Below are 57,671 nucleotides of genomic sequence, written 5' to 3'. Positions count from 1 at the left end.
TCGGGGTGAGCTTGTTGCCGTTCGCGTCCGTCGGGACATAGGCGGAGCCGTTGACCTTGATGCCGATGCCGCTGTTCAGGAAGGCCGTGATTTTCTGCATATTCGTGCCTGCGTAGACGCCTGCCGCGCCCGTGATCGTCATGCCGAGCACCATGGCGCCGAGTACCGATTTTTTCATCATATTGTTGTTTTTCATGAGTTCCATCTCCTTAAGGGGTTTGTTGGTTTTTAAAATCGATGATCTCCGTGACGGGCAGGTCGCCCTTGCCTGAGGCCGTGACGCCTAATCTCGTGCCGGAGGGATTCCAGCTGAGCGGATATTGGGGAAAAGCGTTCGGGACGACGGGAACGACCGTGCCCGAAGCCGCGTCGAACAGGTAGACGCCGTTCATGCCGCTGCGGTCTTCCGCGTATACGGCGAAGGCGAGCTTCACGGCATCGGCGGACCAACTCATGTAAGGGATCAGATCTCCATTGCCGATCGCCGAGCCTTGCTGGCGTCCGTCGGCGCCGTAGAGGAGCAGACGCGCCGCCGTTCCGTCTTGGCCCGGGCCCGTCGATACGGCGATTCTGGCGCCGTCCGGCGCGACCTCGAAGCCGGATACGCCGGTGACGAGCACGGTTGGCTTCGACGCGGTCCCGTAGGCCAGCGTATTCAGGTTCTGCGCCTGATCCGTGTAGTAGACCCGGCCGTGCGACGCCGTGAAGGTCGTGAACAGCTCGGTCTCCGGATCCTCCAGCTTCACCTTGGATACGGAGCCGTCCGTCTTGACGGCCAGGATGTCGCCGCGTCCGTCCATGGAGCCGGCCGCGAGAAGATAAGTGCCTTCGTCGACCCAGCCGCCCGACTCGAGATAGTTGGCGCCCGGGATCTCGGTCATGCCGCCGGTGGCGACGTTTTTGACGAAGTTGCGGGCCGTATATTTATCCTTCCACTGCTGCACGAAGGCGAATTTGCCGTCGGGAGACGGGGTTTCCTTTACAAGCGCGGGCGTGTCGCCTTCCGTCTCGGGCAGCTTCGCGGGCTTGCGGGCGTCGTTCGTCAGATCGACGGTCTCGGCAGCGTAGCTGAATTTCGCCTCTTCCGTATCGGTGCCCGGCTTTTCGAGCTTTGTCGTCGTGACCCTCAGCGCGTCGTCCGAGAGCCAAGCGTCGATCGCCGCGCCCTCGAAGCGGTGGATGCGTTCGATCGCGACGTCGCTGCGCTTCGGTGCGTCCGTCTCCTTGACGACGGTCAGCTTGCGGCTGCCGCCGCCGGCTCCCTGCGCGGCGGACGCATCGTCCGTTGGCCCGGCGCTCGCGCCGGAGGCGACGGGGATCGGCTCGCCGTTTTTGGCGCTGCAGGCTGTCAGTTCGAGTGCGAGCATGAGCAATACCGTGAGCTTAACGGCGATCTCTCCTTTTTTGTTCGGCATGGACAGGTCCTCCTGACTGATGTGGATCTCGCCAGGGAGCAGCTGCGGCGAGGCGCCTATACCGCGCTGCCCTGCGTCCGTCGTCCCTGTCTTGAGATCAGTATAGAATCGCGATATATCGAAGCCATATCCGGCATGTATCGAAGTTGTAAACAATTCGGAGCGCCGTTTACGACTCGCGCTTCGGCTCCCTTACCGGCAGCTCGAGCACGAATCTGGAGCCGTCCGGGCCCGATTCGGCGAGCCGAACGGCGCCGCCCTGCTTCTCCGCGAGGCTGCGGACGAGCGACAGCCCGAGACCGGTGCCTCCGGTGGCGCGCGAGCGGTCGCCGCTGACCGTATAGAACGGATCGAAGATGCGCGACTGCGCGTCTTCCGGAATGCCGCGTCCGGTATCGGCGACCTCGACGACCATTCGGGTCTCGCCCGTCTCGCCCGACGTCTGCCGGTTGCTCAGCGCGACAGAGCCGCCCGGCACGTTGTACTTGACCGCATTGTCGAGCAGGTTCAGCACGATATGCGTCAGATTGTCGGGGTCCGCCCAGACGCTGCCTTCCTGGAGATTCAGCGTCATGCGAATGCCCGCGGCGTCGGCTTTGACCCGGATGCGCTCGGCGGCTTCCTTTAATAAAGGCGCGAGCGCGACCTGCTCCGCCTTCGTCTCGAAGTCGTACACGTCCATCGCGGACAACTGAAGCGCCTTTTCGACCAATTCGTACAGCCGCGCGGCCTCCATGCCGATGCGCTCCCTCGCCCTGCCGAGCAGCGCCGGGTCGTCCGCGTACATCTCCAGCAGATCCGCGTAGGCGCGGATCGAAGTCAGCGGCGTCTTCAGCTCGTGGCTGATGTTGCCGATGAACTGCTTCTGCTGGCGCTCGAGCTCCGTCAGCCGCGCGATCGCTTCCATGAGCTTGCGTTTCTCCTCGTGGAGCTGCGTTACCGACGACGAGATGCTGCCGCTCATGTCGAAGATGCCTTCGGCCAGCTCGCCGAGCTCGTCCCGGCGTCTCACTGGGGCGGCGGACAAGTACTCGCCGCGTCCGATCTGCTGGGTCGCCCGGTTCAGCCGGCGGATGACGCTCACCTGTCGGCGGACGAAGAGGTAGCCGAGGAGGAAGCCGCCCGCGAGCACCGCGAGTCCCGCATACAGGAACAGATCGCGGATGCGCTCGTAAAACGCGTTCTGGTCGGCTAGCGACGCGTGAAATTGGACCGTGCCGAGCAACTGGTCGGCATTGTAGAGCGGAGCGAGGTATAAGAGCGCGTCGCCTTCCGTAATATAAGCGGACATGCCCTGGGCGGTGTAGGCCAACGCGTCGGACGCGTCCGTCCGGGGCTGGATCGGCAGCGACGTGCCGGCCAAGACGCCGTCCGTATCGTAGAGCGTGACCGGCATGCCGCTTAATTCCCCCAGGTCGACGGCCAGCCGCTGTGCGTTTTTCTCCATGAAGGGCTTCGCCTCGACGCGTTCGCCGGTCAGGAAGGCGTCGCGCACGCGCAGATTCGCGGCCTCCGCCTGGCGGGCGAAGGTCTGCTCTAGCCGCTCCTTCTGGTCTTCCCGAATGCCCGACAGCACCTGCATGCTCAGCGCGGCGACGACGGCGGCCAGCAGCAGCGCGAGCAGCAGCGACTGCTTGCCCTGCAGGCCGATGCGCACGCCGCGGCTCATTCGGACGGCCTGGCGCTCTTGTAGCCGACGCCGAACACCGTCTGGATGAGGCTCTGCGCCTCGCCGAGCTTGCGCCGCAGCCGCTGGACGTGAATGTCCACCGTCCGCGTCCCTCCCGCGAAGTCCATGTCCCACACCAGCTCAAGCAGGGCCTCCCGGGTGTACACGCGCTCCGGGTTGGCCGCCAGCAGCTTCAATAGATCGAACTCCTTGGGCGTCAGGTCGAGCGCATGCCCGGCCACGCGGGCCGTCCGCGAGAGCGAGTCGATCGCGAGCGTGCCGAGGCGCACCGTCTCCGTATCGGCGGCCGGCGCCGCAGGCTGCGCGTGATCCTGCATCCGGCGAGCGAGCGCCTTCACGCGGGCGAGCAGCTCGCGGATGTCGAACGGCTTGGTCATGTAGTCGTCCGCCCCGAGCTCGAGCCCCAGCACCTTATCCACGATATCGTTTTTAACGGTGAGCAGCAGAATCGCGGGACGATCCCTGCCCGCCAGCTTGCGGCATACGTCATATCCGCCCATGCGCGGCATCATCACGTCCAGCACCATCACGTCCGGCCGCCACGCTTCAACCTTTTCCAGCGCTTCGACGCCGTCCCCCGCCGTCTCCACCTCGTATCCCTCGCGCCCAAGCGCATAGGCGACCGCTTCCGAGATGCTCGCCTCGTCGTCTACTACCAATACACGCACCATGCCGGTCCGCCCGCCCTTCCCCGTTCGAGTTTCTCTAATAAACATTCATACCCCTAAACGCGCGGAACATGCAGAAGGGTGCAGAAGCGATAGGGACAACCTGAGCGGGCAAGAAGCAGCGGCGGACCCGGGAGCCTTTATTTTGGGGAAAAGGGTTGCGAATCGAGGTGGAGCGGACCGGGGAGACGTTATATGTAACTGTAGAGGTTGAACGGGGCCTCTGCGAAGAAAATAGCGGACTTGGTGTCCTTGAAGTCGTCGTTTCCGTCTATTCCGGGAGGAATAGCGGATATCCGGTCCGTTTCCCATAGCGCCCGCTTGCTCGTCCGCCCGCTTCGCCGCTTGATCCGCCCCCTAGAACATGCTAGGCTCATAAGCAACATAGAGAGAAGAGACGAAGTGGAGGAACATGCGATGACGGACACTTTTGCAAGGACGGACGCCGAGCGGGAGCGCCTTGCGCTGATCGGGGGAATGGCGGATTCGTTCAAGCCGCTGGCCCAGGCCGTCGACCAGGAGGGCGGCTTCGCGTTCGAATCGGCGGAGCGGCTGCGCGCGTCGGGCTATACGACCTGGGCGGTCCCGCGCGAGTACGGCGGCGAAGGCATGACGGTCTACGAGATGGTCCTCTATCAGGAACGGATCGCCACGGGCGACCCGGCGCTGGCGCTGGCGATCGGCTGGCATGTGAGCACGGTGGCCGAACTGGCGGCGAAGAAGTCGTGGGACGAGGACAAGCTGGCGCCGTTCCTGCGGGCGGTCGCCGAAGGCAAGCTTATGAACCGGGCGGCGACAGAAAAAGGGACGGGCAGTCCGTCCCGCGGCGGCAAAATGCAGACGACGGCCGAGCGGAGAGGCGAAGGGTACGTGGTACGGGGGCGCAAAACGTTCACGTCGCTTGCGCCGGTGCTGGACCTCGTCGTCGTCAACACGACCCTGATCGAAGGGGATACGGAGGAAGCGGCCGATTTCCTGATTCCGATGGACACGCCCGGCGTCTCCGTAGACCCGGTCTGGAACATGATGGGCATGCGCGGCACGGGCAGCCACGATCTCGTGCTGGACGACGTCGTGCTTCCCGCCGAAGCGCTCGTCTACCGTGCATCGGCAGGCAAGCGCGGCGGCCAGGCCAATCCGCATCTGCTGCACGTGCCGGCCTGCTACCTCGGGGCGGCGCTCGCAGCCCGTGAAGAGGCGCTTGCATTCGCGGCCTCCTATCAGCCCAATTCGCTCGACCGGCCGATCCTGCATCTGCCGCATATCGGCACGCTGATCGGCGAGATCGATCTGGAGCTGGCGGCGGCCCGTCATTTTATGTACAGCGTCGCCGCGCGGTGGGAGCACCCCGTGGCCGACGAGGCCGGCGGCATCGCCGAGCTCGGCGCGGTCAAGGTGTTCGCGGTCCGCACGGCGCTCTCCGTCGCCGACAAGGCGCTTCGCATCGCCGGCGCGCACGGGCTGGCCCAGTCCCACCCGCTGCAGCGGCTTTTTCGCGACATCCGGTTCGGACTATCCAATCCGCCCATGGAGGATGCGGTGCTGCGGTTGTACCACCAGCGCGCGATTCAGGAGACGGCGCTTCCTTAACGACAGGGTCCGCCTTAATCCGAGAAAGCGATCGCGTTGAAGCTTTCCATGCCGATTCGCGTCGCTTCGGACGTGCAGAATAAAAATAAAGTATAAACGAGTTCGTTGGACGATGGATTAGGCACATTGTAGTCGGATGCGATAATCGTGACGACTTGTATCGGCGATACGGTGTTGCCGGTTCCGTAGAGCGCGTAGGCGACCGGCGTGCCCGTCAAGTCCGTCCCGCGTACGATGGCGATCGTAATGACCGTATCGGACGTTAGCGGTTCGGGCAGGCGAAGCTCGGCGATTGCCGAGAACTGTACCGTGACGTTGCCGCTCGCTCCGGCGGTATTCAGGCCGACGACCCCGATCGGTGTCGGCGTGTTCGCCGGCAGTATCGTCGTTGACTCGAGGTCGGCATAGCTTTTATTTTGCGAGGTTCTGGCATCCAACAGACGCGTCATGAAGTCACTCCTCCTTTGCTGAGTTGCACGATATGGTATGTGCGACCGCAAGGGACGGCTTGTGTAGATTATACGAACGGCCGAAAAATAGACTGACGGACGAAGCGGAGACGAGCGGAACGCGCGAATGAACAAGCCGCAGTAGGAGAAAGGCCAGCACTGGCTTAAGCCAGCTTGCCGGCTTTGACATACCAGGCCGCACTGAGGAGGACGACGCCGGTCAGGATAAAGATGAAGGGAATGCCGGTCCAGCCGCCGAGCAAGCCGCCGAGCAGCGGTCCCGCGACGATGCCGAACTGGCTGGCCGACTGGCTCAGACTGACCGCCCGCCCGCGGAATTCTTTGTCGGCGTAGTGGACGACGAGCGCGTTCATGGCGGGATAGACGGCCGCGAAGAAGAGCCCGTAGCCGAAGCGCAGCAGCGCGAAGCCGGCGATGTTCTGCACGAAGGCCTGCAGCAAGCTGCCGATGCCGCCGCCCAGCAGTCCGATGAACAGCGTTTTGCCGTACCCGATCCGCCCGCCTACTTTTCCCCAATAAGGCCCCATGATCACCGTCGCCACGCCGACGGCGGAGAAGACGATGCCCGAGCTAAGCGCGGCGTCCTTGGCGGCGGCGCCGATCCGCACGACGTATATCGTCAGCAGCGGCTCCAATATGAGCACCGACGTCGATACCGTCAGGATCAATGCATAGACAGCCGGCAGACCGGGCGTGGCGGCGGCGCGGCGGATGTCCTGCAGGACGCTCTGGCGGACGGGCGCGCGGCGCTCGCGGACTTCCTTGACCGCCAGCACGATGGCCGCGGCGATTAGCGTGATGACGCCGGACGCGATAAAGCAACCCCGCAGGCCGACCCAATGGGCAAGAGCGCCTCCCGCCAAGGGACCGAGAATGCCGCCGGCGGCCGTCGACGTCGAGATGACGCCGAGGGCGTAGCCGACGTGCTTTTCGGGCGTGCGGGAACCGACCAGCGTCAAGGCGGCGGGGCTGAAGCCGGCCATCAATCCCTGGAAGATCCGGACGAGGATGAACGAGAACGGGTCGTATACGAAGTAGTTGGCGAGATGCGCGAGTCCGAGGCCTACGCCGGAGCGCACGAGCATCGGCTTGCTGCCGAACCGGTCGGCGAGAGAGCCCCAGAAGGGCGCGCAGAGCCCGCTGATCAGGAAGCTGATCGAGATGGAGATGCCGGACCAGGCCTCGAGTCCGCGGCCGATGCCAAGATCATGTTCGAGGAACAGCGGGAAAAAGGGGACCGATAGCGTATAGGCGAGATGGTTCAGAAACAGGCCAATCCATAAGATGTACAAGTTGCGTTTCCAATCGGGCACCGGGCCGCCTCCTGTTCGTATGCGTCCCCGGCGCCTTTTTGCGCCGTCAGTCCGTCGGACGCTCGGCCAGCGTCAGCGCCAGGAACAATTTGCCGGCATGCAGCAGCGCGCGCTCGTCAATGTCGAAACGCGGATGGTGATGCGGAAATTGGGTTCGTGCTTCCGCGTTGCGCGCGCCGACATGGATGAACGCGCCCGGACGCCGCTCTAGGTAATAGGCGAAGTCCTCCGCGCCCATCACCGGCTCGAGCGCGATGAACGCCTCTTCGCCGAGCGCTTCCGCGATGGCCCGGCGTGCGGTCTCGGTTTTATTCGGATCGTTGACGAGCGGCGGATAGCCGTTCGCGTATTCAATCTCGGAGCTCGCTCCGCCGGCCGTGCTGATGCCGCCAGCGATCGCGCGCACGTCCGCTTCGATCTTCGCGCGCAGCGCAGGATCGAAGGTGCGGACGGTGCCTTCGATCTCCGCGGCCCCCGCGATGACGTTAAAGGCGGTCCCGGCACGGAATACGCCGACAGACACGACGGCGGACGCCAGCGGATTCACTCTGCGGCTGACGATCTGCTGCAGGCCGCCCACGATCTGGCTGCCGATGACGAGGGCGTCGACCGTTTCGTGGGGGCGCGCGCCGTGCCCGCCTTTGCCGACGACCTTGATCTGGAAGGCGTCGACGGCGGCCATCGCCGGACCGGCGCGAAGACCTGCGCGGCCGAGCGGGATCTCCGAAGAAAGGTGGATGCCGTAAACTTCGTCGACGCCGTCCAGGCAGCCGTCCTCGATCATGAACCGGGCGCCGCCCGGCGGCTTCTCCTCCGCGTGCTGGAACAGGAGCACGACGTTGCCCGCCAGTTCGTGGCTGTGCGCCTGCAGCACGCGGGCGACGCCGAGCAGCACGGCCGTGTGGCCGTCGTGGCCGCAGGCGTGCATCGCCCCGTCCGCCGTGGAGCGATAAGGCGCGTCCTTCTCGTCCTGAATCGACAGCGCGTCGAAGTCGGCGCGCAGCGCCAGCGTCGGACCGGGACGTCCGCCGCGGATATAGCCCAGCACGCCGCCGCCGGGCAAGCCGTCGGCTCCGTCTTTAGCGAGATCAAGCTCCCGCCGCCAGCCTACGCCCGTCCGCGTCTCGATCCCGAATTCCCGCAGCTTGTCAGCTACGAACGCGGGCGTGCGGCGCTCGGTGAACGAGACTTCGGGATGCCGGTGCAGATGCCGCCGCCAGCCGACGATCTCCCCCTCGGCGCTCGCCAGTTCCTCGTACAGCCGATCCAGCAGACTCATGTGCAGATCCTCCTCCAAAATGACAGACCGTTTCCTCTACATCCGCACGGCAACCCGCGCTCTCCGCAACAGTACCTTTCTCGCTTACAACACACCCGTCGTCGCTCGCGCCGCTCCAACGGTGCTTTTCTCGCTTACCGTAACTCGCTTTTCCCGCAACAGTGAATTTCTCGGTTAAAGCACGCTCAACCGTCGTTCGCGCCGCTCCAACGGCGTTTATCTTCCTTGCAGTAACCTGCTTTTTCTGTAGCGGTACTTTTTTCGCTTACAGCGCTCAATGTTGTCGAACGCACGGCTCCAACGGTACTTTTCTCGGTTACAGCGCCCAGCCCCTTACTGCAGCGGATAATGGCAAGCGACCGAACGATCGCCGTCCAGCGGCAGCAGGTCCGGCGATACGGACCGGCATCGGTCCGTCGCCAGCGGGCAGCGGGTGTGGAATCTGCAGCCAGCCGGCGGACGCGCCGGGGACGGAATCTCGCCTCGGATGGCGGCTGGCTCGGTCCGAAGCCGCGGATCCGGGTGCGGGATCGAGTCGATAAGGGCCCGCGTGTACGGATGGGCCGGACGCCGGAACAACTCGCGGCTCGGCGCGATCTCCACGATCCTGCCCAGGTACATGACGGCGATCCGATCCGAGATATGACGGACGACGTGCAGGCCGTGGGCGATGAACAGGTAAGTTAACCCCAGCTTCTGCTGCAGGTCCTGCATCAGGTTGACGACCTGCGCCTGCACCGATACGTCCAGCGCGGACACGGCCTCGTCGGCAAGCACGAACTTCGGATGGAGCGCGATGGCCCGCGCGATGCCGATCCGCTGCCGCTGGCCGCCCGAGAATTCGTGCGGGTGCCGCGATAAGATCCCGTGGTCGAGTCCGACGGCGGCGAGCAGCTCCTCGACGCGCTGCTTTTTCTCTTTGCCCGCCAGGCCGTGATGGACGGCGAGCGGCTCGCCGACGAGATCGCCCACGTTCCAGCGAGGATCGAGGGAGCCGTACGGATCCTGGAAGATCATCTGCATATGCCTGCGCGTCTGCCGAAGCCGCGAGGCGCCGAGACGGGTCAAATCTTCGCCCTCGAACAGCACGCGCCCCGACGTGACGGGCTCCAGCTGCAGCAGCAGCCGGCCTAGCGTCGACTTGCCGCTACCCGATTCGCCTACGAGCCCGAGCGTCTCGCCTTCCCGGATGGAAAAGGAGACGCCGTCCACCGCGCGTACGAACGTCCGGGAGCGTCCGGGGAATCCTCGCTTGATCGGATAATACTTGCACACGTCCTCCACCTTAAACAGCTCGACGCTCCCAGTCTTCGCCTGCTCCGCCTGCGTCGTCCCGTTCTCTTTGCCTTCTTCAAGCAAGACGCGCACCGTTTCCGGCGCCGGCGGCTCGTGCGCGGTCAAGCCGCGATTCGGCACCACCACCGCGGACTCGCCGTGTTCTGGCGCAACGACCGAGGACACGCCGCGATCCGGCCATAATGCCGCGCCCGCGGATTCGCCGCGATCCGTCGCCTCTCCCTGCGCCTCCCGGGCGCTAAGCGCGCCGTCCTGCAGCAGCGCGTCCGCGTGCCAGCAGGCGGCTTCGCGGCCGCCCCGCTTGACGAGCGGCGGCGCCGACGCTCGGCACCGGTCGGTCGCGTGCGGGCAGCGGGGATGGAACACGCAGCCCTCCGGAAGCTTGCTCAGGCTCGGAATGCTGCCCGCGATAGCGTAAAGCCGATCGCCCTTCTCCGTATCGAGCGTGGCGACCGAGCGCAGCAAGCCGCTCGTGTACGGATGATGCGGCTGCGCGAACAGCTCGGCGACCGTCGCCTGCTCGACGATGCGGCCGGCGTACATGACGACGATCCGGTCGGCGATCTGCGCGGCGATGCCCAGGTCGTGCGTGATCAGCAGGATCGACATGCCGAACTCCGCCTTCAATTCCTGCAGCAGGTGGAGGATCTGCGCTTGAATCGTCACGTCGAGCGCCGTCGTCGGCTCGTCCGCGATGAGCAGCTCCGGCCCGCAGGACAGCGCGAGCGCGATCATCGCGCGCTGGAGCATGCCGCCCGATAGCTCGCCGGGGTACTGCTTCATGCGCAGCTCCGGCTCCGGGATGCCGACCCGCGCGAGCAAGCTCGCGGCATGCGCCTTGGCCTCGGCCTTCGTCTTGCGCTCGTGCCGCAGGATCGTCTCGACGATCTGGTAGCCGATCGTGTAGACGGGGTCGAACGCGGCCATCGGCTCCTGGAAGATCATCGCGATCCGCTTGCCCCGCAGGCTGCGCAGCTCGCCTTGGGTGAGCGCCGTCAGATCGACGCCGTTCAGCGCGATCCGGCCGCCTTCGATTTGCCCGTTCTCGTAGTCGACGAGCCGCATGACCGCCTTGGAGGCGACGGTCTTGCCGCTGCCCGACTCGCCGACGAGACAGACGGTCTCTCCCGGGGCGATCGTCAGGGACACGTCGTGCAGGGCTTGCAGGAATCCGCGCTTCGTACGGAAGCCGACGGACAGTTGTTCGATCTCTAGCAGGCTTTGCATGACAGACTCCTTTCTGTTAAGGGACCGGACGGTCTTGGCGGCTAGACCCGACGCGTCGGTAGGGTCGCTCAGCCTTCCTTGCGCTTGGGGTCGAGCCGGTCGCGCAGCCAGTCCCCGACGATGTTGACGGCCAGCACGAGCAGCGTAATCGCGAGGCCGGGATACGTGCAGATCCACCAGGCGACCGTCAGGTAGCCGCGTCCTTGCGACAGCAGCGCGCCCCAGTCGGGAATTTCTTTTAACACGCCGAGTCCCAGGAAGCTGAGGCCGGAGCCCGTCAGGATCGCGGTGCCGATGCCGAGCGTCGCCATGACGAGCAGGGGGGAGAGCGAGTTGGGCAGCACATGCTTCCAGAAAATCGAGAAGGGCGTCGCGCCGATGGCGCGGGAAGCCGTCACGAACGGCCGGCTCTTGATGCTGATCGTCTGCCCGCGCATGACGCGCGCATAGCCGGGCACGGATGCCGCCGCCACGGCCAGCACGATATTGCCGAGGCCGGGCCCCATCGCGGCGGCGATCGCCAGCGCCAGCAGGATGCCGGGAATCGTCATCAGCACGTCCACGATCCGCATCAGGACGGCATCTACCGCGCCGCCGATATAGCCGGAGATCGTGCCGATCGCGCCGCCCGCGAGCCCGCCGACCAGCACCGACATGAAGCCGATGTACAGCGAATCGCGGGCGCCGTATACGACGAGGCTCAGAATGTCGCGGCCATAATAGTCGGTGCCGAAAGGATGGGCGGCGCTCGGCCCCTGCATGATCGCGTCCAGCATCATGTCCGTCGGTGAATAAGGGGCGATCCACTGCGGAAAAGCGGCGCAGATCGCGATGATCAAGATAAGCGCTCCCGCGGCGTAGACGAACAGATCCGCCGGTTTGAGGCGCGTTGCGCGTCCGCGGTAGGCCGGCAGCTCCCACTTCCGGCGCTGCAGCACCGCCTCGGCGGCCGTAGATTGTCTCATTAGGTTCACGTCCTTTCTTGGCCGGGCAGAGATAAGGGTCAAAAGGCAGCTAATTCAGCGGCTGGCCGCTAAGTAAAGAAATTAACGTCCAAAAGGCATCTAATTTTCCGTATTTCGCAGCAAGGGGGGCAAACCGAGCCAAATAACTGCCTTTTGACAACTATTCATTCAAAAGTGACGGAGCGCGCCGAAATAACTGCCTTTTAGCAACTATCGCAACCTCCGCCACGCCATCCAGTTATTTCGCCATCCAGCCATCCAACCATTGTGCGTTCACGTCATTCGCCATCCAGCCATCCAGCCATTTTGCCGTCACGTCATTCGCCATCCAGCCAACGCGCCATCACACCATTACCATCACGCCGAACGCCGCACCCGCGGGTCGATGACCGCATACGACAAGTCGACGAGCAGATTCACGACGACGTACACGAGCGAGGAGAACAGGATGACGCCCTGCACGACCGGCAGGTCCTTCGCCATGATGGCGTCCGCGATGATCCGGCCGATGCCCTGCCTGGAGAATACCGTCTCGATGACGACGGTGCCCGCCAGCATCTCGCCGGCCAGCACGCCGATCATCGTGACGGCGGGGATGAGCGCGTTGCGCAGCGCATGCCGGTACATGACGGCCCGCTCGGACAAGCCCTTGGCGCGCAGCGTGACGACGAAGGCGTCGCCGATGACCTCGAGCATGCTGTTGCGCACCATGCGGACGATGAAGCCGGCGCCGATCAGGCCGAGCGTAAGCGCGGGCAGCACGAGCGTCCGCCAGCCGTGCGAGCCCATCGCCGGGAACCATCCGAGCCGGATGGAGAAGATGAGCAGCAGCAGGATGCCGGTCCAGAAGGCGGGCATCGAGATGCCGAGCAGGCCGACGATCCGGGCGATGAGGTCGATCGGCTTGTTGCGGTGGATTGCCGACAGCACGCCGAGGAGCACGCCGACGACGACCGACACGGCGGCGCTGGCCGCCGCGAGCGCGAGCGTCGCAGGAAAGTGCTTAGCGATCTTGGGCAGCACGGGCTCCGAATTCAGCACGGATTGGCCGAAATCGCCGCGAAGCAGCTTGCCGAAGTAGTCGGCAAGCTGCAGCAGGAAGGGGCGGTCGATTCCGAGCTGGTGACGGAGGTTCGCGATCGTTTCGGGCGAGGCGTTGGAGACGTCGATCATGCTGGCCACCGGATCGCCCGGCAGCAGATACATGATGACGAACACGAGCGCCGACGATCCGACGATGACGAGGAGAGAAGAGAGGATGCGCCCGGTCACGGCTTTGAGCATCGTTCGTTACCCCTTCCTCTCCGTTACTTGGCCAGGCTCACGTCGTTGAACAGCGGGTAGCCCAGCAGATCGAACTTCAGGCCCTGAACGGACTTGGATGCGGCTACCGTGTACGGGAACACGTAGATCGGGATGATGACAGCCTCGTCCTTGATGCGCTGCTGTACCTTTTTGTACAGCTCGGCGCGCTTCGCGTCGTCCTTCTCCAGCGCGCCCTGCTCCAGCCACTCGTCGAGCTCCGGGTCGGACACGTGGGCGATATTGCCGAGCACGCCCTTGGGCGCCGTGTGATAGAAGGCCGACAGCGCGTTCGGATCTCCGTTCACCTGGCTGTTGCCGTAAATGTCGAAGTTGGCGTTGGTGAATACCTCGGTCAGGATGTCCTTGGTGATGACGACCTCCGTGTCGATCCCGATTTTCTTCAACTGCTGCTGGATGATGGCGGCGATATCGTTGCGCTTCTCGCGGTTCGGCGTGCCATCGACGTAGCGCAGCGTGAGCTTCTTGCCGTCCTTCTCGCGGATGCCGTCGGCGCCTTTTTTCCAGCCGATCTCGTCAAGCAGCGCGTTTGCCTTGTCTATGTCGGGCTTAATGGCGTTTTCCAGCGATGCGTCGTATCCGAGGACGCCGGGCGACAGCGCGGACCAGGCCTGATCGTAAGTGCCGAGATACAGCGTCTTGACGATGGCGCCGACGTCGATGCCGTACTGCAGCGCCTGACGAGCCTTCGTCTCGCCCCACGGCGCGCGGTCCTGATTGATGAAGAGTGTATAAGGAAGCCCGATCGTGTTCGCCTGAAGCACCTGGAAGTCGGGATTACTCTTGAGCGAAACGATGTTCTGCGGTGGGACGGTCTCGGCTGCCAGCACCTGCCCGCTCTGGACGCTGCCGATCCGGGTCGCTTCCTCCGGCGCGATCTTAAAGGTGAGGCGATCGAGGTAAGGCGCGCCTTTGTTGTCGACGATCTCCGGTCCCCAGTTGTAGTCGGGGTTGCGCTCGACCGTGATCTCGGCGTTTTCCTCCCACTTGACGAATTTGAACGGCCCGGTGCCTACCGGGTTTTTGCCGAATTGATCGCCGTACTTCTTCGCGGCCGTCGGGGATACGATGCCGAGGAGGGCTTGGCTCAGGTTGCCGAGGAACGCGCGCGACGGCGTCTCCAGGTTCAGTTTGACCGTGTATTCGTCGATAACCTCGGCCGACTTGTAAGGCTTCAGGAGCGCGCTCGCGTTGGCGGCCTTCGTGTTCGGGTCGAGAATGCGGTCGTAGTTGTACTTCACGGCCTCCGCGTTGAACGGCGTGCCGTCCTGGAACTTGACGTCCTGGCGCAGCTTGAACGTATAGCTCAGGCCGTCCTCAGACTCGGTCCACTCGGTGGCGAGCCACGGCTTGATTGTGTTGTCCGGCAGCTTCACGACGAGGTTGTCGTAAATCGTGCGGATGACGCGGACGGCGACCGCGAGGCCGCTTCGCTGCGGGTCGAGCGTGTCGGGCGAGGTGGCGAGCGCGTAGGTCAGCTCGCCGCCTTGCGCGGCGGCGGAAGGCGAGCCGTCCGCCTGCGAGGCCGAAGGAGAGGCGGCGCTCGGGCTCGCATCTCCGGCAGCGGCCTGGCCGCCGCCGTTGTTATTGTTGTTGCCGCACGCGGCAAGCGCCAACGTCAGGGCGAGCGAGACCGCAAGCAGTGCAGAAGTCCATTTGAAAGAGCGTTGCGTGCTGTACATCGAGGGATCCTCCCGTATGATCAAAGTGAATTAAGAACGGACCGCGACCGGCGCGGCATAGCGGTTGACCGGAAACGGCAGGCCCAGGTTGCCCCGGAGCGTGTCGTGCTCGTATTCCGAGCGGTAGAGTCCGCGCGCCTGAAGCAGCGGCACGACATACTTGACGAAGTCCGCGAACCCGCCCGGTACGGCCTCGCCGACGATGAAGCCGTCCGAGGCGTTTCCTTCGAACCACTGCGCGAGACGATCCGCGACTTTCTCCGGCGTGCCGACGAACGGCCCCTTGGGCGTCATCGTGCGGAGCGCGACTTGGCGGAGCGTCCAGCCGTTTTCCTTAGCCTTCTGCTTGATCCGGTCCGTCGTGCTGCGGAAGCTGTTGGTCCCGAGATCGCCGATGTCGGGGAACGGCTCGTCAAGCGGGTACGCGGAGAAGTCGTGATGGTCGAAAAAGCGGCCGAGATACAGTAGCGCGTCCTCAATCGAAGCGAGCGAGGCGATCTCCTCGTAGCGGCGCTCCGCCTCTTCGTCCGTGGCGCCGACGATCGGCCCGATGCCCGGGAAGATCAGAATCTCGTCCGGCGAACGTCCGTACTCGGCGGCTCTGCGTTTCACGTCGGCATAGAACGCCTGCGCTTCCTCGATCGTCTCGTGTCCGGTGAAGACGGCGTCCGCCGTCCTCGCGGCCAGGTCGCGTCCTGCATCCGACGAGCCGGCCTGGAACACGATCGGTCGGCCCTGCTTGGAGCGCGCGATGTTCAGCGGACCTTCGACGGAGAAGAACTCGCCCTTGTGATTCAGGCGGTGCAGCTTGTCGGGATCGAAGAAGACGCCGCTCTCCTTGTCGCGAACGAAGGCGTCGTCCTCCCACGAATCCCACAGCCCTTTGGCGACCTCGAGATACTCGGCGGCGAGCCGGTAGCGTTTCGAATGATCGGGATGTTCGCCTTTGTTGAAGTTAGCCGCGGTCGCTTCGCCCGGCGAGGTGACGACGTTCCAGCCTGCGCGTCCGCCCGAGATATGGTCCAGCGAAGCGAACTGGCGGGCGACGGTGAAGGGCTCGCTGTACGAGGTCGACAGCGTGCCGACGAGCCCGATCCGGGAGGTCACGGCGCCCAGCGAGGACAGCAGCGTCAGCGGCTCGAAGCGGTTCAGGAAGTGCGGGATCGACTTTTCGCTGATGGTGAGGCCGTCGGCGATGAAGATAAAGTCGAATTTGCCTTGCTCGGCCAACTGCGCCTGCTCCAGATAACGAGGCCAGTTGATGCTCGCGTCCGAAGGAATGTCGGGATGCCTCCATGCCGACATGCTCGATCCTACGCCGTGCAGCACGGCGCCCAGCTTCAGTTGTCTGTTCTTTCCCATGTTCGAATCCCCCTCGAGTTTAAAATTGATAATTCCAGTCTGTGAAGTCGGATTAATAGTTAATATAAGGGTAGATCGCGATTTTGCGTAATAGAAAAATCAAATCGGCGCATTCAATAAATCGATTCGAGGCGCCGCGCGAGGATACGAAGACAAAGAAGCCGCCCCGCAAATCCGTATGGATTGCGTGACGGCTTCTTCATTATGCGTGCGGTGCGTGAGGAGCGCCCAAACGTTCCTGAGTAAGAACGCTTGCGGTCCACTTTGGGCCAAATGCGCCCAATTGTTCCTGAGTAGGAACAATTACGATCTGCGGTTACTCCAGCACGATCAACTGTTCCTGAGCAGGAATGTTTGTGCTCCGCGGTGACTCAAGTGCGCCTAAGTGTTCCTGAACAGCAACACTTGCGATCCGCCCGGGTTTCTCACTGCATGCTGTTATGGATTCGCTGCATGAACTCCTCCGCGGCGCTGTAGCCGAGCTGCTTGAGGTACCAGTTGTTGGCCGCTGCCTCGATGAGGCCGGCGACGTCGCGACCGGGCTGCAGCTGGATCTCGATGTACGGGATCTGCACGCCCAGGTAGTCGGAGAACTTCGGCTCGAGCTCCAGCGCGTTGCTGAGCTCGCCGTCCCGCCAGGTCGCCAGCTCGATGTCGAGCACGATGCGCGTCTCGTCCTGGAACGCCCGGCGGCCGTACTGCCGCACGACGTTGATCAGGCCGACGCTGCGCAGCGCGAGGAACTCGCGCGTCGTCTCGTTGTGCGACCCGAGCAGCAGCGCCGGCCCGAGCTTCTTGAGGACGACGATGTCGTCCGCCACGAGCCGGTGGCCCCTGCGGATGAGCGTGTGCGCCGTCTCGCTTTTGCCGATGCCGGACTTGCCCCGCAGCAGCACGCCGATGCCCGACACGTTCACGCAGACGCCGTGAATCGATTGCTCCGGCGCGAGCGCCTTGACCAGATAGCTATCCAGCTTCGCGATGAACTCGGTCGTCGGATCGCCCGTTCGCAGCAGCGGGATGCCCTCTTCGTCGCAGAACTTTTTCAGATAAGGAAACTCCTGCTGGCCCGCGGTCACGATGAAGCAGGGCGGGTGGTACTTGACGATGTTGCCGATATGAAGCAAGCGTTCTTCGACGCTGAGCTGCAGTAAGTACGTAATCTCCTTGCGGCCGAGCACCTGCACGCGCTCCATCGGGAAAAACTCGAAGTAGCCGACGAACTCCAAGCCCGGACGATGCGCCCGCGAGCGCGAGATCTGCCGGTCCAGGCGCCCATCGCCCGCCAGCACCTCCAGCTTGAATTGATCCGCGAGTCTCTGTACGGTAATGGATTTCACGTGCGAGCCTCCTTTGATTGCGTCGTGTCTATCATACTCTACCCGATGTATTCCCCTGCGGGAAGGGTTATTCCTGCGAAGCGTGCCGGAACATGGATTTCAGTTGAATGAAGCATTCCATGATGCTAATTAGTGCTTATTCTATGGAAAAACCTACTAATGTCAATTTACCAATTAATAGCGCCGTCATATAATGAGCTAATAAAAGGGCGGGATAGCAACAATTGTGAAATGATGTTTCTAGCTTGGATATTGGGACTCTCTTATCGCTGCTGATTAATAACAGGCTGGGCGGCGCATCATCTCATTCCAAAAATTAAAGCCCCAAAGGAATAAAACTAGGGAATTTTTAAGGGGGGACAACGTTTTGAAAATATGGGAGCTTAAATCCGACTTTCGAGATCGACTCTATTGTTTGACGGAAAACGGTTATCGAACCTACTTCTCGGGGCAGTTTGCCGGAGAGCCGATCCAGAAGTGGGATTCGAACATGGAGTTCGATTCTGAAAAGAGAATCGCTGTCGATTATCCTAAATTCGGCTCGGGGATAGTCATATTAAGCGAACGTGCAGTTACCGTATTGAAGGATCTTATAGAAAGCCGAGGAGAGTTATTAAAGCTTAATCATATTCGCTTTGCCTACTATGCTCTAAATATTTTAAATATTGTCCCCGGGCTTGATTACAAAAATTCCGAGATTACTTTTTTTGAGGATGGATCTGTTTGGGACATTAGGAAATACGCGTTTGAATTGGAACGCGTGGCGAACGAGTCCATTTTTAAGATCCCGGAACGTCTCTCTACTCAAATTTTTGTCACCGATACATTCCGAGACTGCGTCCTTCAGCACAACCTGACTGGCTTTCGATTCATTGAGCTGTGGGACTCGGAAGCCGATCCAGCAGCTCAAAAGATGCAGCGTCAGCGTTACTTGGAGCGACTCGCCGAGATCGAGCGGACCAAGGGACCAGAGTATAGCTTCGCCGAGGTCACCGAACGAATGCGCAAGGAAAACAAAGCTGCCGTCAGCGGCAAGCAGAAACTTCAGTTGGACGAGAATGACTCTTTGCTGATCGGAGACCTGCTTGAGGATACGTTGACTTATGCATGGATGAATCCCATTTATATCCCGCCGTTATTTCTGGATATGAAGTGGCATCTTGCTGAGAAGGAACCGGAAACGAGGGAGATAGGTGAAGATCTACCAATTAATTTCTGATAAACAGGACCAATTATTTTACGATAATATGGAGAAAAGTTACCAGGTTTACTTTGAAAATCAGTTTAATGGCGTGCCTGTTAAACGTTGGGGAGATATTAAATTCTACTCCACTCAAGGTCTAGATCTAGATATGATCGCTTTATCAGCCGGAACTCCGGCGCTCAGTAAAAGAGCCGTCGGGGCAACTAAAGATTTGCTTGCAGATAAAGTCGAGACCCTTCCGCTGGAACATGATTACTTTAAATTATTCGCCATTAACGTTTTGCATGTCATTCCGGCACTAGACAGGAGCCGATCCCAACTAACATTATGGCCTGATGGAGGGATTAGAAAGATAACTCAGTATGTCTTCTCACAAGATATTATTAAAGATGCTGCGATCTTTAAGATCCCTGAATTTAAATCAACTTACATCTTCGTTACCGACGTTTTCCGTGATCGCGTTCTCCAGCACAACTTGACTGGCTTTCGATTCATCGAGCTGTGGGACTCGGAAGCCGATCCAACGGCTCAAGAGATGCAGCGTCAGCGTTACTTGGAACGACTCGCCGAGATCGAACAGGGACCGGCATACAGCTTCGCCGAGGTCACCGAACGAATGCGCAAGGAAAACAAGGCTGCCGTCAGCGGCAAGCAGAAACTCCAGTTGGACGAGAACGACTCCTTGCTGATCGGAGACCTGGTGGAGGATACGTTGACTTACGCATGGATGAATCCCATTTATATCCCGCCGTTATTTCTGGATATGAAGTGGCATCTCGTAGAGAAGGAACCGGAATTAAAGTTTGGCAGGCGGAAGTAAATGTTGTGCCCCGTTACGGCTTCGTAACGGGGCTTTTTATGTATCAAGCAAAAGAGGGAAAATAAAACTGAAGACCAGGCTTGCCTGCTCACCGTGAACCTGGCGCACTGAAACAAGTATTAACGGAAATCTTATCCTGCGAAAACGCCGCCGCTACGCCTCGAACGAACGCGCCGACGGGCGCGAGCCGCCCCGGCGATACCAGAGCATCACGGGGAGCAGCAGCACGGCCAGCGCGCCGCCCGCGAGCGAGAGCGCGGCGAAGCTCGACAGGGCGACGACCGCGCCGGACAAGGCGCCGCCGGCCGCGCCCGCGAGCGAGATGAGCACGTCGACGGTGCCCTGCGTCTTGGCGCGCGTGCCGAGAGTCGTCGCGTCGACGATGACGGCGGTGCCGCTGATGAGGCCGAAGTTCCAGCCAAGGCCCAGCAGCACCAGGCCGAAGATCATCCAGGCCGACGAGTCGCCCGGCGCGAACGCGGTGACGAGCCCCGCGCAGAGCAGCGTCACCGCCCCGGCGCAGGATATCGCGATGCGCCCGATCTTGTCCACGAGCACGCCGGTCACGAGCGAGGGGAGGAACATCGCCGCGATATGCGCGCCGATCGTCATGCCCACCATGTCCAGGCTGTGCCCGTGGTGCTTCATGTGGAGCGGCGTCATCGTCATGATGGCGGTCATGACGATCTGGGTGATCAGCATGACCGACGCGCCGACGACGATGCCCCGGCTGCCGGCGCGCTCGGGCGTGGCGGCATCGGCGGTTCCGCCGCCCTCGCCCGCGGCGGGCACATCCGATGCGCTCGCCCTGGCGACAAGGAACGGATCCGGCCGCAGCAGGATCGCGAACACGAGGCCCGCCAGCGCGAACGCCGCCGCAGCCAGCATGAAGGGCCCCGCGAGCGGCGGGATCCCCCAATCGGCGGCAAGCCTGCCCATCGGCGAGACCAGGTTCGGTCCGGCCACGGCGCCGAACGTCGTCGTGACCATCGCGATGCTGACCGCGCGGGCGCGCTGATGCGGCTCGGCCAGGTCCGTGCCGGCGTAGCGCGCCTGCAGGTTGGTGGAGGTGCCCGCGCCGTATACCAGCATCGCGAGGAGCAGCAGCGGCAGGCTGTCCCAAGCCGCCGCCGCGACGACGCCCAGCGCGCCGACCGCGCCTGCGAGGAAGCCCGCGGTCAGCCCGGCCCGCCGGCCTAGCCGCTGGGTGAGGCGGCCGACCGCGAAGGCCGACAGCGCCGAGCCCAGCGTGAACAGCGTCGTCGACAGTCCGGCGAGGCCGTCCGAGCCTGTCATGTCCTGCGCCAGCAAGGCGCCGACGGTGATGCCCGACGCGAGTCCCGCGCCGCCGAACAGCTGCGCGATGACGACGATGACGAGCGTCCGCTTATGGATGGCGCGCCGTTCCGCCTGCGTGTATGTATTCATTCAAACCTCCAAAGGTGAGTCGTCTTTCTTTGCGCCTTTGCGTCTATGCGTTTATGAAATCATACTATGAATCGGTCCCGGACGTCAGGCGAATTTTGCGCAGAAAAAAGTTCGCCCGCCTAGTCTAGCTTCGGCAGACGAACCTTCGAATGTCTTTGACCCGAAGCGTCTTCGCGTGCCGGGTCATCAGGCGCTTGTCGCTGACGACCCAGGTATGGTCCCGCGACAGCGGCCTGCGCATGGCGATGAAGTCCCAGGGGCTCCCCGCATAGATCTTGCAGCCGCTCGCCCTCGCGTCGGCGCAGAATCTCACGCACTCCCCGCGGTTCAGCTCGCGGAAGCCGATCCGTTCGAACACCTGCCGCCGGACGAGCAGCGTCGCGCCCTGAACCTGATCGACATACCGGTTCGCCCTGTCGTAGTACCGGTGCAGAAGAAGCTTCCTGCCGGCCAGATACATGTAGTGGGCGCGCTTGCCGACGATGTCGGCGCCGGTCGCGCGCAATACCCGCACGCTCTCCGACAAATACCCCGGTCCGTAATAATCGTCGTCGTCGAACTTGGCGACGAGCGGATGCCGCGCCAGCCGGGCGCCGACGTTCAGGCAATGGCCGAGCGAGGCGCTCGCCGGCATCGCGACGACGCGCACGTTTTTGTACGGCGCAGCGGCCTTCACGTACGCTTCCAATCGCAGATCGTCGCCGTTCAGGATCACGATCAGCTCCTTCGCCGCATAGCGCTGCCTGCCGTAGTTGCGCAGCAGCGCCTCCATATACGCGCGTCGCTTGGTGCAGGCCACGACGGATACCGCGAGCGGGCCGGACGTTCGCTTGCTCTCCGAACTTCCGCTGCGCTCCGATCCTTCGTCTTCCGCCCGTCCACACTCCGTCTGCCCGCGACGCCCCGATCGCCCGTTCTCCGCCGCTCCGCGCCTTTCCGCCCGCGCCATTACCGTGCGCCCCGCGGTTTTCTCCGCACGAAGCGCTTGTAGTCGGTCACGTTCGGGATCGTCCTATGCTGCGCGAGCAACTCCCGGTCCCCGATGATCCATGTATGGTTCGCCGAGTTCTTCCTGCGGACGGCCGCGAAGTTGAATCTGCCTCCCGAATAGACCCTGTAGCCCTGCCGCCTGCTGAGGTCGCAGAACAAGTCGTCCTCGCCGACGCTGCGGTCGGGGAAGCGGACCCGATCGAACACGCGCTTGCGGAAAACGAGCGTGGCACCCGGAAGCCTGCCGACGGGCTTGTTCTCGTCGCGGGGGAATCGAAGGATCAGCTTCTTCGCGCCCCGCAGATACATATAGTGCGCGCGCTTTCCGACGACGTCGGCTTTGAAAGCGCGAAGCGCCCGCAGGCTGTCAGTCAAGTAATAAGGCGCGTAATAATCATCGTCGTCGAACTTGGCGATTCGGCCGTATCGCGCCTTGCCGACGGCGAAGTTGAGGCAGGCGCCGAGCGAGCGGTGCTCCGGCATGCGGAATACCCTCACCTTTCCGTGCCTCTTGGCCAGCCGACGATAAGGCGCGAGCGGAATGCGGTCGTTGTTGACGACGACGATCAGCTCCTTCACCGCATGCGTTTGCCGAGCATAGTTGCGGAACAAGTTGTCCAGGTAATTGCGGCGTTTCGTGCAGGCAATCACGGTTACCCCCTGTCGTTCGTGCGCGTCTAGCAAGCCGGTTGCCACACTGGATCGCTCCCCCTTGTCCGCGAATACAGAGATGTCGTTATAATTTATGAGAGCGGACGGCCGGCGTAACGGCTGATCCGACAAATGAAGCATGCGCACAGAACGGCGCCGGCGGATCGGGCGGCCGCGTCGGGAAATTCGTCCGATTGTTTACGGTTTTCTATCTCTTTAGCATTTTCCACACGGCTAAAACCCTTGATGCGACAGGCGTTAAGCGCTTTCCTGGTTCGTGGGCCCGGAAAATTCCAACCTCCGTCGAAACGCTGAATTTACGAGCCGCTGGGCCGTCTCGTAGGATGGGGGTTGTAAGGCAGCCTCACAAACTTAGCTTGGGGAGGAAAGAAAAAATGGTCATTAAACGGATAAGCGGCGGCGTCGTTCTGGCGCTGACGGCCGCGGCGCTGGCCGCTTGCGGCGGCAATAATGAAAACGGCGGGGCATCGGGTTCCCCTGCGGCAAGCTCGCAGGCTGCGGGCGCTTCGGCAAGCGGCACGGCAAGCAGCGCGGCAAGCGCCTCCGCCGACTACGGAGATACCGGCGGCCTCAAGCTGCCGCTCGTCGACAAGCCGACGACGATCAACTGGATGCTGGTCGGCGAAGCGCCGGTGAACGACAAGATGATCGTCAAGGAGATCGAAAAGCGCACGGGCATCACCGTCAACTTTCAGACCTACGCCTCCTCTACCTATCAGGACAAGCTGAAGGTGACGGTCGCCTCCGGCAAGCTGCCGGACATCTTCCACGGATTGACGTCGGCCGAGCTCAAGAAGCTGGGCAAGCAGGGCGCGGTCGTCCCGATCAACGATTATGCCGACATGCTGCCGAACTTCAAGAAGCTGTATATGGAGGAGAACGACTGGGTCGTCAAGTCCTACGGCGACGAGAGCGGCAAGATCTACACCTGGCCGATCTACGACATGAACCGGGCGGTCAACCACGGCTTCCTGTACCGCAAAGATATTTTCGAGAAAAACGGCATTCCCGAATGGACCGACACGGAGGGCTTCTACCAGGCGCTCAAAAAGCTGAAGGAAATCTACCCGGATTCGTACCCGTTCGCGTCCAAGAGCACCGTCAATATCTTCAAGGACTTCGCGTACGGCTGGGGCATCGGCGGCGCGAACTACCCGGTCTACTACGACGAGGCGGCCAAGACATGGAAGTTCGCCTCCACGCAGCCGGAGAGCAAGGCCATGCTGGACTTCATGAAAAAGCTGTATAACGAAAAGCTGCTCGACCCCGAATTCATCACCGATACGCAGGATTCCTGGACGTCCAAGATGACGTCGGGCAAGTCGTTCGTCACCTTCGACTGGATCGGGCGCCTGGACTTGTTCTACAACCAGGTCAAGGATTCGAACCCCGAATACGACCTGCGCTACGGCAATCCCGTCGGGCCTACCGGCCACGTCCGGTCGCTGCCGAAGATCGAGGCGGGCTGGTCGATCACGGTCGCGAACAACGCGAACAAGGAAGCGTCGCTCAAGCTGCTCGATTACTTGACCAGCCCTTCGGGCGCGGCGCTCATGACGCTCGGCGTAGAAGGAGAGACGTTCAACTTCGACGCGAACGGCAAGCCGGTGTATCCGGAGCTGGCTAACGAGCCGGCCGTCGACATCAAGGTGCTCGAGAACAAATACGGCATGTGGCTCGAAGGCGCGTACCTGCGGCCGGATCACCGGAGCGTCTACTTTAACTACACGGAGAAGGAGCAGGAGGCGCAGGACAAGATCACGAGCGGCAACAAGTTCGAACCGCTCGACCCCGTCCTGAACTTCACCGACGACGAGACCGCGACGATCGCCGAGCTGCAGACTTCGCTGCAGAAGGCGGCCGAGGAGTTCAACACGCGCTACGTGCTCGACAAAAACTACGGCGACGCCGAGTGGGAAGCCTGGATCAAGAACGCCGACAAGCTGGGCGCGTCCAAGCTCGCCCAGATCTTCAACGACGCGCAGAAGCGCTACGATAGCGCCCAATAATCCTGCATCCGCGGGGAGCGACGGCGCGGGGCGATACAAGACCGTCTCCGCGCCCGTCTCCCGCCGACAGGACAGGAGGGAACATCATGCGAAATTTGCTCCACAGAATCGCGCGCGACAGACAGCTGCTCGTTCTTTTTATCCCTTGCATCGTCTTCTACGCGATCTTCCGGTACGGGCCGCTGTACGGCCTGATCATCGCCTTCAAGGATTACAGCGTGTATACGGGCATCCTGGACAGTCCCTGGGTCGGCTTCAAGCACTTCGAGCGATTTTTTAACGGCCCGGACTTCTTCGTCTTGTTCCGCAACACCTTTTTGCTCGGCTTCTTCGCGCTGGTGTGCTCGTTCCCGTTTCCGATCCTGCTCGCGATCCTGCTTAACGAGGTTCGCGTCCGCTGGTTCAAGAAGTTCATCCAGACGGCCAGCTACCTGCCGACGTTCCTGTCCGTCGTCATCATCAGCAGCATGATCACGGACTTCCTGTCCCCGAACAACGGCATCGTGAACAAGCTGCTCAACCTACTCGGCTTCGAGTCGAAATACTTTCTGATCGATCCGGCCTGGTTTCGCCCGATCTACGTACTCTCGGATATCTGGGCCAACACCGGCTACGAAGCGATCATCTTCCTGGCGGCCATCGCCGGGATCAATCCGACGCTGTACGAGGCGGCGCGGGTGGACGGCGCGAGCCGGCTGCGCATGATGTGGCACGTTACGCTGCCGGGGCTCATGCCGACGATCCTTGTCGTGTTCATTCTCAAGACGGGATCGATGTTCAGAGTCGGATATGAGAAGGTGCTGCTCCTGTACAACTCGATGACGTACGACGTGGCCGACGTCTTTTCCACGTTCGTGTACCGCAAGGGGCTGCTCGAGTCCAATTATAGCTACGGCGCGGCGGTCGGCCTGTTCGAAGCGCTGGTCGCCATGATCATGCTGCTCGGCGCGAATCTGATCAGCAAGCGGCTGGGAGGGAAGGGACTATGGTAGGACAACGCAGAATCACCATATTCGGCGTCGTCAACGCGCTGATCCTGATCGCCGTCGCGGTCTCCACCTTATATCCGCTTCTATACATCACGGCCGTATCGGTCAGCGATACCGCCAGCGTGACGAAGGGCGAGGTATTCCTCTGGCCGCACGGCTTCAACCTGGAGGCGTACAAGGACGTCCTGTTCGATCAGAAAATTCCGAGGGCGTACCTGAATACGGTCTACTATACGTTCCTGGGCACGTTCATCAATCTGCTGTTCACGTCCGTGGCGGCGTATCCGCTGTCCCAGCCGCAGTTCGTCGGGCGCAGGTTCTGGATGCTCGCGATCGTGCTGACGATGTTCCTGCAGCCGGGCATCATCCCGAACTTTCTGATCGTGCAGAAGCTTGGCATGCTGGACTCCGTCTGGGCGCTCGTTATTCCCAATGCGATCTGGACGTTCGAGCTGATTATCCTGAAGAGCTTCTATGAAAATATGTCGGCGCAGATCCGCGAAGCGGCGCTGATCGACGGCGCTTCGGAGTACCGCATTCTCTTCAATATCGTGCTGCCTCTCTCCAAGCCCGCGCTCGCGTCCGTCGGCCTGTTCTTTTTCATCGGCCACTGGAACAGCTTTTTCCTCCCGATGATCTATCTGAACGACCAGTGGAAATATCCGCTGCAGGTGGTGCTGAGAGGCATGCTGATCTTCCACGAAGGCAACTCGTCCTCGCTCGTCGACGCGTCCGCGCTGGCGCCGCAGGCCAAGAAAAACGCGACGATTATCCTCGCGATGATCCCGGTGCTGCTGATCTATCCGTTCGCGCAAAAATACTTTGCCAAGGGCGTCATGCTGGGCGCGGAAAAAGGCTAGTGGTAGAATAAGCGGATACACCTGCGACGCGAAGGATGATGGCCTATCATGAAGCGGATCGTGACGAACCTCGGCGTTCTGCAAATCTTTTTCTCCCTGCTGCTCGTCATCGCGATTATGTTCGTATCCACTTATCTGATCTACCGCAACTCCATATCCGGCATCTACGACAAGGTCACGCAGAACAATACGCTGGTCTTCAAGTCGGTCGTCCAGTCGTTCGACGACAGCTTCAGGACGGTGGACAACGTCATTCATTCCGTCCACAGCCTGCCGCCCTCGGACAATCTCATCTCGGCGGACGACGATAGCCTGGACATGACGAAGGTCTACACGCTGGTCAAAAATCTGTCTACGCTCATCTCCACGGTCGACTATATCGAGGAGGTCGTCGTCTTCTACGACGACGCTCGCCTCGCGATCACGTCCCAAGGCACGAGCGGCTTCGAGCGCTTCTTCGACGGCAAATACCGGCACGATACGTACAATGCGAGCTATTGGAAAACGTATGCGTCGACCAAGCACGCGTTCAAAATTTTCCCGGCGGACACCTTCAAGGTGCTGGACGTCAACCAGCAGCCGCGGACCCAAAATCTGATGATCGCCTTTGGCGGCAACAAGCTCGCGACGTCCAACAAAAACGTCATGGTCATGATCGACGTGGCCGCGCTGCTCAAGCACGTGAACCAGCAGTCGGTCATTCCCGGCGCGTCGCTCATCCTGCTGGATCAGGATCGGAACATCATCTACAGCTCGGACAAGCAATGGGGACTCGTCGACGTGCTGAACGACGTCTACTTCAACGCGGACCGGGAAGCCTCGCTGACGCGCGAGAACTACGAATACAACTTCTACAAATCGGACTACAACGGATTTATTTATATCGACAAGGTGCCCTATCAGTTCCAGAATCTCAATCCGGTGACGCAGGCCAACGACTCGATCATGCTCACCGCGATCGTATGCGCGGTCGCGCTGTCCGTCTTCCTCAGCATCTACCTGAACCGCCCGGTCAAGCGGATCCTCCGGCTGCTCGGAGGCGGGCACAGCAAAGGCAACGACTTCCGCAAGATCTACAGCGGGATCGTCAAGCTGCAGGCGGACAACGAGATGTACCGGGAGCAGCTCGCTTACGCGGACAAGGAGCTTCGCAGGGGCGTGTTCCTGCAGGCGCTGGACGAGAGCGCGCATGCCAAGGCGCACGACATCCAGCTGCAAACCTATTATCCGGCTTTGTTCGGAGAGCATTGCTTTGTCATGGTCCTGTTCCAGGCGAGGCCGAGAGAGGACACGGGAGAAGCGCCGCTGCCCGTCGAGACGATCGCGGACCGGCTGGAGGCGGGACTGCGGCGGGAGGGGGCGGAGGCTAGCGTCTTCCATGTCTCGCGCGCGGAATTCATCGCCGTCGTCGGCTTGGCGAAGCCGGAGGAACGGGCGAGGCTGATCAAGCGGCTGCGCGGAAGCATCGCGGCGGCCGAGAAGGAGGCGCTGCTCGGCTACGATCTGTGGGCTTGCGTGAGCGAAGCGTATGCCTCGGAGATTAAAAATGCCAATCGCGGCTACCGCGACGTCATGAACGGCATGCTGTACCGCAACGTCGGAGACGCGGCGAGCGTGCTCGACGTCGAGGAGATCGAGTATGTATGGAACGTCTACTTTCCGTTCGAGAAGCTCGAGAAGCTATCGAATTACTTGCTGAACGGCAAGCTGCAGGAGAGCGTCCAGATCATCCGTGAGACGATGGGCGAAAACGCGGCACGTAACGTCCACCGCCATCAGCTCGTTCATATCGCCAAGTCGATGCTCTTCTACATGCTCCGCTACGCCGGCAGCTCCGCTAATATACGCGAAGAGCTGTACGCGATCGAGACCGAATTTTGCCGCCGCGCGGAGCATACCTTCGATTACCGGGAGCTGGAGGAGGCGTTGGTCGCGATCGCCGGCCGCCTGTCCGTACACGGGAGAGCGGAGCCGAAGAACAAGCTGAATTCGGCCTTTATCTCGCAGTACATCGAGCTGCATTATATGGAAAATTTGTACCTGGACCAGATCGCGGCGGTCATGGAGACGACGCCCAAGTACTTCTCGAACTACTTCAAGAAGACGTTCGGCGTGAACTACGTGGAGTATCTGAACAAAGTAAGGCTGTCGCATGCGCGGGACCTGCTCAGAAGCACGACCCTGTCGATCGCCGAGATCGGGGAGAAGACGGGATACTTGAACTCGTCGACGTTCACGACGACGTTCAAGAAGTATATGGGCGTGTCGCCGAGCGACTATCGCAAGCAGAACGATCAGCAGATCGTGTAAGGCTGGAGTGAAATCCATGCATGGCGCTGTGAAGTCATGCGGGAACATCAAAACGATCGGCAGATCGTCTAGGCGGGAGTGATAACATGCGCGCTATTGTAACGCAGAGCGGGAACATCAAGGTGATCGAGCTGGAGCGGCCGGACCTCGCGCCGGGGCATGTGCTGATCCGGACCGAGTACTCCGCGATCAGCCCGGGTACGGAGATGGGCTTCGTGGGCCGCGCCGCGGACGAGGCTGCGGCCATTGGCTACAGCGCCGTCGGCATCGTCGAAGCGGTCGGCGAGGGCGTGGCGGACCGCCGGGTCGGCGAGCGCGTGGCCTGCTACGGCGTGCCGTACGTGCGACACGCGGAATGGCTCGCGGTGCCGACCAACCTGACCGCCGTCGTGCCGGACGGCGTATCGCGGGAGGAGGCGGCCTTCGGCGGCCTGGGCGCCATCGCGATCCACGCGCTGCGGGTCGCGGACCTGCGGTTCGGCGATTCCGCGGTCGTCGTGGGTCTGGGCATCCTGGGCAATCTCGTGGCCCAGATCGCCCATGCCGCCGCTTGCCGCGCGGTCGGCTACGATCTGAATGCCGAGCGCGCCGGCGGGCTGCGGCAGCTGGGGGGCGCGAGCGCGTACGCGGAAGCGGCCGCGCTGGAGGCGGCGCTGCCGGAGGAGACCGGCGGCGCGGGGGCGGACGCGGTGCTGCTGTGCGCCAGCGGGCCGGGCGAGCCGCTCATCAATAAGGCGCTCGAGTGGGTTCGCGACCGGGGCAAAGTCGTCATCGTCGGCGACCTGACGATGAACTTCAGCCGGGGGCTCATGTTCGCCAAGGAAGCGCAGGTGCTCATCTCGCGCGCCGGCGGCCCGGGCCGGTACGATCCGTCGTACGAAAGGGACAACCGGGACTATCCGCTCGGCCACGTGCGATGGACCGAGGGACGGAATCTGGCGGCGTACATCCGCCTGCTGGCGGAGGGGCGGATCTCCGTGCGGCCGCTCATCACGGACGTCTACCCGCTCGAGCGTGCGGCCGAGGCGTACGCGAACTACGCCGAGAAGAGCACGAGGACGATCGGGACGCTGATCCGGTACGAATAGGGGCACTCTCTCGACCGCGTCATCGGCTTGCCTATCGCGCAAAAGCGGAGGATCGCCGCCGCCATCATCCCATCGTCACGCCTTTCGCGCAAAAGTGCACGATAGTCACCACCACTATTCCGACGTCCCGTCTATCGCGCAAAAGTGCAGGATAGTCACCACCACGATCCCGACGTCCCGTCTATCGCGCAAAAGTGCAGGATTTTCTCGCAGAACACACTAGATTTCGCCGAAAGAGGCGGTCAATCATGCACTTTTGCACGATGGATCGCAATAATCCACCATTTCGGCCGTGGATGATGCACTTTTGCACGATAGGAACCTGACTGCCCCCTGACTACCGCGCGACAGTAAGATCGCCGCCGCCGTCATCCCATCGTCCCACCTACCGTGCAAAAGTGCACGATAGTCACCACCACGATCCCGGCATCCCGTCTATCGCGCAAAAGTGCAGGATAGTCACCACCACGATCCCGACGTCCCGTCTATCGCGCAAAAGTGCAGGATTTTCTCGCAGAACACACTAGATTTCGCCGAAAGAGGCGGTCAATCATGCACTTTTGCACGATGGATCGCAATAATCCACCATTCCAGACGTGGATGATGCACTTTTGCACGATAGCAATCGCCGTGTGGCCAAGCTGCGTAGCGCCAAGAAGATCTCTGCGTCTACAGAAGCTTGAACGCCGCCGGCTGAGCCTCGTATTTGCGTACGTATTTGCTGTCGGGATTGCTGGCTATGGCGAATAGGCCTTTACTGCACAGCGTTTGCAGCGTCCGTACCGCCGTTCTATGGTTGACTTGCAAATGCTCGGCTACGTCGATGGGGCGCAGGGCCCGGGATAGCCGGCACGCCAGCCGGAGCGTCTCGCGTTCCGCGAGTCCTGTAAGGTTGACCGGCGACTCGTGCGTGTAAAATCCGCCGATCAGCATCCGTAATAGGGTGATGCACAACTCGGGTCGCTCCGCGACGTCGTCGTAAGAAAACGAAATGACGCGATATCCCATAGCTGTTAAAAAAGTTTCCCGGTTTAACTCGTTGCTGTATTTCTTTCGGTCCATGTCCCTTACATGCGGACCGAATCTTTTGATCTCGATGATGAGCTTAACCGCCGGGTGGATCCAGACAAAATCGCAAAAGTACGCCAGCCCGCGCCAATCCGTCACCTCGTACTCAGGATGCAGCCCGTCGAAGCTGCCGCGAAGTTTCCACCATACATTTTGACAAAACAGTCGTTCGGCTTCGCGATGTCCGCGCTCCAGCCGTCCTCTTCGTTCGCCGCTCCTCCGGGCTAGATGGGACTGAATAAATTCGGCATGCGCCTGATCGAAGTTCATCTTCCTCGCAACCTCCTTAAAATAAAAAAACGCCCCTTCTGCATTCTCAAGGAATGTAGAGGGACGTGCTTCGTCTCGTAAGAAGAGTATACGTCAACCGGTAGGTATCGTCCATACGCGATCGTATCTTTTAGGGAGCGCTGGGAACGCCGCTATCGTGCAAAAGTACAGCATCTTCAGCCACAATGATGGATTTTTACGAGCTATCGCGCAAAAGTACACGATGCATTCAACTTTTGGGCAAAAATTTGTGTGTGTTGAAAGGAAATCCTGCACTTTTGCGCGATAGGTGGTCCGGCGAGTCGGTGGAGAGAGTCATCCTGTAGTTTTACGCGATAGCGAAACGTAGGGGCGATTAAAGGGTGAAAAAGTACGCAGAGAGTCGCCATACGCGGCCTTTGGTTCGTCACTCGGCAGCGAAGGCAAAGTTGCCGAGCTTGAACTTACCCGCATCATAGCTGACCGAAGCCGTAATATCGCCGATATATTGAGGCTCCGCAAAGCCGTCGATCCTTAGCCCGACCGCGGCCTGAAAGGTCAACCCCTCATCCTCTGCCCGGAAATACACGATAGCGCCGTACCCCAATTCCTTCCCGAGCGCCTCGGCGACGTGTTCGCGAACGAAAGCGTCCAGATCGACTTCGTACGTCCGGTCCCCGATCGCAATCTCGCCGAACCACTTCCCGTCCTTGTCTACCTTCTCGAACGAAAGCGCATCCCCGAGCTGCGCCAGATAGTCCTCCTCCTGAAACGCATGGTCGGCAAAAGGCCGCTCGCCCGAGGCGCCCGCCTCCATTCCCGCCAGCTCCACGACATGCAGCTCATCTATCAGCAATCCTGTTCCCGAGCCGAGCTCCAAGACGGCCGCCAGTTCGTCTTCGCCATCATGGTCGTAATCGCCGAGCGTAAGCACCGGCGTGACGCCCCGGACGGTCGAGTACGTCCAATCCATCGTCTGCCGCGCGTCTCCGACGGCGAGAACCGCGGCCGTTTCCGTGTCGGCATACAGGTAAACGTCTTTCTCCGGTATGGAGGCGACGGGCTGCACTCCCTCGGTCTTGCCCCCCGGCGAAGCGGAGGCGTCCGGCGCTTTGCTCGCGTCCATGCCGCTGTTTGCCGTGGCGGAGGATGAGGGTATGTTGTGCCGATCATCCGTCGTTTCTCTCCCTGGCGCTTCCGCCGTCGAGCATGCGGCCAGGAGCGTTATGATCGCAGTCGCACTGCTTAAGCCTTTCCAACCCGCTTTGTAATCGAATCCAACCATTTTCTTCGCCTCCCCTCGGTGCTTCACATATAGACGAAGCGGAGGGAGGACGAGTTCAAGCGATTGCTATTCGCCGTCGATAATCTCGCGATACCGATTCAAGATTTTGCTCCAATCCGGGCTACCGGTGTCGTGCGCGCTAAATAACTTCTGAAGTTTATCGTTAATGCCCGGGTTCACTACGTTATCTCGTTGTAAATGAATGTCCAAAGCAACCAGCAAGATCTTAGCCAGATCCAAATCCCCCACATTTCCCGAATCGAAATCCTCCGCAGGGAAGAATTTTTCCAGCATATGCCGTGCTCGAGTTCCTGCAAGTAAAGTGACGACGTATAAAACGGATTAATCCGGCCCCTCCGCCTGAAGTGCACCCCCTAGTATGGACATTGGATTAACCCCTGGGGTTAAACCTATGAAAACTAAAGGGTGCTATTTTTTTACGGCGAAAAGAGGGCAGGAGCCCGCCCCGCAAGCTTCGTAACGCTACAAATGTCAGGTCCGGTAAAAATGCGTAATAGGTGCCATATTCCCGCTACGATTCACTTTTTTCGATATCAGCTATTCTTTATTTCATCTTTACATCATTCAAGGCTGCGTCCTATAATCTGATTAATCCGAGTAACTTACATGGATAATTGGAGGGGACCTAGATGAGAAAGAAATTCCGATTCGCCGCCCTGGGTGCGGCTCTCTTGTTGACGACGGTGCTTGGCGCCTGCGGCAACAACAATAATAGCGCGTCGGGCGGCGCTTCGAGCGAAGCGGCATCGTCGGGCAGCGCATCGGCTTCCGCCGGCGCGAGTGCCAGCGCCAGTGCTTCGTCCGGCGGCACTGATTTTCCGACGAAGACGATCCAGATTTACGTACCGTTCTCCGCGGGCGGCGCGTCAGACCTGGCGGTCCGGGCGCTCCAGCCGAAGCTCGAGTCCGTGCTCGGACAGAAGGTCGAAGTCATCGACAAGCCGGGCGGCGCCGGCGCGCTCTCGATGAACGAAGTGCTCAAGGCCAAGCCGGACGGCTACACAGTCGGTTTCGTGACTGTCGGCCCTGGCATCATCACGCCGCTGTCGTCCGACGTCGGCTATACGACCGCCGACTTCGACGCGGTAGGCGGCTTCATGGACAACCCGTACGCGCTTGCCGTATCGGCCTCCAGCGCCTACAACACGCTGCAGGAGCTGGTCGACGCGATCAAGGCCAAGCCGAACACGGTCAAGATCGGCACGACCGGCCCGTCATCGCCTTCCTTCATCGGCCTCGAGCAGTTCGCCAAGACGCAGGACCTTAAGTTCCAGCTCGTGCCGTTCAACGGCGGCGTCGATGCGGTCAACGCGCTGCTCGGGGGCAACGTCGACGCGATCGTCAACGTCGACTCCGAGATTCTGTCGTACGTGAAGGACAACAAGTTCCGCCCGCTCGCCATCGTTACCAAGAAGCGCTCCGCCATTCTGCCTGACGTCCAGACATCCGACGAGCAGAACCTGACCGGCCTCACGTTCGCGCCGCCTCCGGGCGGACTGTTCGTGCCGAAGGGCACGCCGGCCGACGTCATCGCCAAGCTCGAGGATGCCCTGAAGCAAGCGACCGCCGATCCCGAAGTGAAAAAGAGCTTCGATAACATTTTCATCGAGCCGATCTTCACGCCGGCCGCAGACTTCCGCAAAGCCTATGACGACGCGCTCGGCTACTACCAGGAGAATCTCAAGAAGTCCTAAATTCCTACTTCATTGCTCATCAGTTCATAATGGCATTGATGCCGAGCGCCATGCGGACCAACCGCGCGCGCTCGGCCTTCCTGCCTGGTAAGGGGTGCGAGTCCGATGAATACGCCTAGAATGAACGCAGCCGCCCTATGGCCGGGCGCCGTCTCGCTCGCCATCGGCGTCTACTTTTTAGTTTTATCCGCGCGGATGAAGTTCGGCAGCTGGCAAAATCCCGGCCCCGGCTTGTGGCCGACCTGCCTGTCCGTCCTCATCGCGCTGGTCTCGCTGGTGCTGCTCGCGCTGGCGCTGCGCAAGAATCCGGCCGCCGGGACGATACGCCAACTTCAGAAGCATGTCCACCACGTTCCCGGCACCGACGACGCTGCGCTAGACGCTGCCTGGGAGCGGACGGAGGGCGCCGAGGAAGAAGGCTTCACGCGCAATTCGCGCTATCCGCTGTATGCCGTGCTCGGGCTCGCCGCGTTTATCCTGCTGTTCGAGCGGTTCGGACTGTCTCTGCCGTGCCTCGCGCTGCTGCTCTTCTGGACGAAGCTGCTCGGCAAGGAACGCTGGCGCGTCGCGGTACCCGTCTCCGTAGGGCTCACCGCGCTCATCTATATTATTTTCGGCTGGGGCCTCGACGTCCCGTTCCCACATGACATTCTGCTGTACCGCGCGAGGTAGCCGATGGACACGCTGAATGCCATGCTCTCCGGATTCGAAGTCGCATTGTCCTGGCACAATCTCATGTACTGCCTCATCGGCGTGCTCGTCGGCAATATCGTCGGCGTGCTCCCCGGGCTCGGGCCGACCGCCACGATCTCGCTGCTGCTTCCGTTCGCCTTCACGCTGCCGCCCGAGAGCTCGATCATCATGATGGCGGGCATCTACTACGGCGCCATGTACGGCGGCTCCATCACCTCGACGCTGCTCGACCTGCCGGGCGAGGCCGCGTCGGTCGTCACGACGTTCGACGGCTACCAGATGACCAAGCAGGGCAGGGCGGGCATCGCGCTCGGCATCGCGGCGATCGGATCCTTCGTCGCGGGCACGCTGGCCGTCATCGGGCTGAGCTTCCTCGCGCCGGGACTGGCGGGGTTCGCGGTGAGGTTCGGTGCGCCGGAGTATGCGGTGCTGACGACGCTCGGCATCCTGCTGGTCGCGTATCTGGGGACCAAGTCGTTTCTGAAAAGCGCCCTGTGCGCCGCGTTCGGCCTGTTGCTCGCGACGATCGGGCAGGATCCGATCACCGGCTCGATCCGCCTGACATTCGGCTCGAACCATCTGCTCGGCGGCATCGACTTCGCGGCGATGGCGATGGGCGTATTCGGCGTCGGCGAGATTCTGTACAACCTCGAGCATCTGTCCAAGGGGACGCTGAAGCAGACCAAGGTCGGCCGCGTATGGCCGACGGTCAAAGACTTCGCGCAGGCGAAGTGGGCGATCCTGCGGGGCTCGATCATCGGGTTCTTCGTCGGCATCCTGCCGGGCGGGGGCTCGATCATCGCGACGGTCGCCTCGTACGGCGTGGAGAAGAAGGTATCGAAGACGCCGGAGCGCTTCGGCAAGGGCGCCATCGAGGGCGTCGCAGGACCGGAGTCGGCGAACAACGCGGCGGCGGGCGCGGCTTTCATCCCCCTGCTGACGCTGGGTATCCCGTCGGACGCGGTCATGGCGCTCATCTTCGGCACGCTGCTGCTGAACGGCATCACGCCGGGACCGCAGCTGATCGGCGAGCATCCGGACTTGTTCTGGGGCGTCGTCTCGTCGATGTACATCGGCAACGCGCTCCTGCTGCTGCTGAACCTGCCGTTCGTCGGTCTGTTCATCCAGCTGCTGCGGGTGCGGAGCAGCATCCTGATGGCGTTCGCGGTCGTGCTGACGCTGATCGGCGTCTACAGCCTGGGCAACGACAGCTTCAACATGGGCGTCGTGCTGTTCTTCGGGGTATTGGGTTATCTGATGCGAAAAGCGGGCTTCGACCCGGCACCGATGGTGCTCGCCTTCGTGCTCGGCAAGATTCTGGAGGGTGCGTTCCGTCAGTCGCTCATCATGTCCAACGGCGACTTCGCGATCTTCGCGACGCGGCCGCTGTCCGGCGGCCTGCTCGGGCTCGCCGCGATCGGCGTGCTGTATGCCGCGGCGAGTCGGGTGTGGAAGGCGCGGCGTCGGAGCGGCGGCAAGGAGCTCAAGGGCTAAAGGGTGTGGCAGGAACGGAGATAGCATCCGGTAGATTACCCATACGGAACCCGCTGGCCGCCGGCGACGCTACGTTCGATGTACGCCGCCAGCGGTGCGGCGTTCTACGCCGGCGAGGCCTCTGCCGCGGCGCTTAGGCCAGCGAAGCCTTCGCCGCGGCAACCGTGTCCGCGCGTTCGCCCAGCCGGCCGAGCTCGCCTGCCAGGAAGGCGGAAAGTTTCCGCGCAGCAGCGCTCAGCAGGCGAGTGTCCTTTTTCATGAGGAGGCCGGTCGTCAGGCCGGTGTCGAAGTCCTCGATGGCGCGCACGATCGTGCCCTCGGGCGGGGGCGTCACGGTGATGCGCGGCACGGCGGCGATGCCGTACTCGACTTGGACGTAATATTTGAGCGCTGCCATGTTGCCGATCTCGATCTTGCGATACGGCGTGCCGCCGCGCTCGTGCAGCGCGGTCTCGAGCTTGCGGCGGAACGGGCAAGTCGCGTTGGTCAGCAGGATCTGCTCGCCGCGCAGGTCGCTGAGCTCGATGCGGCGGCGCTTCGCGAGCGGATGCGACGACGGCAGCAGCAGCACGATGTCCTCGACGTACAGCGGCTCGAACGTCGTGCCGAGCCCGCTGTCGGGCGTCGCGCAGATCGCGAAGTCGACGGAGCCGTCGCTCACGAGCTGGTTGAACATATGGCTGTTGTGGATGCGCAGATGGACGTCCACGCTCGGGTATGCCTCGGCGAACCGCTTCAGCAGCGCCGGGATGCGATAGCTGGCGGCGGGCTCCATGATGCCGACGTTGACGCTGCCCTTTTCCCCGTCGTTCAGGTCGGTCATCGTCTGCTGGAGCTCGTAGTAGTCGCGCAGCAGCCGGTCGCTCTTGGCGATGAACAGCTCGCCCGCCTGCGTGAGCCGCAGCTTCTTGCCGCGTTCGAGCAGCTTCACGCCGAGGCTGTCCTCAAGGTTCTGGATCTGCTTGGTGATCGTGGACTGAGCGTACTGCAGCTCCAGCGCCGCCTTCTGGAAGCTCCCCGTCCGTACGATCGTCTGAAAGGTGGATATGCCGCGAATGTCCATGGTCGTTCCTCCCGGGATGGCCGTCTGTGGAATTCTCGATTCGATAAAAGGAAACGGAAGCATTCGATAATTCAATTATTCAAGCGCTTATATGCGTGTTATTATAGCACTAATTACCGATTAATCGCACCCATATACACGGAAATAATGCGCGAATCGTTCGCTCACATTGAAGGAGGCACCCCCATGACCGTATCCGCTGAACAGGACAGCCTTTATGCGAGGTCTAATTTTCCCAAATACGCTCCGAAATTCGTACCGCACGCGCCCGAGGCGTTCAAGGCGTTCGGCGAGTTCAACAAGGCCGCCATGCAGGAAGGCGCGCTCGGCGCCAAGCTGAAGGAGATCATCGCGATCGCGTCGGCGCATGCGACGGGCTGTCCTTACTGCATCGACCTGCACGTCGCGGCGGGCCGCAAGCTGCAAGCCACCAAGGAGGAAGTCGTCGAGGCGATCGGCGTCAGCGCGCTCGTGAAGGGCGGCTCGGCGCTGTACCACGGCATCAATGCGCTGAATGCGTACGAGGAATCGCCTGCGGACGACCTATACGCGCGCGAGAATCTGACGAAGCTGGAGGCGTTGGAGGCGGTCAACGAGGAGCTGTATACGGCATTCGTGTCTTTCGGCCGGGAGGTGCTGACGCCCAGAAGCCTCGGCGCGAAGGACAAGGCGCTCGTCGCGGTCGCGATCGCGCATATCGAGGGCTGCGCCTACAGCATCGAGTATTATACGAAGCTCGCGAAGTCGGAGGGCGCGTCCCTGGCGGAGCTCGCGGAGACGATCGTGGTGGCCGGCGCACTCAAGGCGGGCTCGGCGATGGCGCATCGGGTGAACGCTTATATCGCGTACGAGCGGGCGGGCGAGTAAGGGCAGACGGACGAACGGGCGGGTTAACACGCTGGCATAAGCAGATTACGCTCGCGATGAGCGACGAGAGGTGAAGGGCATGACGGATACGACGGAAAAGACGGAACAGGCGGAACGTACGGGGCGGACGGGACAGGCGGGACAGGCCGGGCGGAAAATGCACATCGGCGCGGCGCTGCTCGCCACGGGGGAGCAGATGGCCTCCTGGCTGTATCCCGGCACGCCGGCGGACGGGGCGACGAACCTCGCGCACTATCGCCATATGGTGGAGAAGTCGGAGGCCGGCAAGCTCGACTTCGTCTTCATCGCGGACGGCCTCTTCATTAATGAAGTGAGCATGCCGCAGTATCTCGACCGGTTCGAGCCGGTGACGACGCTGTCGGCGCTGTCGGCCTACTCGTCGCGCATCGGGCTGGTGGGCACGGTGTCGGCGACGTACAGCGAGCCGTTCACGGTGGCGCGGCAGTTCGCCTCGCTCGACCACTTGAGCGGCGGTCGCGCAGGGTGGAATCTGGTGACGTCGGCGCTGGACGGCGCCGCGCTCAATCACAGCCGCGAGCGCCATCCGGCGCACGGCGAGCGGTACGAGCGGGCCTCCGAGCACTTGAAAGTGGTGCGGGGGCTGTGGGATTCGTGGGAAGAGGACGCGTTCTCGCGGGACAAGGAGAGCGGCGTCTTCTTCGATCCGGACAAGATGCACCGGCTCGATCATCAGGGCAAGCACTTCGCGGTCCAGGGGCCGCTGAACATCCGGCGTTCGCCGCAGGGGTATCCGGTGGTGTTCCAGGCGGGGTCCTCGGAGGCCGGCAAGGAGCTCGCGGCCGAAGGCGCGGACGTGGTGTTCACCGGCATGGGCGGGGTGCAGACGGTCGAGGCTTCCAAGCGGTTCTACGACGACGTGAAGGGGAGGCTCGCTCGGTATGGACGGCGGCGGGATGAGCTGCTCATCCTGCCCGGCATCGCGCCGGTCGTCGGGGCGACGCAGGAGGAGGCCGAAGCCAAATACGAGCGGATCTCGGGGCTCATCAGCATCGAGCACGCGCTTCGCTACCTGGGCCGGTGGTTCAACCATCACGACTTCACGCAGTATCCGCTGGATGAGCCGTTTCCCGAGCTGGGGGATCTCGGCAGCGAGAACTACAAGAGCGTCACGGACAACATCAAGCGCCAGGCGCGCGAGGAAGGTCTGACGCTCCGGCAGGCGGCGCTCCGCAACGCTACGCCCAAGGGTCCGCTCGTCGGAACGCCGGAGCGGATCGCGGACGTGCTCGAGCAGTTCTTCCGGGCGGAGGCGGTGGACGGGTTCATCATCCTTGGACACGTGCTGCCGGAGGGGATCGACGACTTCGTCGACCACGTCGTGCCGATCCTGCAGCAGCGCGGGCTGTTCCGCGAGGAATATGAGCATGATACGCTGCGCGGGCATCTGGGGCTGGCCGTGCCGACGAATCGATATACTGCGGAGCGGAAAAAGGAAGCGGAGGGGGAGCGGGTATGAGCAAGTACGTGATCGCGGCGGAGGAGTTGGCGGCGAGGCTTGGCGAGCCGGGGCTTGTCGTCACGGACTGCCGGTTCGTGCTCGGGCAGTCCGATGCGGGCCGCACGGCTTATGATGAGGCGCACATTCCGGGCGCCGTGTACCTGGATCTGGAGCGGGACTTGTCCGCTCCGGTCGGAGCGCACGGCGGGCGGCATCCGCTGCCCGCGCTGGACGCGCTGGCGGCGGCGCTCGGCCGGGCCGGCATCGGCGCAGGCACGGAGGTCGTCGCGTACGACGACCAGGGGGGCGCGATGGCGTCGCGGCTGTGGTGGCTGCTGCGGTACGCAGGCCACGATGCCGTGCGCGTGCTCGACGGCGGCTTCGCGGGCTGGCGGCGCGCGGGCTACGCCGTGACGGCGGAGCCGCCGAGCGTCGCGCCGGCGACGTTCGTGCCGTCGCCGCGGCCGGAGCTGCTCGTCGACGCCCGGCGCGTGCGCGAGGTCGTCGGGGCGAAAGCGGCAGGGGCTGGCGATACTGCTGCCCTTGTGACGCTGATTGATTCGCGTGACGGCGCTCGCTATCGCGGCGAAGTCGAGCCCATTGACCGCAAGGCCGGACATATCCCCGGCGCGATCAACCGCCCCTTCGGCGAAGGCCGCGACGCCGAAGGTAAATGGAAGTCCGCCGCCGCCCAGCGCGAACGCTTCGCGGATCTCCCGCAGGACGGCGAAGTCATCGTCTACTGCGGTTCCGGCGTCACTGCCACGCCGAACGTGATGGCGCTGCTGGAGGCGGGCTTCACGGATGTGAAGCTGTATGCGGGAAGCTGGAGCGATTGGATTTCTTATGAGGAGAATCCGGTGGCGCTGGGAGAAGAAGAGCAGGCAAAAAGTGAATAGCAGGATGTAAGTTTTGCATACACCGTCATGCTGGTGATCAGCCGGACGATGTATTTTTTTTATGCTGTCGAATTTAATCTATGTCCACCGGTTCAATCACTATCGGATTCACGGCAAACCGGGCTACAGTACACTGCCGAGGCTGGGCGACAGCCCTCTTAAAAGTTGTCCAGTTGTTGACAGTCCAAAGTGGTATAGTGGAGGGTGAAGGTTGCTCAGTGAGTCAGTAAGGCGAACGCCGATCCTGGAGACTTTAGATAAGTTTCACTAATCACACAAGCAAGCATCATGGATTCCTGCAAGCGACTTTGTCGAATGTCGCCTAAATCCACAATCGTGGACCAACCAAGGTCCGTTAGTATAGCATTGACCTGGTATTTGGAAGCATGATTGTTTCCGGATATAAACATGATGGGAGAACCTACTTGAAAATGGGGATGAATCATGATCTTGTCGCTGACGGTATTGAGTGTTTTTACAACATGACTATCCGGCAGCATTTCTTGGACAATTTCTCCTGCGGATGTATCGTTAAGTAATAAACGTGGTCCATTTTCAAAATATACGGCATTGCTTACATCAATGACCGTCTTATTTTTAAAATAGGCAGGATCAATGCTTTCGACCACATTTTTTAAACAGGACCATGGAAGAGCTGCAATGATGATCTCGCCCAACAGCGCGGCTTCACTAAATGATGTAATTTCCCCTGATTCACCTACTTCTTGTTTCCAAGTAAAATGTCTGGGATCGTGGGGCTCACGACTGCTGATTAATACACGATGACCTGCCTTCGCTAATCCTTTGCCCAAAATCCGGCCTACATTTCCTGCTCCAAGAATACCAATGTTCATGCTCATCATCCGCTCCTTCTACGGAAAATTATATGAACTTTAACTATGGCGGACAATTAGGCACTTATTAGTATCCAATCCGTTTGGCTCTGATGTGGTATATCGTGAAGATAGGGGGGGAAGAGAGTTGCCTGTCCAGCTAAATGAGTGTCCGGTAGAGATCGTGTTATCTATATTAAGCGGGAGATGGAAAATCCCCATATATCGGTATTTATATAAAAACGAAAAGCCAGTACGGTACAGCGAATTGCTAAGGCATCTTCCATCCATTTCGAAAAAAATACTAACGGAGCAGCTTCGCGAGCTTGAGCGAGACGGCATAATCGAGAGGAAATCATACCCGGAGCCCCGACCAAGAGTAGAATATGGGTTAACATCGCCGGGACGGTCCATGATTATATTTCTTGATAAAATAAGCGAGTGGGGCGAGAAGTATATCGTTGCGGTTTCTCCGTCATGAGAGCGCCCCGTCCCATTTAACGAGCAAGATTGAAAAGCCCAAGAGCTTGGCTCTCGGGCTTTCTGCCGTGCGTATGCGTATGCTTACTCGGACAGCCGGTAGCTGACGAATGCCAACGTACGGCTATCGGGCGCCCAGGAATTCACGTTGAGCGTCCCTTGTCCCCCGAACAAGGAGACGAGGGTGCGGGATTCGCCGCCGGCGGCAGGCATCAGGCGGAGCTCGACGTGCTTGTTCGCCGGGTGATCGCCCGGCGCGACGTCGCCCTTGCGGTAGGCGATATAGACGACCCACTGTCCGTCCGGCGAGACGTGGGGGAACCAGTTGTTGCTCTCCTCGGTCGTCATGCGGACCTGCTCGCTGCCGTCGGCGTTCATGCGCCATACCTGCATAAGCCCGGACCGTACGGAATTGAACCAGATATGCCGGCCGTCCGGCGAATACTCGGGTCCGTCGTTCAAGCCCGGTGCGTCGGTCAGCTGCGTCTCGATGCCGCCGTTGGCCGGGATCGCGTAGATGTCGTATTCGCCGTCCCGCTCCGCGCAATAAGCGAGCGTGCTGCCGTCGGGCGACCAGCCGTGCAGGTAGCTGGGGGCCATCGGCGTGACGAGCTCGGGATGTCCGCCTTGCAAAGGCAGCACGTAGATGCGCGACTGGCCGTCCTCGAACGTATGGTGGCTCACGGCGACGCGGTCATTGTCCGGCGACAAGACGTGATCGTTGTTGCATTGAACCGCGAATCCGGAGTCGATCAACCTGCTGCTCCTTGAAGCGAGGTCGAATTCGAAAAGGCGTCCCTGGCTGTTATAGATCAGCCGGCTGCCGTCGCGGGTCCAATTGGGCGCTTCGATCAGATGATCGAACTCGCCCAGGACGCGGCGCTCGCCGCTCTGAATGTCGACCGTCTCAAGGATGCTGACGATCGGGTTGATATCGAGCTTGCGCGGCTCCTTTAATCGGTTCATAGCGCTTGCCTCCCTTGTCTGCGCCGGACGTGCTAGGCCCGCGGCTTAATGTTCAGATTGACGCCCAGATCGTCTTCGCTGTCCACGATCGTCCAGCTGCTGCCCGGATAATAGCCGATCGTCCGCATCGCGTAGCCCATCTCCTCCAGCTCGCCGACGATCGCGTCGCGCTTCTTGCCAACCTGGAAGCCCAGGTGATGAACGCCGTTGCCATGCTTGTCGAGAAATTCACGGAACGTGCTGTCCCGCTCGTCCGGCTCGTGCAGCTCGATGACGAAGGGACCGGCCTCGATATTCGCCAGCTTCAGGCCGTATTCGGCCGGCTTGCCCCGGTACGTCAGATCGGGATTGGGTGCGGGCGGCCGGTATCGGATCTCCGGGACGGGAATATTGAAGAAGCGGGCCCACGTTTCCGCGGCCTTCTGGATGTCTTGTACGACAATGGCGATCTGGATGAAGCCGTCGAACGAGAGCGGGTTTTTCATGAGAGGTCTGTCCTTCCGTCGGATGAAGTGGAAGTCTTTCGTCCTGTTGTGAACGCGTGTTTACGGATTCGTTTTCTTATCATACACAGGGATTTAAAGCGTTGTCAATGTGTCGTTGCCAAGGGGCTGCCCTCTTGTAGGGAGCGCGGTATCCTCGCTATCCTGCAAAAGTGCAGCATTCCCGGCCAGAATGGCGCTAATGTGCAGTCGACCGCGCAAAAGTGCATGGTAGCTGGGTTCCTTGGGCGAAAACAAGCGTAATTTGGGGAAAAATCCTGCACTTTTGCGCGATAGGCGGGACGATTGGATGGCGGTGACAGCGATCCTGCACTTTTGCGTGATAGGCGGCAAGGAGGGGGGCAGGTGCTGACCTTAGAGAACAGGGGTGAGGGCTACTGTCTGGATGGTGAGCCTACTTGAATTGCCGGAATTACCAAATACCCTATAGAATAGATCAAAAGCGAGACCGCGCCAGGGGGGCACGAAGTGAAACTAGAGAGATTGTTGTCCATCATCATCCTTCTGATGAATCGCCGCATCGTGCAAGCCAAGGAGCTTGCCGAGCGGTTCGAAGTGTCCGTTCGGACGATCTACCGCGATGTCGAAGCCATTCATGCAGCCGGCATTCCCGTCGTCACTTACCAGGGAACGAACGGCGGCATCGGGCTGACGGAAGGCTACCGTCTGGATCGCAACGTGATGACCAACGACGAGCTTGCCGCCATCGTCACCGCGCTCAGAAGCATCTCGACCTCATACGGCAGCGAGCAGCATCAGAGTCTCATGGAGAAGATCAACAGCGTCGTCCCGCCCGATCGTGCCGAGGAATTCCGCCATAAGACGAGCAGCGTTTGGATCGACTATGCGCCTTGGGACGGCAACGAGCGGCTGCAGCCCAAATTGCAGCTGTTAAAAGAGGCGATAGATAGCTGCCTAACCGTGGGACTCACCTATTCCAACGCAGAGGGCGAGCTATCGCGCCGGCAGATCGAGCCGCATACGCTCGTGTTAAAGGGAAGGCAGTGGTACCTGCAAGCCTACTGTCTGGAAAAGGAGCAGTTCAGACTGTTCAAGCTGCTGCGAATGAAAGACCTCGAGATCGCCCCGGGGCGGACATTCGTCCGTCGGCAGCTCCCGTCGGAGGCGCCCGTCTCGGTCCGAAGCTCGGGCGGCGAGCTGCCTCAGGTGAAGGAGATCGTCCTGCGCTTCGACGACGATGCCCGTCATCTGGCGGAGGAGTGGTTCAGCATCGAGGAACTCTCGCTGGCGGCGGACGGCAGATGGCAGGTGAAGAAGGCCTATCCGGAAGACGAATGGCTGTACCGGTTCATTCTCGGCTTGGGGCATCACGTAGAGGTGATGGCGCCTGCCCATCTGCGAGAGATCATCGCCAGCCGCGCTGCGCATATCGCAGAAAAATATAAAAGCCGCTCGCCAACCTGACAGGAAGCTGTCAGGTTGGTTTGTTTATACTGGGCGCATGCAGATAAGGGAGTGATTGACCATGAATCAAAAACCCGTACGTATTGAGGAACGACCATCCTTCCTCTTGGCCGGAATCAGCACCGTCACGACCAATGCGGCGGAACTAAGCGGTGCAGGCAAAATAGGGAAGCTGTATGAGCGGTTTTACGCGAATCGGATCGAAGCGCAACTGGGAGCGCATATATTATCTCCGGGTCTCTACGGTTGCTACTTCAATTACGAGCAGGGCCATCTCGGAACGTATGAAGTCATGGTCGGCGTGCACGTGGGGGAGTCAATGCCGATTATACATGTGGAGTCGGTTAAAACCTTTGTCGTGCCTGCCGCCAAATACGCCGTATTCGTCACGGAGAGAGGGCCGGTCATCGAGGCGGTGCAGCGGACATGGGGGGAGATTTGGCAGTGGTCGCAGCAACCCGGCAACGAGCGGATCTTTACGGGCGATTTTGAGTATTACGGTTCGAACGTCGATCCGGACGACGGGCAAGTCGAGATTTATATCGCGATACGTTAATCGGTTCATGCCTCTCAGAATAACCGCATGGCCATATCGACCACTACGGTAAGCGTCACGCTGCTGAGCAGCATGGATAAGAGCACCGCTTGAGCGGCAAACCCCGGCTCGTTGCCGTATTCCAACGCCAGCGCCGCGCTGTTGCGCGAGGTGGGAATCGCGCTGGCGATAAACAAGGCTTGAGCGGCAACGCCGTGAAGCTGCAGCAGTTGGATCAATGCGAAAGCGCAGAGCGGCGAGACGACCAGTCGGACGAGACTGCTCAGAAGAACGGCCGAGGTGTTCTGCTGAAGCTTCGCCGACGCCATCTGCGCGCCGATGGACACGAGGGCGAACGACAGCATGCCGGCAGCGATCTGATCCAGCGGCGTCACGATGGGCTCGGGGAGAGGAATGTCGAAGACGCGAAGCAGGGAGCCTGCCACGATGGCGTACAGGACCGGCATCTTGGAGAATTGAATCAACGCGCCCTTCAGGCCTGCGGTCGCTTTGCTGGCATTCACCAGCCCGAACGTGAAGGTGGCGAACAGCTCGAAGACGACCACGATGACCTGGATCGACATGGCGAACGGATCCTGCTTGAAGGCCATGGCGTTGATGGGGATACCCACATTCCCGTTGTTCGTCAAGGAGACGCTGTTCGAGAAGCTTGCGGCCATCGGTCTTGAATAGCCCATGACGCGGCTGACGCCATATCCGATCATGACGATAACGATGAATTGAAGCAGCAAAAAACCGAATACGGACACGACCAGCCCCGCCGACAGCTTTGATTCGTAAATTTTGACAAAAGCGAGCGCGGGAACGTAATAGTTCAGGATCAGCTTGGAGAAGCTGCCAAGCTCGAATTTAAACTTCCTGTGCAGCAGCGCCCCGATGCCAATGGGAATCAAGATGGGCAACATTATGTGATAAAAGGTATAAAGGATCGGCATCGCTCTCGCCCCTCGTTCCGCCAACTGCGGTTAATTGATAGTCAGCTCGGATCCCGGCTTCATGGCCGTTCCCTTCATTCCCATGTCGTTCAGTCTTCGGACGAATCCCTCGCCATCCTGGCGGATGGGCGGAAAGGTATCGTAATGAATCGGCACGACGTGCCGCGCGCGGAGCCATTCCGCTGCCAACAGCGCCTCTTCCGGTCCCATCGTGAACCGTCCGCCGATCGGCAGGAACGCGACATCGATATCGAACCGTTCCCCGAGCTGGCGCATATCCCCGAATAGGCCCGTATCCCCGGCGTGATAGACGACTTTGCCTCCCATCTCGACGATAAAACCGACGGGAACGCCGGCATAAATTCGCTGTCCGTCCGGCGCTCGCACGGAAGAAGTATGCGTGGCCTGCGTCAGGTAGAGGCGGCCGAACGGGAATGTCCATTTTCCTCCCACGTGCATCGGTTCCGCGGATACCCCCTGTCCCGCCATGAATTCGGCCAGCTCCTCTACGGCCACGATCGGAGCGTTGTTTCTCTTTGCAACGAATACGGCATCGGTGATATGATCGTCGTGACCGTGCGTCAGGAGAATATGCCCGACTTGAATGTCTTCTGCCTTCGTCGCGGCATGGGGATTCCCGCTAATGAAGGGATCGACCAGGACGGAGTGAGCCCCGTCGGTCAACTGAATGCAGGAATGCCCGTGATAGCGGATGTGCATATGAATCCCTCACTTTTATAATAAAAATTTGTACGTTCGTGTTAATTCATATTATAATTACCGACATGACCTGTCAATTGTTTTTGCGTCGATTTTTTATGCTGGGGGCGAGACACACTGATATCGCTGGAGAAGCAAGTGCTATTTCTGATCTCCTCGGCGGAGAGCATCGACGTGAAACTCCTTGTCGAGATATACGAGGCGCGGGGCGTCGATCATCACATCGTCCGGAACGCGCTCGCGAAGCTTAAAAGGGAAGGCTATGTCCACTCCCCGGAACGCTCGCGCTATTCGCTCACGAAGGCGGGCATGAGCTTCCTCACGGGAATCAACAGCAAACCGCAGCTCCTCGATCGGCGCTGGGACGGGCGGTGGCTGAGCGTCCTGTTCGAGGTGCCGGAGACGGAACGGAAGAAACGCGACGCGTTCCGCGGCGATCTGCTGCAGCTTGGCTTCGGGGGTTTATATAAGAGCGTCTATATCTCGCCTTGGGATTACGCGGCAGAAGCGCTCCGCTTCGCGGAGCATCATGGCTTGGCCGATCGGGTGACCCTGTCGAGAGGCGCGTTCGTCCACGGAGCCCCAACCCCTCGGCAAGCCACGCAGCTGTGGCGCTTGGACGCGTTGAACGAGACTTACGAGAAGCAGCTCGCTTGGCTGCGATCGGAATTCCTGCCGGCGATCGCCGCTGCGCAGATCGGAGATTCGGATGACGGTTTGTCTGCTTTCGTTCGCTTCCTGGAATTGGGGGAGAGAATGGCAGACTTGAGTCTGAGCGATCCCATGCTGCCCGAGGAGCTGCTGGAGGAAGATTGGCTGGGCAGAACGTGCTTCGGAGAGATGCAAGCCTGCCTGACTCGGCTGGCGAATGCGATCCCGGCTGCTTCTCCCTACCGACACTTCGTCTCGCGCTATTTATAAGAACGGAAGGCCTAATCGCAGTTCTAACAACGTGGCTGTGTCATTCCGTACCCGAGGGAGGAGTCGCGGTGCTGCGCAATCGCAAAAGCGTTTTTTTGACGCTATGGCTCTCGTATATCGTCATTCTGATCATTCCCGTCACCTTTTCGGTCGTCCTCTACACGCGAATGGAGACCCGGATGATCGGAAGTGCGAGCCGTTCGAATCTGGCGATGCTGGAGCAGGTCCGTCAGGTCGCCGACAACCATCTGATGGATATCGATCAACTGATCGTGCAGATCGCCACGCATCCCAAGCTGCAGACGATGTGGACGATCGAAGAGAGCGGCAAGTACATCCAGTATCAAGAGGCGGTGCAGGCGCTTAAGAATATACGCAGCGGCACCGGCTTCGTCGATGATTTCTTTATCCATTTGCGCGAGCAGGACGTCATTTTGACGCCATCTATGAAAACGGATACAAACTTATACTTTAACGAGCTTTACATGTTCCCCGGGATGAGCATGAGCCGGATCCGTTCCGAGCTGCTGGGAGAATACCACTTCAAGACGTTTTGGCCCGTGCAGCAGCTGAAGGTGGATGCGTCCACGAAGAACGTGATTTTATGCGCGGTATCTCTGCCGCTGGGGGACGAGCAGCACATCTGGGGCACCTTGGTGATGATGATCGAGGACCGGCAATTTTTTGACCTGCTGAAGCAGATCGAATGGGCGAACAGCGGCTCCATGTTTATTTTAGACGAGAATGACAGGGTCATCTTGTCTTCGTCGGGCAGCGGGCAGCTGCCGGAGGGCTTCCGGGACGAATGGCTCCGAACGGGCAACGGTTATAAGAAGGACGACGCGGACCTGATCTCGTTTACGACGGGAAAAAGCGGCTGGAAGTACATATCCATCGTACCCGAGAAGGTCGTGCTTGCCCGGGTGCACGATATCAAAGTGTGGGCCTTGCTGCTGCTCGGACTTGCCGTGGGGGCAGGGACGCTGGCGGCCTATTGGATGGCTTATCGGAGCTACAGCCCGATCAAGGACTTGGTATTCGCCCTGATGAAGGGAAAAACGGCAGAGCGGCCCGCCCAGTTGAACGAGTATGAATTCATCAAGACGTCGATCGCCCAGACATTGGCGGACAGCGAGGAGGCCAAGGAACAGCTGAACGCGTACATTCCCGTCGTGCGCGCCCACTTTCTCTCCCGGCTGCTCAAGGGGCAAGCGGAGACGGCGGCGCTGACGAAGGAATCGCTCGCTTTCATGGGCATTCGCTTCCCGCATGAGCAAGTAAGGGTCATGCTCGTCGAGCTGGACGAGAGCGGCGAATTCATGCGCGACGGCGGCGAATGGGACTGGGCGCTCGTGCGGTTTCTGTTCAACGTGAGCAGCGAATTCATCGGAGAGAGCGGCTACGCGGCCGAAATGGAGCTGAACCGGCTGGCGCTGCTGCTAAGCGTGCCGGATAGCGGCGACAATCTGGACGAGCTGGTCCAGAGCCTGAAGATGGTCGTCGAAGAAAGATTCCATATGAAAATCGTCATCGGGATCAGCTCGGTCCGTTCCGGCCTGCGGGAGGCCAGCCGCTGCTACACGGAGGCGGTGAACGCGCTGGACTATCGGATCATCCACGGTTCCGATTCCGTGATTTATTACGAGCAGATCGACAGGAGCGAGCGGAGCTACTACGACTATCCGATGGAGATCGAGTCGCAGCTCATCAACTATATGAAAAGCGGCGCATGCGACGACGCCCTGCGGCTGCTTGACGAGCTGTACGAGACGAACATGGGGAGCCGGGCGATTACGCCGGAGATGGGCAAAGCGCTTTTCTTCGATCTGCTCGGCACGATGCTCAAGGTGATCTACGCGCTGAAGCTCGGCGAGCGGCAGCTGCCGGCGGCCGTCCAAGATCCCGCCAAGTTCGTGGCGGCGGGCAAGTCCGCGGAGGACATGCTCGGCCGGCTCAAGTCGCTTTGCCGGGCCGTCTGCGACAGCGTCCTGGAGGCGAGGACGGACCAGAAGGACCGGCTGAGCGACAACCTCAAGCAGTACATAACGGATAACCTGGCGCACAACGGGCTAAGTTTGACTTCGATCGCCGACCACTTCGGCATGACGCCGCAGTACATTTCCGGTTTTTTCAAAAAGCAGAACGGCGTGAACCTGACCGACTATATGACCGAGATTCGCATCCGGCACGCCAAGCGTCTGCTCGCCGAATCGGAGCTGTCCGTCCTGCAGGTCGCGCAGCGGGTAGGATACGCGACCGACATCGGCTTCATCCGCGTGTTCAAGAAGCTGGAGGGAATCACGCCCGGCAAATATCGGGAAACCGCACGGCATGGGGGCGGGCTGAAGAACGGTTAGTTCGGTTGAAAAACGGTTGGTCGACTATATGAAGAGCGGTTGGGACTTCAGTCAACGGACTGTAGGCAGACCGCTCTTGTTTTCATTAAAGTGAAATGGCGGAGCAAGCAGCCCGCGAACGAAACATACGGGAGGGTTCATGGAATGAAGAGTATTCTGAAAGTGCTTACAGCGTCAGCGGCGGCAGCTTCCTTGATGACGGCGTTATTGACCGGATGCAGCGGGAACGATGCTTCTTCCGCAGCTTCGACTGCGGCCGCGTCCAAAGGGGCGGAACCCGCCAAGGAAGTCGGTTATCCGAAATCGATGACGTACTGGGTCTCGCTCAACCCGAACGTGGCCGCCACCATGAAAAATTACAACGAGATCGCCGCATACAAGGAAATGGAAAAGATCACGGGCACCAAGGTGGACTTCCAGCACCCGCCGGTCGGCCAGGAGCTGGACCAGTTCAATCTGATGCTCGCCTCGGGCAAGCTGCCCGACGTGATCGAATACGGGTGGGGCGGCGCCGCCAAGGGGCCGGACAGCTTGATCAAGGAGAAGCAGATTCTGCGGCTGAACGAATTGATCGAGGCGCACGCGCCGAATCTGTCCAAGGTGTTGAAGGACCATCCGGAGTTCCGCAAGCTGGTCACGACGGACGAAGGCAATATCTACGTGATGCCCTTCCTGCTCGGCGATCCCGTCCTCGCGGTCGTGAACGGTCCGGTGCTGCGCAAGGACTGGCTGGATAAGGTGGGCCAGAAGGTGCCGACGACCCTGGCGGAATGGGAGGCCGTCCTCACGGCCTTCCGCGACAAGGACCCGAACGGGAACGGCAAGAAGGACGAGATCCCCTATTTGTTCTCGATCGCCGATATGGATTTCAACCACCTGTTCGTAGGGGCATGGGGGATCGGCTCCGACTTTTACAATGACAACGGTACCGTCAAGTACGGCCCGATCGAGCCTCCGTTCAAAGATTTTCTGGCCACCATGGCCAAGTGGTACAAGGAAGGCCTGATCGACCAGGACTATGCCACGACCGACGGCAAGCTGAAGGACGCCAAGGTCACGAACAACCAGCTCGGCTCGTTGTCCACGTATCCCGGCAGCGGCATCTCCCGCTACACCTCCCTTGCCAAGACCAGCACGCCGAGCTTCCAGCTCGTCGGGGCGCCGTATCCGGGGCTGAAGGCGGGCGACAAGGCGATGGGACAGTACACGATGCCGTTCACGGGTATCGGGGCGGCGATCACGACCTCGGCGCAGCATCCGGAGGAAATCGTCAAGTGGCTCGACTACAAATACGGCGAAGAGGGCCACATGCTGTTCAACTTCGGCATCGAGGGCGAGAGCTACAAGATGGACAACGGTTATCCGAAATACACGGATCTGATCATGAACAACCCGGATAAGCTGCCGGTCACGCAAGCGATGGCCAAATACTTCCTTGCCAGCTTCAATGGTCCGATCGTGCAGGATAAGCGCTACATCGAGCAATACTTCACGATGCCGGAGCAGCGCGAGGCGCAGCAGGTCTGGTCGCAGGCGGACCACGGCAAGGAGATGCCGCTAGTCACGCTCACGGCGGACGAGAGCTCCAAGACGTCCTCGATCATGAACGACGTCAAGACGTATCGGGACGAGATGATCAACAAGTTCATCATGGGGACCGAGCCGATCGATAACTTCGATAAGTTCGTCGACACGATTAAGGGGATGGGCATCGACGAAGCGATCAAGGTTCGTCAGGCGGCGCTCGACCGCTTCAATCAAAGGCAATAGCGGCCGAACGGAAAATGGGGAGGGGGAAGGTCTGCCCTCTCCCTGATATCGAAAGGAGGGCATGCGGATGTCCCTTATGCTTAAGCAGCGTTCCGCTGCGGAGAAGCCGGCGGTCGATAAAGACAGCTGGAGATACAGTACCCTTCGCGATCTCAGGATCAATAAATATATTTATATCATGCTTGTCCCGGTCGTCGCTTACTACGTTCTGTTCTACTATGTGCCCATGTACGGCCTGCAGATCGCGTTCAAGGATTATACCCCCGGCCTTGGCATGTGGGGCAGCGATTGGGTAGGCTTCAGGTACTTTCACGACTTTTTCAACAGCTACTATTTCTGGAGACTGCTTCGCAATACGCTGCTGCTCAGCTTCTACGAGCTGCTGTTCGGCTTTCCCGCCTCGATCGTCCTCGCCCTTCTGCTGAACGAGCTTCGCAGCTCCCGGCTGAAGCGATTCGTTCAAACGGTAACGTATATGCCCCACTTCATCTCGCTGGTCGTCGTCGCCGGGATGCTGGTGGACTTCCTGGCCAGAGACGGCCTCATCAACAACGTGCTGTCGTGGTTTGGCGCGGAGCCGATCGCCTTCCTGCGCGAGAGCGGCTGGTTCCGGACGATCTTCATCTCCTCGAACGTCTGGCAAAGCGTAGGCTGGGGCTCCATCATCTATCTGTCCGCGATGTCCGGCATCGATCCGTCTCTGTACGAGGCTTCGCGCGTCGACGGCGCCAGCCGCTGGAGGCAGACGCTGAGCGTCACGCTGCCGGGGATCATGCCGACGGTCGTCATCCTGCTCATCCTCCAGATCGGTCACTTCATGAGCGTGGGCACGGACAAAATCCTGCTCCTGTACAATAGCTCCACCTATGAGACGGCCGACGTCATCGGGACGTTCGTGTACCGGAAGGGTATTCTTGAATCCAACTTCAGCTACAGCTCCGCCGTGGGCTTGTTTAACGCGCTCATCAATTTTACGCTGCTCGTGCTGGCCAACGCCATCAGCCGCCGGACCAGCGAAAACAAGCTTTGGTAAGGAGGTGCGGCTCTCATGAAACGCAGCTATGGAGAACGCCTTTTCGACGGCTCGAACGTCGTGCTCATGCTCCTGCTTTCCGCGGTTACCCTCTATCCGTTCTTATACGTGCTGATCGCCTCGATCAGCGACCCTGCGTGGGTGGTGAAGATGCGCGGCCTGATCTGGTACCCGCACGGCTTTTCGCTGGAGTCGTATAAGCTCGTATTCGACAATCCCGCGATTTTGACGGGATACGGGAACACCCTGCTCTACGTCGTCGCCGGAACCGCCTTGAACATCCTTATGACGTCGCTAGGGGCGTACGCGCTCTCGAGACAGAGCGTGAAGTGGAAAAACCCGGTCATGTTCATGATCGTGTTCACGATGTTTTTCAACGGCGGCTTGATCCCGACGTACCTGCTGATCAACAACCTCGGCATGCTCGACAGCCGCTGGGCGCTCATTATCCCGAGCGCGATGAGCGCCTATAACCTGATCATTATGCGGACGGCCTTCCAGAGCGTGCCGGTCAGCCTGGAGGAATCGGCGAAGCTGGACGGAGCGAACGATTTTATCGTCCTGTTCCGTATCATATTGCCGCTGTCCATGCCGGTCGTGGCGGTCATGATCCTGTTCTACGGCGTCAGCCATTGGAACAGCTGGTTCAATGCGCTGATCTACTTGCGTACCCGGGAGCTGTATCCGCTGCAGCTCATTCTGCGGGAGATCCTCATCACGAACAGTACGGATTCGATGATGACCGGGGTCGGCGGCGCCGACAAGATGCCGATCGGGGAGACGATCAAATACGCCGCGATCATCGTGGCGACGGTGCCGATCCTGCTGCTATATCCGTTTCTGCAAAAATACTTCGTCAAAGGCGTGATGATCGGAGCGGTCAAAGGCTAGCCATCGGAGAAGTATCCGCGAAGCGGGAATGGTATAATCACGCTAGCGGGTTGGAACCGGAAGGGTGATTGCCATGAGCGTGATACGTTTGGAGAACGTCACGAAGAAGTATGAAGAGTCCATGATCTTTCGCGATATTTATTTTCGGGTGATGCAGGGGGAGCGTATCGGTCTCATCGGGCGGAACGGCGCCGGCAAGTCGACGGTATTTAAGCTCATCATGGGCCAGGAGGAGCCGAATTCCGGCAGAGTCGAAGTCGATCCCCAGGTGCGAATCGGGTATTTCTCGCAATTCTCGGAATTGCGCGGAAGCCTGTCCGTTCAGCAAGAACTGGAAGCGTGCTTCGAGCAGGTTGCCCTTATCGAGCGCGAGCTGCAAGAGGTCGGAGATAAGTTGGGCGTCGTTGCCGACGATAGCGAAATGGACGGACTGCTCGCGAGGCAGGCGGAGCTATTCGAGCAAATGGATCATCTCGATGGCTGGAACGTATCCGTCGAGATCAATACGGTGCTGACGAAGCTGGGATTTAACGACAGATCGCGTCATCAGCCGATCGATGAGCTGTCCGGAGGCTGGCGCAACCGGGCCGCGCTCGCGAAGATGTTAATCGAGCTGCCCGATGTCGTACTGCTCGACGAGCCGACGAATTACTTGGATATGGAGGGCATCGCCTGGCTGGAGCAGTGGTTGTACCGGTTCAAGGGCGCCATGATCTTGGTATCGCATGACCGGCAATTCATCGATAAAGTCGTCACGCGCACGATCGAGATCGAGAACTATCACTTTCAGGAATACGAAGGCAACTACACGGATTACATCCGTAAGAAGAAGATGCGGAAGAAGGAACTGGACCGACAGTTCGAGTGGGAAGAAGAGCTGCTGCTCATGGAGTCCGAGGCGATCGACGAACGCGCGAGCCGGAAGTCCGGTTCCAAGGACCGTCTTTCGCGCAAGCTGGCGGATAACAAGAAGCGGATCGAGCCGCATCCCGTTAACGTGCTGATCACCGATATTTACGAGAGGCTGCGCTTCCCGGACAAGCTGTGCGAAGCGAAGCGAATCGGGCAGACCTACGAGGGTCGGCAGATCTTCGAGAACGTGAGCTTCGATATTCAGAAGGAAGATCGCTTAGTCGTCGTAGGACCGAACGGAAGCGGGAAGTCTACGCTCATCAAAGCGCTCACCGGGGCGGAGAAGCCGGAGTCCGGAGAGGTGATCTGGGAGAAGGGCGTGAGCTACGCCTACTTCAACCGGATGTGGGAGGAGCTCGATCCCAAGGATACCGTCAGCCACGCCGTCAATACGTATGGACTGGGATTGGATGCGCCGCGCAAAAAGGTGAACAAATTCCTGGCGATGCTGCAATTCTCGGAAGCGGATCTGAGCAAGGCGATCGGCCATCTGTCCGGCGGACAGAAAGCGCGGGTGGCGCTGGCCAAATGTCTCCTTTCGGGTGCGGCGGTGATCATCCTGGACGAGCCGACCAACCATTTGGATCTCACGAGCATTCAAGTCATGGAGCAAGCGCTGATCCATTTTCCCGGCGCCGTCATTACGGTGAGCCACGATCGCTTCTTCATCGACAAGATCGGGACGAAGATGCTGACCTTCGATCCGGTAACGGGCGTGACCGAGCAGCGGTTGTAAGGTATATAAAAGCAGATCGGCAGAAAAGCCCAAGAGCTTGGCTCCCGGGCTTTTCTGCTATGCGTATGCGTTTGCCGACTGCCCTTGCCTACGTCTCGTTCCGAGAGACCATCTTGTGTGAGACGATCGGTAACCTGGCTTTCCTGCAAATGTGCAGCATCCACGCCCATATTGGTGTCTTTGTGTGATCTATCGCGCAAAAGTGCATGGTAACTCGGTTTCTTGGGCGAGATCTAGTGTGTTTTGGGAGAAAATCCTGCACTTTTGCGCGATAGGCAAGTTGATGGGGTGCTTGCGGAAGCCGATCCTGCACTTTTGCGCGATAGGAGCTATTTCAGAAAAAAAGCGATGATTGTTGATAAGGAGACGAATTGCTACCGAGACAATGCTCCTCCAAGCAGCTCTTCCAATTCCCTTATATCCCAGCCCCCATCCCCAAACCGAAGCGGCCTTGCATCCTCCCGCAGGGCCAGCTTTCCATCCCCTACTACAATCGAAACTTCACTATGATCCAGCAGCGGAATGTCAGCAACCGCATCGCCCATGCTGAGCGCATGAACGGAACTCGGCGCCTGAAACGCCGGCATTCGCAGCACGCGAGCCTTATCCACCCCATAATTGCACGCGACCCGTCCGGTCAACATGCCGTCCTGCTCCTCTAGCTCGAACCCAAAAAGCCCGCTGAACCCAAGCCGCTCCGCATAAACTCTCAACACCTCGGCGGGCGCGCCGCTGACGAGATAGACTTCGATCCGATAGCGGCGCAGCAGCGCGAATAAGGCAGCGGCTTCGTCAAATAGATGGCGCTCATCCTCAAGCGCAAAAGAAGCGACGGCGGCACGGTAGGCTTCAAGCGAGCAACCCGCCAGCGCCTCGGCAAACGCCTCGCACGTCCGGAGCGTATAGTCCGCGTAAGAGATTTCTTGCAGGCGATAGGCCTCTTTTATTCGTTCAAGAATCGGATGGATGTCGTCCGCGACAATCCCCTTTTCCGCAAGATGATCCGTCAAACCATAGATGGTATAGCCCCGGTGAATCGTATTATCCCAATCGAGTAGCGCGTAACGCACGGCCGCCCAAACCTCCCTATTTAATCGATGAACGCCCGCCGAAATGCGCCTTCGCCATGCTGACTTTGCTATTTTCGCATACTCGCCAAGGAAATACTTGACCCTCCAGTCGGCTGGAGGGTTATTATTTTTCTAAACCAGTGTAATTCAATCGGAATTAAAAAAATGAATAGGCCACGCAGGAGAGGGAAGATGAAAATGGCGGCAAAATCGATAAAGCTATTGGCGATCGCAGGATTGGCGGCGGGGCTGCTGGCTGGCTGCGGCAGCGATAAGAATGAGGCAGGCGGCGCGAAGACGGAGGCGGTCAAGGTCATTTTGGACTGGACGCCGAACACGAACCACACGGGGCTCTACGTCGCTCTCGAGAAGGGCTATTACAGCGCGGAAGGGCTGGACGTCAGCATCGTTCAACCGTCGGAAGGCACGACCGCGACGCTGATCGCCGCCGGCAAGGGCGACTTCGGCGTGAGTTATCAGGAGGACGTGACGTACGCGCTCACGAGCAAGGATCCGCTGCCGATCAAGGCGGTCGCCACGCTGATCCAGCACAACACGTCGGGGTTCGCCTCCCCCAAGGACAAGAACATTACAAGCCCGAAGGACTTTGAAGGCAAGGTGTACGGCGGTTGGGGGTCCCCCTCCGAGGAAGCGGTGCTGCAGGCGGTCATGGAGAAAGACGGCGCCGATTACGGCAAGCTGAAGCGGGTCGATATCGGCAGCGACGATTTCTTCGCGGCTACGAGCAAGAACGTGGACT

The 57,671-nt window shown here is 60.4% G+C and carries 50 protein-coding genes (2 of these 50 running past the window's edge); 24 read left to right on the top strand and 26 right to left on the bottom strand.

The annotated features are described in order from the left end of the window. The 4 genes from BM235_RS22680 to BM235_RS22665 form a co-directional block, all read right to left on the bottom strand. Positions 1-196 carry the beginning of a hypothetical protein gene (locus BM235_RS22680; protein WP_090116527.1) on the bottom strand. It extends 917 nt beyond the left edge of the window, so 196 of the gene's 1,113 nt are visible here — the first part of the coding sequence; the start codon lies at positions 194-196; the stop codon falls past the left edge of the window. A 13-nt stretch (positions 197-209) separates the two neighbouring features. Next, entirely contained in the window at positions 210-1,415 is a 1,206-nt protein-coding gene (locus tag BM235_RS22675) for a TolB-like translocation protein (protein ID WP_090116526.1), read from the bottom strand. A 169-nt stretch (positions 1,416-1,584) separates the two neighbouring features. Continuing rightward, positions 1,585-3,084: a sensor histidine kinase gene (locus BM235_RS22670; protein ID WP_090116525.1), complete on the bottom strand. Its 1,500-nt coding sequence runs from the start codon at positions 3,082-3,084 to the stop codon at positions 1,585-1,587. Beyond that, the gene (locus BM235_RS22665; RefSeq protein WP_090116524.1) at positions 3,081-3,776 is read right to left on the bottom strand and encodes a response regulator transcription factor; all 696 of its coding nucleotides are present in this window, start codon (positions 3,774-3,776) and stop codon (positions 3,081-3,083) included. Before BM235_RS22665 ends, BM235_RS22670 begins: the two co-directional genes overlap by 4 nt. Positions 3,777-4,190: 414 nt before the next feature. On the opposite strand from BM235_RS22665, the gene BM235_RS22660 reads away from it, so the two are divergent. Continuing rightward, positions 4,191-5,363, top strand: coding sequence for an acyl-CoA dehydrogenase family protein (locus tag BM235_RS22660; protein WP_090116523.1), 1,173 nt, complete (start codon positions 4,191-4,193; stop codon positions 5,361-5,363). Between the two features lie 14 nt (positions 5,364-5,377). On the opposite strand, the gene BM235_RS22655 is transcribed toward BM235_RS22660, so the two are convergent. The 9 genes from BM235_RS22655 to hprK all read right to left on the bottom strand — a co-directional run bounded on the left by BM235_RS22655 (position 5,378) and on the right by hprK (position 17,620). After that, complete coding sequence (locus BM235_RS22655) at positions 5,378-5,812, bottom strand: hypothetical protein (RefSeq protein WP_090116522.1); 435 nt, start codon at positions 5,810-5,812, stop codon at positions 5,378-5,380. 164 nt (positions 5,813-5,976) lie between these two features. Continuing rightward, a complete protein-coding gene (locus BM235_RS22650; protein WP_090116521.1) occupies positions 5,977-7,146 on the bottom strand; it encodes an MFS transporter in 1,170 nt (389 codons plus the stop codon). A gap of 46 nt (positions 7,147-7,192) precedes the next feature. Then, positions 7,193-8,419 (bottom strand): M20 metallopeptidase family protein, encoded by a 1,227-nt coding sequence (locus BM235_RS22645; protein WP_090116615.1) that lies wholly within the window; start codon positions 8,417-8,419, stop codon positions 7,193-7,195. Between the two features lie 339 nt (positions 8,420-8,758). After that, the gene (locus tag BM235_RS22640) at positions 8,759-10,948 is read right to left on the bottom strand and encodes an ABC transporter ATP-binding protein (protein WP_090116520.1); all 2,190 of its coding nucleotides are present in this window, start codon (positions 10,946-10,948) and stop codon (positions 8,759-8,761) included. A 68-nt stretch (positions 10,949-11,016) separates the two neighbouring features. Then, on the bottom strand, positions 11,017-11,913 hold the full coding sequence (locus tag BM235_RS22635) for an ABC transporter permease (RefSeq protein WP_090116519.1): 897 nt from the start codon (positions 11,911-11,913) through the stop codon (positions 11,017-11,019). Positions 11,914-12,270: 357 nt separating this feature from the next. Continuing rightward, a complete protein-coding gene (locus tag BM235_RS22630; RefSeq protein WP_090116518.1) occupies positions 12,271-13,197 on the bottom strand; it encodes an ABC transporter permease in 927 nt (308 codons plus the stop codon). A gap of 23 nt (positions 13,198-13,220) precedes the next feature. Then, positions 13,221-14,918 (bottom strand): ABC transporter substrate-binding protein, encoded by a 1,698-nt coding sequence (locus tag BM235_RS22625; protein WP_090116517.1) that lies wholly within the window; start codon positions 14,916-14,918, stop codon positions 13,221-13,223. 30 nt (positions 14,919-14,948) lie between these two features. Next, positions 14,949-16,280 (bottom strand): LLM class flavin-dependent oxidoreductase, encoded by a 1,332-nt coding sequence (locus BM235_RS22620; protein ID WP_090116516.1) that lies wholly within the window; start codon positions 16,278-16,280, stop codon positions 14,949-14,951. 425 nt (positions 16,281-16,705) lie between these two features. Then, positions 16,706-17,620, bottom strand: coding sequence for an HPr(Ser) kinase/phosphatase (hprK, locus tag BM235_RS22615; protein WP_090116515.1), 915 nt, complete (start codon positions 17,618-17,620; stop codon positions 16,706-16,708). Between the two features lie 367 nt (positions 17,621-17,987). Here hprK and BM235_RS22610 point away from each other — a divergent pair, with 367 nt between their 5' ends. Both BM235_RS22610 and BM235_RS22605 read left to right on the top strand, forming a co-directional pair. Next, positions 17,988-18,839: an imm11 family protein gene (locus BM235_RS22610; protein ID WP_090116514.1), complete on the top strand. Its 852-nt coding sequence runs from the start codon at positions 17,988-17,990 to the stop codon at positions 18,837-18,839. Then, entirely contained in the window at positions 18,814-19,644 is an 831-nt protein-coding gene (locus BM235_RS22605; protein ID WP_090116513.1) for an imm11 family protein, read from the top strand. Before BM235_RS22610 ends, BM235_RS22605 begins: the two co-directional genes overlap by 26 nt. 153 nt (positions 19,645-19,797) lie before the next feature. Here BM235_RS22605 and BM235_RS22600 read toward each other — a convergent pair whose 3' ends face one another. The 3 genes from BM235_RS22600 to BM235_RS22590 form a co-directional block, all read right to left on the bottom strand. Next, positions 19,798-21,072, bottom strand: coding sequence for an MFS transporter (locus BM235_RS22600; RefSeq protein WP_090116512.1), 1,275 nt, complete (start codon positions 21,070-21,072; stop codon positions 19,798-19,800). 124 nt (positions 21,073-21,196) lie between these two features. Beyond that, positions 21,197-22,021, bottom strand: coding sequence for a glycosyltransferase family 2 protein (locus BM235_RS22595; protein WP_090116511.1), 825 nt, complete (start codon positions 22,019-22,021; stop codon positions 21,197-21,199). Next, positions 22,021-22,758: a glycosyltransferase family 2 protein gene (locus tag BM235_RS22590; protein ID WP_255374529.1), complete on the bottom strand. Its 738-nt coding sequence runs from the start codon at positions 22,756-22,758 to the stop codon at positions 22,021-22,023. The genes BM235_RS22595 and BM235_RS22590 overlap by 1 nt, the downstream gene beginning before the upstream one ends. A 350-nt stretch (positions 22,759-23,108) precedes the next feature. Between BM235_RS22590 and BM235_RS22585 the strand changes: the two genes are divergently transcribed. From BM235_RS22585 to BM235_RS22565, 5 genes are all read left to right on the top strand, one after another. After that, on the top strand, positions 23,109-24,743 hold the full coding sequence (locus BM235_RS22585) for an extracellular solute-binding protein (protein WP_090116509.1): 1,635 nt from the start codon (positions 23,109-23,111) through the stop codon (positions 24,741-24,743). Positions 24,744-24,829: 86 nt separating this feature from the next. Continuing rightward, positions 24,830-25,735 (top strand): ABC transporter permease, encoded by a 906-nt coding sequence (locus tag BM235_RS22580; RefSeq protein WP_090116508.1) that lies wholly within the window; start codon positions 24,830-24,832, stop codon positions 25,733-25,735. After that, positions 25,729-26,592, top strand: a complete 864-nt coding sequence (locus BM235_RS22575; protein ID WP_090116507.1) for a carbohydrate ABC transporter permease — start codon at positions 25,729-25,731, stop codon at positions 26,590-26,592. Before BM235_RS22580 ends, BM235_RS22575 begins: the two co-directional genes overlap by 7 nt. Before the next feature lie 48 nt (positions 26,593-26,640). Continuing rightward, entirely contained in the window at positions 26,641-28,902 is a 2,262-nt protein-coding gene (locus BM235_RS22570; protein ID WP_090116506.1) for a helix-turn-helix domain-containing protein, read from the top strand. Between the two features lie 86 nt (positions 28,903-28,988). Beyond that, on the top strand, positions 28,989-29,990 hold the full coding sequence (locus BM235_RS22565; RefSeq protein WP_090116505.1) for a zinc-dependent alcohol dehydrogenase: 1,002 nt from the start codon (positions 28,989-28,991) through the stop codon (positions 29,988-29,990). A 669-nt stretch (positions 29,991-30,659) separates the two neighbouring features. Here the strand turns inward: BM235_RS22565 and BM235_RS22560 are convergent. The 3 genes from BM235_RS22560 to BM235_RS22550 all read right to left on the bottom strand — a co-directional run bounded on the left by BM235_RS22560 (position 30,660) and on the right by BM235_RS22550 (position 32,886). Then, entirely contained in the window at positions 30,660-31,328 is a 669-nt protein-coding gene (locus BM235_RS22560) for a DUF559 domain-containing protein (protein WP_090116504.1), read from the bottom strand. 406 nt (positions 31,329-31,734) lie between these two features. After that, a complete protein-coding gene (locus tag BM235_RS22555; RefSeq protein ID WP_090116503.1) occupies positions 31,735-32,592 on the bottom strand; it encodes a hypothetical protein in 858 nt (285 codons plus the stop codon). A gap of 66 nt (positions 32,593-32,658) precedes the next feature. Continuing rightward, the gene (locus BM235_RS22550; RefSeq protein ID WP_090116502.1) at positions 32,659-32,886 is read right to left on the bottom strand and encodes a hypothetical protein; all 228 of its coding nucleotides are present in this window, start codon (positions 32,884-32,886) and stop codon (positions 32,659-32,661) included. A 356-nt stretch (positions 32,887-33,242) separates the two neighbouring features. Between BM235_RS22550 and BM235_RS22545 the strand changes: the two genes are divergently transcribed. The 3 genes from BM235_RS22545 to BM235_RS22535 all read left to right on the top strand — a co-directional run bounded on the left by BM235_RS22545 (position 33,243) and on the right by BM235_RS22535 (position 36,494). Next, complete coding sequence (locus tag BM235_RS22545; protein ID WP_090116501.1) at positions 33,243-34,307, top strand: tripartite tricarboxylate transporter substrate binding protein; 1,065 nt, start codon at positions 33,243-33,245, stop codon at positions 34,305-34,307. 105 nt (positions 34,308-34,412) lie between these two features. Next, positions 34,413-34,979 carry a tripartite tricarboxylate transporter TctB family protein gene (locus tag BM235_RS22540; RefSeq protein ID WP_090116500.1) on the top strand — a complete coding sequence of 189 codons (567 nt, stop codon included), beginning with the start codon at positions 34,413-34,415 and terminating at the stop codon, positions 34,977-34,979. Between the two features lie 3 nt (positions 34,980-34,982). After that, positions 34,983-36,494, top strand: a complete 1,512-nt coding sequence (locus BM235_RS22535) for a tripartite tricarboxylate transporter permease (RefSeq protein ID WP_090116499.1) — start codon at positions 34,983-34,985, stop codon at positions 36,492-36,494. Positions 36,495-36,627: 133 nt separating this feature from the next. Here BM235_RS22535 and BM235_RS22530 read toward each other — a convergent pair whose 3' ends face one another. After that, on the bottom strand, positions 36,628-37,557 hold the full coding sequence (locus BM235_RS22530) for a LysR family transcriptional regulator (protein ID WP_158543999.1): 930 nt from the start codon (positions 37,555-37,557) through the stop codon (positions 36,628-36,630). A gap of 186 nt (positions 37,558-37,743) precedes the next feature. On the opposite strand from BM235_RS22530, the gene BM235_RS22525 reads away from it, so the two are divergent. The 3 genes from BM235_RS22525 (at position 37,744) to BM235_RS22515 (ending at position 40,803) form a co-directional block, all read left to right on the top strand. Next, positions 37,744-38,424 (top strand): carboxymuconolactone decarboxylase family protein, encoded by a 681-nt coding sequence (locus tag BM235_RS22525; protein WP_090116497.1) that lies wholly within the window; start codon positions 37,744-37,746, stop codon positions 38,422-38,424. Positions 38,425-38,581: 157 nt separating this feature from the next. Next, on the top strand, positions 38,582-39,922 hold the full coding sequence (locus BM235_RS22520) for an LLM class flavin-dependent oxidoreductase (protein WP_090116614.1): 1,341 nt from the start codon (positions 38,582-38,584) through the stop codon (positions 39,920-39,922). Then, positions 39,919-40,803, top strand: a complete 885-nt coding sequence (locus BM235_RS22515) for a sulfurtransferase (RefSeq protein ID WP_090116496.1) — start codon at positions 39,919-39,921, stop codon at positions 40,801-40,803. Before BM235_RS22520 ends, BM235_RS22515 begins: the two co-directional genes overlap by 4 nt. Before the next feature lie 215 nt (positions 40,804-41,018). On the opposite strand, the gene BM235_RS22510 is transcribed toward BM235_RS22515, so the two are convergent. Beyond that, positions 41,019-41,663, bottom strand: coding sequence for an NADPH-dependent F420 reductase (locus tag BM235_RS22510; protein ID WP_158543997.1), 645 nt, complete (start codon positions 41,661-41,663; stop codon positions 41,019-41,021). An 88-nt stretch (positions 41,664-41,751) separates the two neighbouring features. Here BM235_RS22510 and BM235_RS33000 point away from each other — a divergent pair, with 88 nt between their 5' ends. Further along, positions 41,752-42,117 (top strand): winged helix-turn-helix transcriptional regulator, encoded by a 366-nt coding sequence (locus BM235_RS33000; RefSeq protein ID WP_090116494.1) that lies wholly within the window; start codon positions 41,752-41,754, stop codon positions 42,115-42,117. Positions 42,118-42,200: 83 nt separating this feature from the next. Here BM235_RS33000 and BM235_RS22500 read toward each other — a convergent pair whose 3' ends face one another. Continuing rightward, a complete protein-coding gene (locus tag BM235_RS22500; RefSeq protein ID WP_090116493.1) occupies positions 42,201-43,082 on the bottom strand; it encodes a TolB family protein in 882 nt (293 codons plus the stop codon). 32 nt (positions 43,083-43,114) lie between these two features. Further along, the gene (locus tag BM235_RS22495) at positions 43,115-43,567 is read right to left on the bottom strand and encodes a VOC family protein (RefSeq protein WP_090116492.1); all 453 of its coding nucleotides are present in this window, start codon (positions 43,565-43,567) and stop codon (positions 43,115-43,117) included. Between the two features lie 486 nt (positions 43,568-44,053). Here BM235_RS22495 and BM235_RS22490 point away from each other — a divergent pair, with 486 nt between their 5' ends. Beyond that, positions 44,054-45,010 (top strand): helix-turn-helix transcriptional regulator, encoded by a 957-nt coding sequence (locus BM235_RS22490; RefSeq protein WP_090116491.1) that lies wholly within the window; start codon positions 44,054-44,056, stop codon positions 45,008-45,010. Between the two features lie 61 nt (positions 45,011-45,071). Beyond that, positions 45,072-45,566, top strand: coding sequence for a GyrI-like domain-containing protein (locus tag BM235_RS22485; RefSeq protein WP_090116490.1), 495 nt, complete (start codon positions 45,072-45,074; stop codon positions 45,564-45,566). 14 nt (positions 45,567-45,580) lie between these two features. Here the strand turns inward: BM235_RS22485 and BM235_RS22480 are convergent, their stop codons facing one another. After that, positions 45,581-46,501 (bottom strand): AEC family transporter, encoded by a 921-nt coding sequence (locus BM235_RS22480; protein ID WP_090116489.1) that lies wholly within the window; start codon positions 46,499-46,501, stop codon positions 45,581-45,583. Between the two features lie 30 nt (positions 46,502-46,531). After that, on the bottom strand, positions 46,532-47,221 hold the full coding sequence (locus BM235_RS22475) for a metal-dependent hydrolase (protein ID WP_090116488.1): 690 nt from the start codon (positions 47,219-47,221) through the stop codon (positions 46,532-46,534). Between the two features lie 174 nt (positions 47,222-47,395). Here BM235_RS22475 and BM235_RS22470 point away from each other — a divergent pair, with 174 nt between their 5' ends. The 6 genes from BM235_RS22470 (at position 47,396) to BM235_RS22445 (ending at position 55,841) form a co-directional block, all read left to right on the top strand. After that, positions 47,396-48,142 (top strand): PaaX family transcriptional regulator C-terminal domain-containing protein, encoded by a 747-nt coding sequence (locus tag BM235_RS22470; RefSeq protein ID WP_143106721.1) that lies wholly within the window; start codon positions 47,396-47,398, stop codon positions 48,140-48,142. Between the two features lie 68 nt (positions 48,143-48,210). Further along, a complete protein-coding gene (locus BM235_RS22465; RefSeq protein WP_090116486.1) occupies positions 48,211-50,499 on the top strand; it encodes a helix-turn-helix domain-containing protein in 2,289 nt (762 codons plus the stop codon). A gap of 144 nt (positions 50,500-50,643) precedes the next feature. Further along, entirely contained in the window at positions 50,644-52,269 is a 1,626-nt protein-coding gene (locus tag BM235_RS22460; protein WP_090116485.1) for a type 2 periplasmic-binding domain-containing protein, read from the top strand. A 76-nt stretch (positions 52,270-52,345) separates the two neighbouring features. After that, positions 52,346-53,302 (top strand): ABC transporter permease, encoded by a 957-nt coding sequence (locus tag BM235_RS22455; RefSeq protein WP_255374541.1) that lies wholly within the window; start codon positions 52,346-52,348, stop codon positions 53,300-53,302. A 15-nt stretch (positions 53,303-53,317) separates the two neighbouring features. Continuing rightward, positions 53,318-54,193, top strand: a complete 876-nt coding sequence (locus tag BM235_RS22450) for a carbohydrate ABC transporter permease (protein ID WP_090116483.1) — start codon at positions 53,318-53,320, stop codon at positions 54,191-54,193. 73 nt (positions 54,194-54,266) lie between these two features. Beyond that, entirely contained in the window at positions 54,267-55,841 is a 1,575-nt protein-coding gene (locus tag BM235_RS22445) for an ABC-F family ATP-binding cassette domain-containing protein (RefSeq protein ID WP_090116482.1), read from the top strand. A 374-nt stretch (positions 55,842-56,215) separates the two neighbouring features. Here BM235_RS22445 and BM235_RS22440 read toward each other — a convergent pair whose 3' ends face one another. Then, on the bottom strand, positions 56,216-56,911 hold the full coding sequence (locus tag BM235_RS22440) for an HAD family hydrolase (RefSeq protein WP_158543995.1): 696 nt from the start codon (positions 56,909-56,911) through the stop codon (positions 56,216-56,218). A gap of 198 nt (positions 56,912-57,109) precedes the next feature. On the opposite strand from BM235_RS22440, the gene BM235_RS22435 reads away from it, so the two are divergent. Then, on the top strand, positions 57,110-57,671 hold the 5' portion of the coding sequence (locus BM235_RS22435) for an ABC transporter substrate-binding protein (protein ID WP_199408960.1). The gene runs 443 nt beyond the window's last position; 562 of the gene's 1,005 nt are visible here — the first part of the coding sequence; its start codon is at positions 57,110-57,112; its stop codon lies off the right edge, out of view.

It is taken from the genome of Cohnella sp. OV330 (assembly GCF_900112065.1).
Taxonomy (GTDB): Bacteria; Bacillota; Bacilli; order Paenibacillales; family Paenibacillaceae; genus Cohnella.
The sequence above is the reverse complement of the archived record's forward strand: the minus strand, read 5'-3'. Positions and strand labels throughout refer to the sequence as shown.

Coding starts and splice junctions, on each gene's coding strand:
- BM235_RS22675 (WP_090116526.1), bottom strand. CDS start 1,415: ATGCCGAACAAAAAAGGAGAGATCGCCGTTAAGCTCACGGTATTGCTC.
- BM235_RS22670 (WP_090116525.1), bottom strand. CDS start 3,084: ATGAGCCGCGGCGTGCGCATCGGCCTGCAGGGCAAGCAGTCGCTGCTG.
- BM235_RS22665 (WP_090116524.1), bottom strand. CDS start 3,776: ATGGTGCGTGTATTGGTAGTAGACGACGAGGCGAGCATCTCGGAAGCG.
- BM235_RS22660 (WP_090116523.1), top strand. CDS start 4,191: ATGACGGACACTTTTGCAAGGACGGACGCCGAGCGGGAGCGCCTTGCG.
- BM235_RS22655 (WP_090116522.1), bottom strand. CDS start 5,812: ATGACGCGTCTGTTGGATGCCAGAACCTCGCAAAATAAAAGCTATGCC.
- BM235_RS22640 (WP_090116520.1), bottom strand. CDS start 10,948: ATGCAAAGCCTGCTAGAGATCGAACAACTGTCCGTCGGCTTCCGTACG.
- BM235_RS22635 (WP_090116519.1), bottom strand. CDS start 11,913: ATGAGACAATCTACGGCCGCCGAGGCGGTGCTGCAGCGCCGGAAGTGG.
- BM235_RS22630 (WP_090116518.1), bottom strand. CDS start 13,197: ATGCTCAAAGCCGTGACCGGGCGCATCCTCTCTTCTCTCCTCGTCATC.
- BM235_RS22625 (WP_090116517.1), bottom strand. CDS start 14,918: ATGTACAGCACGCAACGCTCTTTCAAATGGACTTCTGCACTGCTTGCG.
- BM235_RS22620 (WP_090116516.1), bottom strand. CDS start 16,280: ATGGGAAAGAACAGACAACTGAAGCTGGGCGCCGTGCTGCACGGCGTA.
- BM235_RS22600 (WP_090116512.1), bottom strand. CDS start 21,072: ATGAATACATACACGCAGGCGGAACGGCGCGCCATCCATAAGCGGACG.
- BM235_RS22595 (WP_090116511.1), bottom strand. CDS start 22,021: ATGGCGCGGGCGGAAAGGCGCGGAGCGGCGGAGAACGGGCGATCGGGG.
- BM235_RS22585 (WP_090116509.1), top strand. CDS start 23,109: ATGGTCATTAAACGGATAAGCGGCGGCGTCGTTCTGGCGCTGACGGCC.
- BM235_RS22580 (WP_090116508.1), top strand. CDS start 24,830: ATGCGAAATTTGCTCCACAGAATCGCGCGCGACAGACAGCTGCTCGTT.
- BM235_RS22575 (WP_090116507.1), top strand. CDS start 25,729: ATGGTAGGACAACGCAGAATCACCATATTCGGCGTCGTCAACGCGCTG.
- BM235_RS22570 (WP_090116506.1), top strand. CDS start 26,641: ATGAAGCGGATCGTGACGAACCTCGGCGTTCTGCAAATCTTTTTCTCC.
- BM235_RS22565 (WP_090116505.1), top strand. CDS start 28,989: ATGCGCGCTATTGTAACGCAGAGCGGGAACATCAAGGTGATCGAGCTG.
- BM235_RS22560 (WP_090116504.1), bottom strand. CDS start 31,328: ATGAACTTCGATCAGGCGCATGCCGAATTTATTCAGTCCCATCTAGCC.
- BM235_RS22555 (WP_090116503.1), bottom strand. CDS start 32,592: ATGGTTGGATTCGATTACAAAGCGGGTTGGAAAGGCTTAAGCAGTGCG.
- BM235_RS22550 (WP_090116502.1), bottom strand. CDS start 32,886: ATGCTGGAAAAATTCTTCCCTGCGGAGGATTTCGATTCGGGAAATGTG.
- BM235_RS22545 (WP_090116501.1), top strand. CDS start 33,243: ATGAGAAAGAAATTCCGATTCGCCGCCCTGGGTGCGGCTCTCTTGTTG.
- BM235_RS22540 (WP_090116500.1), top strand. CDS start 34,413: ATGAATACGCCTAGAATGAACGCAGCCGCCCTATGGCCGGGCGCCGTC.
- BM235_RS22535 (WP_090116499.1), top strand. CDS start 34,983: ATGGACACGCTGAATGCCATGCTCTCCGGATTCGAAGTCGCATTGTCC.
- BM235_RS22530 (WP_158543999.1), bottom strand. CDS start 37,557: ATGGACATTCGCGGCATATCCACCTTTCAGACGATCGTACGGACGGGG.
- BM235_RS22525 (WP_090116497.1), top strand. CDS start 37,744: ATGACCGTATCCGCTGAACAGGACAGCCTTTATGCGAGGTCTAATTTT.
- BM235_RS22520 (WP_090116614.1), top strand. CDS start 38,582: ATGCACATCGGCGCGGCGCTGCTCGCCACGGGGGAGCAGATGGCCTCC.
- BM235_RS22515 (WP_090116496.1), top strand. CDS start 39,919: ATGAGCAAGTACGTGATCGCGGCGGAGGAGTTGGCGGCGAGGCTTGGC.
- BM235_RS22510 (WP_158543997.1), bottom strand. CDS start 41,663: ATGAGCATGAACATTGGTATTCTTGGAGCAGGAAATGTAGGCCGGATT.
- BM235_RS22500 (WP_090116493.1), bottom strand. CDS start 43,082: ATGAACCGATTAAAGGAGCCGCGCAAGCTCGATATCAACCCGATCGTC.
- BM235_RS22495 (WP_090116492.1), bottom strand. CDS start 43,567: ATGAAAAACCCGCTCTCGTTCGACGGCTTCATCCAGATCGCCATTGTC.
- BM235_RS22485 (WP_090116490.1), top strand. CDS start 45,072: ATGAATCAAAAACCCGTACGTATTGAGGAACGACCATCCTTCCTCTTG.
- BM235_RS22480 (WP_090116489.1), bottom strand. CDS start 46,501: ATGCCGATCCTTTATACCTTTTATCACATAATGTTGCCCATCTTGATT.
- BM235_RS22475 (WP_090116488.1), bottom strand. CDS start 47,221: ATGCACATCCGCTATCACGGGCATTCCTGCATTCAGTTGACCGACGGG.
- BM235_RS22460 (WP_090116485.1), top strand. CDS start 50,644: ATGAAGAGTATTCTGAAAGTGCTTACAGCGTCAGCGGCGGCAGCTTCC.
- BM235_RS22455 (WP_255374541.1), top strand. CDS start 52,346: ATGCTTAAGCAGCGTTCCGCTGCGGAGAAGCCGGCGGTCGATAAAGAC.
- BM235_RS22450 (WP_090116483.1), top strand. CDS start 53,318: ATGAAACGCAGCTATGGAGAACGCCTTTTCGACGGCTCGAACGTCGTG.
- BM235_RS22445 (WP_090116482.1), top strand. CDS start 54,267: ATGAGCGTGATACGTTTGGAGAACGTCACGAAGAAGTATGAAGAGTCC.